A 52,759-nucleotide genomic window follows, 5' to 3' on the forward strand; every position below is an offset into this window, starting at 1 on the left:
GCGATGTGGCGCTGGGGGCATTCGTCGTTGGGCCTTTACGAAGTAAGAAGCGTGTTCTGGTGCGGGCCCGCCGGCGCCGTCACTCGCTCTCTCGGCCGATGGGCCAGCGGAACAGGAGCTCGGCTCGCTGCTTCGGAACGATCTGGGCCATGTCGATCGGGTCTCCCCCGGCGGGCTGCTGCCAGGCGACAACCGCGTCGGTATCGACCAGCAGGACACCCGCGACGGAGTAGGTGAGGTACTCGATCGCGTCGCGCCGGGCTCGCCCGGACTCGATCTGCGCCCATGCCTCCCACGTCGCCGCGGGGACCTCGATGACCATGTGGAAGCTCTCGACCCAGCGGCCCGGCTCGCTCGCCACGGGGCGCGAGTCGCGCCAGTGGATGCGGGCATTGGTGTCGGAGATACCGGGCAGCCATCCGATCGCGTCGCTCAGGTGGTAGCCGACATCCCACGGACACATGAGCAGGTCGACCCCGAATCGGTGGGCCCAGGAGTCCTCGGAGACCGACACCGTGAAGGACAGGTCGATCTTCACCGCCGGGCGCCGAAGAGCTTGCGGCCGTCCAGGACGCGTAGCGTGATGCCCCTCTCCTGGCAGACGGTGCGCAGCTCGGGCTCGTAGCCGTCGAACCAGTCGGCGTCGACGACGTCGGCGCCGGTGTTCCCGGCCGGGCCGGTGACGTGGAAGTAAACCGCGTCGCGAACGTCCAGGACGCGCTCGGTCTTGAGGCAGACGATCTGACGGGCGACCGCGGCCTGGAGCTCGATGCGGTCGATGGCCAGGTCGGCGCCCATGGCGCCCGTCATGACTGCGGCGATGTCGTTGGTGAACATGCTGGATCCTTCGCGGTTGGTTGCGGTGGCTTACGGTCGGTGGTGAGTCGACCGATCAATTCATGTAAAGCTTAATCGCAAGTACGACTTTCGCACAAGAGTTGGGGTGGTGCCATCTCCGGGGCCCGAGGGAGGGAGCCAGGGAGGGGAGCCCGCCCCCTGCTCGTGAAACGGCACAACTCTCCCGTCTGGGAGGGTCGTCTCACGAGCAGGAGGGGGTCAGCTCACTCATCTCCGTACGCCGTCGGTCGGTCGCATCGGTCGGATCGCTGCCAGGACGGTCATTACGCGTCCCCAGGGCGGGATGCTCTACAGGGTCCAGCGCCCAAGCCCACTTCCCCGCAGGGATGGTGTCGTCCAGGGCGCACCCCTCTGCGGGGTCCAGGCCGAGCCTGCCGTGTTCCGATCCCGTGCCTCGCGGCCTATCCCCCGGGCATCGGGACCTGGCCGGAACGGTGGCCGTCGCGCATGGGGACTTCGGGGACCAAAGCCTGGTCGCCTGTAGATTCAGTGACCCCTCCAGCCCTTTCGGGCCTCGCACTACACCCGGTGGGTTAGCCGGTGGGAGGTACTCATTCCGCCTCGTGCCTCCATGGCGGGACGCCTGCGGAACGCAGCGCGTGGCGGGCTTCTGGCGCCCGTCCATGCCTCAAGATTGTTTCGACGGGCAGACGCTACAGCACGCCCACGTCTTCACACAAGTTCTCGTAAAGCCGGATATCCACTCCGACTTTCGACTAGGATTCTTTCTGTTCGCGCTCAGCTCGCTGCTGGTCGAGCTCGTCCTGCTTCTGGCGGCGCTCAGAGTGAAGCTTGTCCTGCGGCACCATGCCGCGGTAGCGAGCCTTGGTCATGCACGGCTGGCCCTTGACCGCCATGCACTCCAGGCGAGGGCACGTGACGTCAGCCGTCTCGAAGCGCTTGTGCTGCGGCAGCACCCTCTTGGTAGCCATGCAGCGAAGTCTATCGAGGGGTGCGAGCGTGCCGCCGCTAGCCAGGACTCATGGTTACGGGCACTTATGGCTGAGGATCGGTCCAGTAGTCAGCGAGCATTTCTTCGGGCCAGTCAGGTTGCCGGATCGGGCCGCGGGGTCCCATCTCGCGGAAGTAGGGCGCCACGTCATAGACAGGCGTGCCGTCGATCGCGTCCAGGTCGGCGACGTGTAGGTCTAGGCCGTCGACCTTGAGCAGCCGAGGGAAGGACTGGGCGAGCTGATTGGGTCGACGGTGATTGCGGTGAACGAAGGTCCCAGTGGCCGGCCAGCGGGGGTCATTGCGGGGGCTGCGCGCGTGCAGGGCCACGTCGGCGGGATCGGCGCGGTGGAAGTGCCAGACGACCAACAAATGCGAGAACTCCTCCAGGCCCTGAACGACCTCGGGCGGAAAATCGGTGTTCAGCCGGATGATGGCGGTTCCGCCCCAATGATCGTCAGTGGGGTCGGTGCGTCCGCCGACGACCACACCGATTGGGGCGATCTCCAGGGACTCCTTCACCGGTGCTCCCTTCATATCCAGTCAAGAAGAAATGAGACTGCCGTCGTACCCAGCACGGACGAGAGCCTCGTACGCGTCACGCACGTCCTGTGGAATGTCCTGCTCAATGGCGAATCCGAGCTTCGGGTACTCCATCACGCGCTGAAGGTCACCGACGAGCATGTCGAGTACGAATCGCTCGTCCCCGAACAACTTGAGATAGTCGTCGAACTCCACCCGGGACGACGCGCACACGAACTCCGCCTCTGGCCATAGCCGCCGTGCAGTGGCGTAGCCCCTGCGCTCCATGCACGGCATGGAGATCAACAGCACTTTCGACGGAATGCAGCCCGCACCGGCGAGTACACGCCGGGAGTGTGCGATGTTCTCGCCGGTGTTGCTCGCGTCCGGTTCCAGCAAGATCGCGTCCGCGGGCATCCCGAGATCGATGGCGCGCTCCCGAAAATGGACCGCTTCACCGCGGGGGAACCGCTCCCGCGAGCTCCTGCTGGCGCCGCCGGAGAAGACCATTACCGGAAACAGGCCAGCACGGTAGAGATCCACGGCCGTGTCGACAACACCCAGGTCATGGCCGCCCAATCCAATCGCTGCGTCGCACGGCTCCGGACGGTGGCGCATCCGGTGGTAATCCCAGATGAGGGCAGCCAGTTCGCGCGCCTCGTCGCTGATGGCCCTGCCTGACGCCGTGCTGCTCACGTAGCCTCCTTGGCCACTTTCCTCCACGAGGATGGCGTATCGCAGTTGCCTTACACCTCCTGTCCCCGCGGACGGCCATCTTTCAGCGCAGTGGTGAGCCACTCCAGCGTGCCCGTACGCAGTGCTTGATCAGCGAGCTGCTTGGCCGTTGGCGTGGCGAGTGCCGCCAGAGAACTGTCGATCCAGGGCTGCACGTTCTGATGTCCTTGATCGCGGTACTCCAGCGCCTGAAGCAGGCACTCAAGCTTGTCTGCGTCATGAGCGCAAGCCGCTTCGATACTGTCGTTGGCCTCATATTCACGCACACCGCCGGACAGGGCTTGAGCCACCCGCTCCGGGAGTGCGCGGACCTGGTCAGCCGTCACCTCTTCGTTCGAGGCAGCCGTCAGGTACCGCTTGCCGATGTAGGGAATGTCGGTGATTCGGGTCTCCTGGGTGTCGTGGAGGAGACCGAGAAAGGCGGCGCGCTCGGGGCTCCCGCCCTCTATGGCAGCGAGAACCGCAGCGATGATCGCCATCCGGAACGAGTGCTCGGCGATGCTCTCTGGATCCCGGACGCCAGCTACCAGCCATCCTGTGCGCTTGTACCGCTTCAGCAGCCCGAGCTCGTACAACAGGGACGTAATCCCCGCCAGTTCCTCCGCCACGAAGTGCCCCTTCTCAGTCACGATCCAACATGCGCAGAGCGTAAACCACGGCATCGAGCTCGCGCCTGGCCTGAGGGGATACCTCAGCCTCGTCGAGGAGCTGGCCTGCGCTTGTGTACAGATGCACTGCTGTAGATCGGTTCAAGACGGTCGGACGCAACATGATCAAGGCCCAGAGCGTGTGCACCACAACGTCGATATAGGGGTTCGTCGAGCTGAGCCGACTCATCAGGTGCTTAAGGATTCGCGTCCCCGGCCAGATCTCCACAGGAAGATTGACCATGAAGAGGTCGTTCACTTGAGGCTCCGTCACCTCCCCCAGCCAATAGGCCCAGTAATTGAGGTTAGCGACTTCGCAAGTTTGATCGGTGAGGTAGTCGCTCACGAAGCGCTGAAGCCCTTCGCGGTCGCCGTTCCGCGCGAGGGAGTGCGCTCCCGACCGCACCACGGCCCACGCCGGCGACCACTCTCCAGGGCGCCGGATACCCCGCTCTTCAGCGCGATGTAGCCAAGACAGCCACTCCGCAGTCTCCGCCCCTTGATCGAAGCCGACCAGGTAATGGGCTTGTCGGCGAAGAAGGGCCTGCCCTGGACGCGCAGTATCCGCCTTCTCCGCAACACGCTTCAGATGGTCGATGAAGCGCGAACGTTCAGCCTTCGACAACGCCGGTGATCGCGTCGCTGGCCCCCGCCCGGACCGCTCCGCTGCATCTGCGAGCCCCGTAGGCGTTGTCCGGGTGAAGGGCCAGGCAACGAGGTCGGTAAAGCTCCGCGTCACCACGCGAGCAGCGAGGGGATGTTCGTCGACCACATCCGACCGCGCCGAAGCCCCCAGGACGAAGCCGAGAAATCGGTCGACCTCAAGTGCGTCGTCGAGCTGCGCGAGCCACCGCGGGTGAGCTCCCAAACCCATCAGGGAACTACGGAGCGCCAGATAGGTCGAGGTCGGGGTCGCTAGGAGCGAACGACGCCCAGACTCCCAACCCTGGATAGTCGTGACCTCCACTCCGAGTCGCTCAGCAAATTGCTCCTGAGTGAGGCCCACCGACTCCCGGAGAACCTTGAGCGTGTGACCGGCAATCCGCCCTTCCCGGACGCGATCAGTCACGCCCTGACTAGTAGTCAGGGTGAACCTGTCCTGAACCGCCATCGCTGCGCTCACCACCGCTGCAAGTCGTACCAACGGTCAGTACCAACGCACATGTGCTGTACCTACCGTGGCTCCATGAACCCAGCGTAGACGTCAGAGCAGTGAAGAGAAGCGAGACAAGGTAGACGGGAGCCGAGGCATGGACACGGGATCACGGCATCGCCGCGCCGTGTCCCTTCCGGTATCTACGCGTGACGAGGCTGAGTGCCCATCAGCGGTCCATCCTGAAGCCAGAGCCCGTTTCCCACTCTGGCTTGAGGATGGAGTGCACCACCGAATCGCGCCACTGTCCGCGCACCAGGATGTGCCCGCGGATAGTGCCCTCCTCGATCATCCCGAGTTTGGTCATCACTCGAGCGGACGCCTCGTTGAGCGGGCTGCGTGCGCCCCAGATCCGATACAGGCCGAGTTCCCCGAAGCCGAGGGACAGCAGCAGCCGGACCACTTCTCCGCCGAGTCCCCGGCCCCACTGATCGGCGCGGAGCGCGAAACCAATCTGGCCGCTGGACTGGGCCGGATGCTGTCGGTCGATGGCCAGCCGCGCGTACGCGACGACGGTGTCATCGGGAAGAACGCCTGCCAGCGAAAATTCATCGCGGGGGTCGGCGTGGGCAGCTTCGATCACGCTGGTGATTGTGGCTTCCACCTGCTCTCGGTTGCGGGGCTCGAAAGACATGTGCTCGGCGACCTTCGGGTCTCCGTAGATGGCCAGCACGCCGTCCACGTCATCGGGACGGAATTCGCGCAGGCTGAGGCAATCGGTAGAGATCGTTACCGGGTACATGCCCGAACCCTAACGGCCGGTGGAGAGCGCGCGGACGGGTACCGACCGGAACGCTTCGATCTGCATTCTGAGCCCTTCGGCCAGGGACGTTCCGCGGAACTGGGGGTCGCGCAGGGCGATGTGCACGCGTTGCAAGCTGGCTGCGATTCCTTCGATGCGCTGCCCGGCGGGCAGGTCCAGAACCGGGACGAGCGCCTCGGCCGCGCCGTCCAGCTCACCCAGGGCGACCCAGGCCAAGGCGAGATCGCAGTGGGCGCCCGCTTCGTCGCTGAAGGATCTGTCGGCCGGAGCCGCGTCGGCGTAAGCGGAGATGGCGTGGCTGGCCGCCTGGATGGCCTCCTGCTCGCCTCCGGGCATCCACACATAGGCGTCAGCGGCGTAGTAGCTCTGTCGCGGCGCCGGGAACGTCATGATGCCGCCAAGCTCGTCCAGATCGTCCCCGATGACACGCTCTCGGGCAGCAAGGGCACGTCGAACGGAGGCGTGGACGCCTTCGTGGTCGCCGAGGACGCCGAGGGTACGGGCGTGTTGCGCGGCCACCCACACGGCAACGGTCCCGTTGCCCTCGACAGCGAGACCAGCGGCGTCCTCGGCGTAGCGGGCCGCTTTGTGCGGGCTCCCCGACCAGTAGGTGATCATGGACTGGAGGGTAAGAACCCATGCGGCGAGCGCGTTGTGGCCGATGCGCTCAGCGCACATGAACGCGGCACGGGCCTGGGTCATCGCGGCGTGGGGGTCACCGGAGTCGTGGCTGGCCTTGGCCAGCATGCCGCCGACGACACCGGCCAGCATGTACAGGTCGGCGGTCTCGTCGGGACGCTGCCGCCCTTCGAGCAAGGTGTAGATCACCTCTTGAAGCTCCGACATCTCGGGCAGCAGCTCGTTGAGCGGCGTGCGGGGATAGTCGCGGGCAACTCGGGCGACGTCATCACGAAGCTGGGGCAAGGTTTCGGGACCGACGTTGCCACCTTGGACGAGCGTGGCGAAGCGTCGAGCTCTGCGTGCGGCCATTCGTACTGCCTCCTTGAGGGGATCGTCGGTTATTGCTGGCCGTACCAGAGGTCGTGCCGGTGCGGTGTCGTGCGTCGAGTCGATGACGTCGCCAGCCAAGCCCAGGGGTGCCAGGGCGTAACCGGCGTTGCATCGAATGAGGATCTCGCGCTCTTGCCGGTCGAGTCGGTCGAGACGATCGGCGTCCAGGAGGTCCAGCGGCCTGGTCCCATAGACGGCTGCGAGGGTCGTGATGTGGGTGGCCAACGGCGCCCGGCCGCCAGTGGGAAAAGTCTCAAAGCGGCTGAGCAGAGCCTGGTCCAGGTAGGTCCCAGTGGGCTGCAGGGCGTACCGGTCGACCACGTCGGCTTGGGACAGGCCCAGGGCCGTGCGGTAGGCGGCCAACGGCGAAAGCTGAAACTTGATCCGCAGCTCTACCGCGATCTCTGGCACCGTCCGGCCCTGGTCAATCATCTGGGCCCGCAGACGGTTCACGTGACGCCGGAGGACTTCCTGGGTCATGGCGCTCCCCTTCAAGGCTCTGCAAGAAGAGTCAGGGGTCGAGGTCGGGTTCAGCAACACCGCATTTCGGGCTCTGGCCGGTCCCCATACATACAAGTGGCCCAAGCCACAACATCAGCGCAGGTCACAGCGGTGCGCTCGTACATAGGAAATATGTCCGAGCGCCCGGTGACCGACCGGATGCGGACAGCGTTTACTGGGCGTCAATCCACACCGCAAGGGCATGCAGATAGCCCTGGACTCGATCGAGGCTCGATGACCTCCGACGCACCTTCCGCCCAGGAGTATGACCGGCCCGTGAACACGGAGGTCGACCAGCCGTCGCTCGGCACGCTGCCCACGGCGGTTGCGCCGACCATCCCGCGCATATACGGCAGCGTGCACTGGATCCGCCGCTCCAAGGAGGAGGCCGGCGAGCTCGTTGTCTTCGACGACCCGTCAGGCAGCGAGAAAGGCACCGAGGAGCTATGGCAGAAGATCATCTCCAGGGAGGCGGTCTGAATGCCCAGCCCGTATGCCTCATTTCCCTACGATCTAGTCCCGGCCGACAAGGCCGCGTATCTGCTCCAGTCCGAACTCCAGGCCGCGCACGCACTCGTCTCGAAGGTGTCCGTCCAGGCGGACGTCGCGGTTCTGCTCGTCGAAGGCATGTTGGTCGTCTATGGACACAGCTCGAAGTGGCATTGGTGGAGCGGCCAGAAAGACGAGGCCGGGCGGTGGGTGTGGAACACCGCCCCGATCACCAATGCGGGCGCCTCTGCCCGCTTAATCGCCGAACGCTTTACCCAGCTCCTCGCCGCCCAGCCTCACGAGGCGAGACGGCGATGAGACGCACGGCTGCCCGGTCTCCGCAGCCCACCCAGTTGCGGCACGAGTCGACCCGCCCCCGGGGTTTGAACTCCCGGGCAGCCGTCGCCCCTCTCCAGCGCCGCGGTCTTCAGCCCGATGCAGTGGTTCTCGCTTGCCTGCCTCATGGAGGATCCGATGACGCCTGAAACTGCGCAGTGCCATGAGTCGCGCCTTCGAGAAGTGATCGCGCACCTGCCGGAAGGCTCGCGGTATCTCCTCATCTCATGCATCAGGGTGGCGATGACCGGAGGTGGACTCAGGTCGGAGACCTACATGGAACCAGAGCTGGAGGTCCGCGATCACCGCGGCAATCGGCGGGTGGCCATTTCGATCGAGAGCGAGGAGTACCGGGTGGCGCTGCCCAGTGGCGCTGTCTTTGCACAGGAGCCGAGGCAGGCCGCCATATTGGTTGGGCCGCCGTCGTGACCGGTGAACGCGGGCTGGCGTCGCTCATCCGTGACTTTCCCCGCTGGAAGATCACCGAGAGCTGTGTGCCCGGTTCCTACATCGCGCTACGCGGTGACTTCGTCCCTGGCCGGGACAACGTCCACTGCGGCACCCTGCAACAGCTTCGGCAGGCACTCGAAGCAGAAGAAGGCGGCGGACAGCTCCTCTACCTGCCGCAACGCAAGGTCAGCTAGCCCCTCCCGGTGAAGGAGCCATGTCGTGACCATCCTCCGCACAGCCGCGCTCGGCCTGGCCCTGGCCGGTCTCGCCAGCGCCCTGTACCAACGGGCATCCGAGCGAGCCGATCTCCGCCGCTCCCCGGCGCCCGGCCGCTTCGTCACCGTCCGAGGCCGACGCCTGCACGTACACGCCGAGGGCGACGGCGGCCCGACCGTGGTCATCCTGCCCGGCATGACCGACAACGGCCTGGGCTGGGTCCACGTACGGCGGGGCCTGGTGCCCGGTCAGCGCGTATGGCAGTACGACCGGGCGGGACTCGGCTGGAGTCAGGGCCCCTCCTGGATTGAGTGGCGCGGCTGCTCGGCGCTGGCCGACGAGCTGCACGAGGTCTTGGAGGCGTCTGGCGAGCCCGGCCCGTTCCTGCTCGTCGGCCACTCGATGGGCGGGGAGATCGCCCGGCTGTATGCGGCCCGCCACCGCGAGCAGGTCGCAGGGATGGTGCTCGTCGACGCTCCCTCCGAGCGCGCGACCTGGATGATCGAAGAGTTCGGGTGGCGTGAGAGCGGGGCGGCCAAGCACTGGGGCAGCGCCCTGCGCTACGCCCTCACCCCTTGCGGCCTGGTCCGGGCACACCTGCGCCTGGCGATCCGCCGAGGTGAAGAGCCGGTCATGCTCCGCCGGATGCGCCAGCGACTCCCGGCCGAGATGGTCGAGCTGGGCATGGCCCTGGAGCTCACCAGCGGGCAGCGCCGCGCGGAGGTCCTGGAGGATCTCGGCCGGGCCGGAGCCATCAAGGCGCTGGAAGCCGCGCGCACGCACTTCGGCAGCCTGCCGCTAACAGTCATCTCCAGGGCCCCATACCCAGCACCGGACACGTACTACGGCGACTACTTCGCCAATCGGCCCGCCGACGTGGCCGAGCGCCGCAACCGCGTCTGGGCCCGCATCCAAGACGACCTGGCCAGCCTGTCCGACGACAGCACACTGATCGTCGCCGAGAGGGCGGCACACAACGTCCAGGCCGACGAGCCCGAGCTGATCGTCAAGGCCGTCACCGACATGTGCGTCAAGCTCCGAACCGCGAAGTCCAGCTAGACCCAACCGGCAGAGGGAGAATGCCATGAGACCCCAGGTAGGCAAGCACGACGACAACAAGAAGCCCGGCGACAAGCCGATCCCCCAGCAGCCGAAGCCGTCGCAAGACGGCCAGCAGCCGGGCGGCCAGGGTGACGGCCAGCACGCGGGTGGAGGCAAGAAGTGACGGACCTGACCGACCAGATAGCTGGGTCCTTCGAGCGCTTGGGCCCGCGTTGGCTGGAAGCCTTGAGGGCGAACCCGCGAGGGCTGTTCATCCCCAGCCAGGCGTGGGTGTCGCCCGACGATGGGCCCGGCTATGTGATCGACCGTGACGCGGACGCCTCGGCCTGGGAGAAGGCCGTCTACAGCGACATCTCGATCGTCACGCAGATTGATGACGGGGCGACACCTCTTGTCGACGGCTACGAGGAGGGGCGGCTCTACAGCTCCTCCAACTCCATGCCTACGATCGTGGCCACCGAGCTGGGACTGCTCGGTCTCCACGCTGACGATCACGTACTGGAGATCGGCACTGGGACCGGCTGGACGGCGGCGCTCATCTCCTCCTTCACGGGCGGCGGCCAGGTAACGACGGTGGAGATCGACATCGACGTCTACCGGCAGGCGCAGGCCAACCTTGCCCGCGCTGGACACGACGACGTCCGGCTGATCCACAGGGATGGCACCCTGGGCCACCCCAGCGGCCAGCCGTACGACGCTGTGCACGTCGCCGTCGGCGCGATCGAGGCGTCACCCGCGTGGGTCGAGCAGACCCGGGCGGGCGGCACCATCGTGTTCCCGTGGATGCCGACATGGCGGTACGGCGCGTTCGTCGCCCTGCGTGCCGTCGGCGACGGCACCGCAGTCGGCCGTATCGAATCGGGATGCTCGTTCATGATGATGCGCGGCCAGCGCTCTGGTGAGCTTCGGGGACTCGGCGACGACGTCCGCAAGCGCCCGGCCCGGATCGACCCGCAGCGGATCGCCGGGGAGTGGGCGGCCTCCATCTTCTTGAACGCGATGCTGCCCGGCGTCGTCTGCACCACCGAGCAGGACGGCGGGTTCGTGCTGTGGGCCCACTCCGACACCTCGGCCGCCTACGTCACCTGGGATGAGGAGGTGGGCGACTGGATCGTGCAGTACAGCGGCGACCGCGACCTGTACCTCGAAGCCGAGGAGGCGTTCCTGCGCTGGATCTCCTGGGGCTGCCCGGCCAGCGACCGGTACGGCTACACGGCCACGCCGGAAGGCGACGTCGTCTGGGTAGACCATCCCGGGCGAGTCGTCAACCTGTGATCGCGAAGGCTGAGCAGCTAACAACTCATGTCCGTGGCGCAGAGGCGCGAAGGTGACGAGGTGCTCAGCGAGGGTCGATTCACGCACTGTCCCGTCAACCAAAGGAGTGAAGCATGATCCAACCCGACTCCAGGCCGCTGGCATTCATCAACGTGTCAAAGGAGCTTGAAGCCGCTCTGATCGAGATCGGAGGTGCGCTCCCCGCTTGGGACGTGGCGGGCTCCCACCTGGCGGATGCCACGCTCGAGCGGTACCAGGCGCGGATGGAGTCCGTGCCGCTGATCAAGGAGACCTCTGCGACGCTGTGCAACGAGCTGACCCGAGAGGGCGGTGGATACGCTGTGCTGCGCCTCGGAAGCATCGCCAAGGCGCTGGGGACCGACGACGACCGGTTCCTACGGCTGGCTACGGCCTTCGCCGCCGAGGTGGCCGTCCCTTTCTCGCCGTTCCCCCGATGGCCACTCTGGAAGGACATCGGTGTCAAGACCGACAAGGACCCCGGCAAATCCAGCGGCATCGGATACAACGCGTTCCACATGGACCTGGTGAACGCGACCCGGCCCCCTGACTACACCACACTCCTGTGCATCCGCCGCGACCCACTCGGCGGCGGCCCCAGCATCCTCTCCGATGCCCACGCAGCAGTGGCGCGGCTGCCGGAAAGCAGCCGCGCCCTACTGGCCGAGTCGGCCTACCATTACGGGACCTTCTTCGACCTGCATGGCGTCGGCCACGAGTACAAGCCGTTTCCGATCCTGGACGATTCCCGTCCCGGCAAGGGGTTCGTTCGATTCACCGCCAAGATGCTGGAGAGGTCTGAGCTCGGCCAGGCGCACGCCAACGCCGCCAGGGAACTCGCCGAAGAACTCGTCCGAGGGCAGGTCTCCTTCATGCTCCAGCCTGGGGACTACCTCATCGTGAACCAGCGCCGCTTCCTCCACGGGCGGGAAGCGCTCCACAGCGGACAGGAGGCCGTCCCGGTCGCTGACCGGCGGCTGCTACTCCAGATGCTTCTGCGTGCTCCAACCGGAGCCAGCTCGGCCGCGTAGCCCACCGACGGCGCTGGCGACTCGCCCGGGTCCTGCCCTTCGGGGCCAGCCGCCGATCACGCGGCACGGTCACGGGGGGGCTAGATGTGTGACTTCCGCACCGAGTGCCATACAGCCCCAGCCAGAGCCCGCGTCGACCAGATCACCGAGAGCTGTTCGTGCTGACGGTACAGATTCCAGTTGTATCGGACCAGCGACAACTTGTTCGACGAGAGCGACCCGGCCCGCTGTGACCGGTACACGGCCAGGGGTTCCCGCAGGGCACGAGCCGGGGTCCCGTCCCGCATGATCGACAACCAGAGCGCGTAATCCTGCCGCTTCGGCATGTCCGGCATCCGCTTCGTCCCGAGCACCCTGCGGTCGTACATGGCGGTCAATGCGCCGATGTGGTCCTGGACCAACATCGCGCTGTAATCCACGTGCTCAGGCGCCCACACGACGCGCCCGTTCGGGACGAAGTCGGCGGCCTCGCCCTCGTACAGGGCGTCGACCTTGTAGTAGGAGGTGAACGTGAGGGGGGTCTCGGCTGACGCGGCGAAGGCGAGTTGCTTTTCCAGCTTCGTCGGGAGCCACATGTCGTCGCTGTCGAGAAAGGCGATGAAGTCACCCTGGGCCCGCTCGATGGCCAGATTCCGGGCCCGGGCCGCGCCTCCCTGCCGGTCCACTGCCTCCGGCCGGACCCGCTCGTCCTGCCGGGCCAGCTCTGTCAGCAGATCCATCGACTCGTCCGAGGATGCGTCGTCGGTGATCAGCAGTTCGAGGTCGGTGTGGGTCTGCGCCAATACCGACCGAATCGAGGGCCCGAGCGTGGCCGCCGAATTGTGGACCGGCATCACCACAGAAACCAGGGGCACAGCGGTGCTCCTTACCCAGGTTGGAGTCGTCATGGATATTGTCGTCGCAGGTCAGGGCTACGTGGGACTGCCTCTGGCCGTACGCGCCGCCGAGGTGGGCCATCGCGTCGTCGGCTACGACGTGGACCTGCACCGTATCAAGCGGCTCACCGTCGGTGAGTCGTACGTGGAGGACGTGACCTCCACGCGGCTCCGCGCGGTGCTGGACTCCGGGGCCTACGTCGCGACGGCCGACGTTGCCGAGCTGGCCGGCTTCGACATCGCGGTGATCACCGTGCCGACCCCGCTGAGGGACGGCGTGCCCGACCTGACCTACATCGAGTCCTGCGCCCGGACGCTGGGCGAGCACCTTCGCCCCGGCGCGACGGTGGTCCTGGAGTCCACGACCTATCCGGGCACCACCGAGGAACTACTGCTACCGATCCTGGAGCAGACCTCGGGCCTCAAAGGCGGGGTGGACTTCCTGGCGGGCTTCAGTCCCGAACGCATCGCTCCGGGGAACAAGCGGTGGTCGTTCGAGGGGACTCCCAAATTGGTGTCCGGAATCGACGCCAAGTCACTCCATGCGATCAAGGGTTTCTACGACGGCATCTTCCAGACCACGGTTCCGGTGTCCGGGACGAGGGTCGCCGAGATGGCCAAGCTGATCGAGAACGTCTTCCGGTTCGTCAACATCTCCCTGGTCAACGAGATGGCGATGCTGGCAGCCCCTCTCGGCGTGAACATCTGGGAGGCGATCGACGCCGCCGCAACCAAGCCCTTCGGCTTCACGCGGTTCACCCCGGGGCCAGGAGTCGGCGGGCACTGCCTGCCCGTCGACCCGTTGTTCCTCTCGTGGAAAGTCCAGCAGGAACTCGGCGTCCCTTTCCGGTTCGTGGAACTCGCCAACGACGTGAACCGCCACATGCCCGACTACGTCGTCTGCCGTCTCGCGGAAGCACTCGACAAGCGCAACATGCCCATCAACGGATCCCGGATCCTGCTGCTCGGCCTGACCTACAAGATCAACGCCACCGACCTCCGCGAGTCGCCCTCGGCACGTGTCGCCGAACTCCTGATCAACCTCGGCGCCGAGGTCCGCGGCGCCGACCCCAACGTCCAGGAAGGCGACGACACCAAGCTGAACGTGCCCTTGGTGGACGCGAGCGCGCAGGAGATCGCGGCCTGTGACGCCGTGGTGCTCCTCATGGACCACGCACGATTCGACCTCGCGATGATCGAGAAGAACGCGCCCTATGTTCTCGACTGCCGAAACCGCCTGTCCGGACCCAACGTCGAGGTTCTTTAGCTCTCGGAATTCCCCTCTGCCCAGCTTCCGACCTTCATCCCGGGAGTTCTCTTGCGAGACGAATGGGAACACGCGCACACGGACTACACCAGGCCCGTACAGCGTCGAACTCCTGCCTCGCTGGCCGACAGTGAGAGCGACTGGCGCTACTACCTTGAACGCTCCACTCCCAACGGCTGGCTGATGCGGAACAACGCCATGACCGAGGCGCTCATCAGCGGGCAGCCGATGTATCTGCTGCACACCACCAGGGACATCAACGCCATCCGCACCAGCCGGCAGTTGCATGTCTCCACCGGCTGCCTGGTCGGAGCCCTGTACTGCTCGCCCCTCGCCAGCCAGCGCGAGGGACTGCGCCCGCACAACCTCGGCGCCTACCTGATGCAGACCAAGCCCTCCACCAAGCCCTTGGTCTTCGAGGTCGTCCCGGACGGCCCGATCCGGCCCAAGGGCGTCGATTACCTGCACCTTGGCGCCATCCACCTGCGCACCTACCTGCGCTTCCAGAGCTTCCTCGCCCCGGCCGAGATCGACCAGCTCGACCGCACCGTGCTGGCCGGGCTGCGCACTGCCGCCCCCTTCCTGGACGTCGCCCTGCGCAACGCTGTGGGCCAGGCCACCGCGGCACCCGAGTTCATCGACCAACTGTCCGCCGCCGTGGCCCAAGTGCCGTTCCTCGGCTACCTGTACTTCGAGGTTCTGTCCGAGTACCTGATGCTCCACTCCGTTACTCCGGAGACCAAGAACTATGCCCAGGTGGGGGAGCTGAACAACTGGCTCTACAAGCGACTCGCCTTCGCCGCGGTGGACAGCATGGACCAGTTGTTCGACCTGGCCCGCTTCAGACCGCGTCACGACCGGCTCGTCCAGCTCATCGAAGGCATAGAGCCGGAGCTCAGCCCGGGAGTCGCGGAGTACATACGGCGAAGGTTGTCCCACCTGTTTGCTCGTACTGCATTGCACCCGTCACAGGACGCAGCGTCGGTCATCTTCCAGGGAGCCGATCTCCACATGATTCAGGAAGCCGCACCCGGACTCCTCGGCCAGATGCTCTTCCGCGAGATCCGGTACATGCCCCGATATAGACAGCTATACCACTGCTTCGAGAAGGCGAAAGCTCTTGAGGCATGGGACTACTGGAACAATGAGGGCATTCCTACCCCATTCAACGGCATTCTCCCCAAAGGGGAGATTGGCATCCATCCCGTCTCCCCCCGAACGTCAGTCAGAGCGTGGACAGCAGAACGGGACGAGAAGGGATATCTCCATCCGGCCGAGGAGATTCAGGCTTCTATCACGCCGCAGCTAGCTTCGTGGTGGGCGCCTTCCCGCCAGCGCGAGATATAGAACGTCACCGAATGATCCGCACGTCGAGTCAGCCGTATACGACCGATCCCTGATCTCCCCGACAATTATTCGTGGATGGAGTTTCTGCATGGTCGCCAAGCTCCTGAACATCCTGACCGGCATCAACCGCACCGCTGCGCCATCATCTGGGAGCACGATCTTGGTTCACGATCTCTACGGCGCAATGCCTGATGTCCGCACGATCTTTCTGGGTAGAGCACCGGTTGATCCGGCGTGGAAGGCCGCGTTTGATCAGGTGATCACCCTCTCCACGACGAAGCGTCTCCACGGCCCGGATTTCGACCTCTACCTTGACGAGTTGACACGCGAGGTCGGTGCGCTCATCGAGGAGACTCAGCCGAACGTTATTCACGCTCAGCACCTTGGGTTCGCTCTCAGTTTGGCCTTCACTCGAGCTGCCGGCGACGTCCCGATCATCGCCATTGCGCATGGCCCAGACGTGATGGCGGCCGAGCGCAGCGCATGGGAATGTGAGCTCCTGCGTGAAGTGGCCGCCTCAAGCGCCGCGATCGTCGCCCCTACCTTCGCCCTTGCCGAGCGAATCGACCGTCTCACCGAATGCCGATTCACCGATCGACTCACCGTTATTCCGTGGGGTATCCCGTTGTGCGACGCCCGGGAAAGCGATCAACTCCCTCTCGCACCCGGACCGCTATCGTTGGTGCACGCTGGTCGCCTGGATGCCAACAAGTCCACGATCACCGCCATCGAGGCAATCGCAGTGTCCGGTCAGCCGCACCGGCTGACCATCATCGGCACGGGCTCCGAGGAAAAAGCACTTCGCGAGCAGACCCACTCCCTCGGCATCCAGGACCGAGTGACGTTTACACCGTTCCTGCCCCGCCAAGAACTGTGGCAGCGCCTACCCGAGTTCGATGCCTTTGTTTTCACGACCTCCGGCTCGGAGGCGTTCGGCCTGGTGGCCATCGAAGCGCAGGCCCACGGCCTCCCGGTCGTCTACTCCAACATCGCCGGAATGGCGGAGACCCTGGGCCAAGCCGGTACGCCGTTCACGGCAGGTGACCCGGAGAGCCTGGCGTCCGCGCTCAATCAACTGGCCGACGACGTGCACTGGCGCAAGGCCCTGATCCGCGCCGGGCTGGACAACGCGCGCCAGCACGACATCACCCACACCGCCAGGCAGTTGGCCGACCTGACCACCAAGGTCGCCTCCACCGCACTCGCATGACCCACCCCACTGATGCTGGCCCGCGACGGAAGGCAGGTCCCCAGGAACGGCAGCCTGGCGCCGCCGGTAGATCACGTCAGAGCCATCAGACACCCGCCCCACGGTAGCCGCACATCGTGGTTACAGAACCCGAAACTGTCAGTGACGGAGAGTAGCTTGCCGCTTATGAATATCGCCACCGGCACACAGACCACCCTCATGGTCATCCGCGGCAACTCCGGCTCCGGGAAGACCACGCTAGCCAAGGCCATGCGCGAGGCGTATGGCCAGCGTGGGCTCGCCATCGTCAGTCAGGATGTCGTCCGCCGCGAGATGCTCCGCGAGCTGGACGTGCCCGGCGGCGTCAACATCGGGTTGATCAAGACAATCTGCCTCCACGCTCTCGCCCACGGCCACCATGTCGTACTCGAAGGAATCCTGACCGGCAGCCGCTACGGCGCGATGCTCGACAGCCTCCGCCGCGACCACCAGGGCCCCGCCGCCTTCTTCTACATGGACGTGCCGTGGGAGGAGACCCTCCGGCGGCACGAGACACGCCCCCAGCGATCACAATTCACCCCCGAGCAGATGGCCGAGTGGTTCAAAGAACGCGACCTTCTGCCCGGCGGCTACGAGCAGCTCCTGGACCATGCCCTGTCCGTCGAGGACGCCGCTCGGACCATCCTTCAGACGGCGGGCTTGGCATCGAGCCCGAGCGGGCCGCCCCGCCCAGTAGCCACGTGACCCCATCAGCAAGGAGCAGCCTGTTGATCGAGTAGAGCAGCACGATCTCCCGTATGCCGTCGACGGAACGGAGCTCGTCAGTGCGTGCCAAGAACGACAGCGCCAAGACCGACCCGCCCGAAGCAGGTGACGCCACACCGCAAGTCGCCTCCGATCCGCTGTTCGGGTCGGGCATCCGCTACACCATGGGGTGGGCCCGCCACGAGGCCGAGACGACCGCCGGATTTGGCCAGGTGATGCGCCGTCTGCCCGAGCTGATCGGGATCTGCCTCAAACTCTCCTGGCAAGCTGACCGCATCGCCTTGATGATCGTCATGGCCTGCCAGCTCCTGGTGGGAGCCGCCACCGCTGGCGGACTCCTGGCCACCAACAGCGTCTTACAGCAGGTCTTGGCTGCGGGCCCGACACCAGAGCGGATCAAGAGCGCGCTGCCCGCGCTCGTGCTGATCGGTGCCGCGGGCGTGACCATCGCGGTGCTGACCGCCTGGTCGGATGCCATGTCAGGGCGCCTTACGCCCAAGGTCGAACGCTTGGCTTACACCGAACTGCTGGACAAGGCCGCCCGGGTCGAGCTGCTGCATTTCCAACGCGCCGACTTCCACGACCTGCTGGACGCCGCCCAATACGGGGCTGGCTGGATCGATTTGGTGATCGGGCAGCTCGTCAGGACCGTGACCGCACTCATGGGCATCGTCGCCGCCGCGGGTGTCCTGGGCGTACTGCACCCCCTGCTCTTGCCCTTGCTGCCACTGATCGTCCTCCCTCGAGGCTGGGCGACCGTCCGATCGACCCGACGGCACAATGAGTCCCGGCTGAAATGGCTGTCGCACATGCGCCAGCAACGCACCCTGACCTCCCTTCTGACCGACAAAGACCCCGCCGAGGAGGTCCGCGCCCACGCTGCGGGGGACTTCCTGCTGGGCCACTACGACCGGATCGCGGATCGCTCCGCCAGCGAACAAGCCCGCCTGGCGCGCGTCGACGCCAAGGCTGATCTGGTCGCCGGTGGGCTCAGCGGGCTGACCACGGGAGCGACCTACATCCTGCTCGGCTGGCTGCTGGCCACGGGCCAGATGGAGCTGGCGGCGGCCGGTACCGCAGTCCTGGCTATCCGCACCGGCACCGGCCAACTCTCCACCGTGGTCAACTCCATCAACTACATGTTCGAGTACGGCCTCTACACCGCCGACTGGCGCGACGCCTGCCGACAATCCCAGCAGATGGCCATCCCCCAGGGCGGAGCTGACACCCCGCCAGGCGGCCCGGAACTGATCGAAGCTCGCGAGGTGTGCTTCCGCTACCACAACGCCGACAAACCCGCCCTGAACGGCGTGAACCTGACGATCGGCCGCGGCGAGATCGTCGCCCTGGTCGGCCACAACGGGTCAGGAAAGACCACCCTGGCCAAACTCCTGACCGGCCTCTACCTGCCCGACTCAGGATCGATCACCTGGGACGGAGTAGAGACCACACACCTGGACCGGAACCGCGCGTTCGCCCACGTGTCACTGCTATCCCAGGGGTTTGAACACTGGCCGTTCACCGTCCGCGCCAACGTCGCGATCGGCCGACACGAAACCGAGCCGACAACCGAGACACTCACCCGCGCGGCCACCTCGGCTGGTGCCGTCGACCTCATCAACGGGCTGAAGGACGGCTGGAACACTCTCCTGGCACCGGAGTATCAGGGCGGGGTCGACTTGTCCGGCGGGCAGTGGCAGCGCATCGCCGTCGCTCGCGCCTACTTCCGTGACGCGCCGCTGCTGGTCCTGGACGAACCCACCGCCGCTCTGGACCCCCGCGCCGAAGCCGAAACCTTCGCTGGGGTCCGGGCGCTGGCCGGCGGCCGGACCGTAGTCCTGATCACCCACCGCCTCCACTCGGTGCAGCATGCCGACCGGATCTTCGTCCTCCAAGACGGCGTGGTCACCGAGACCGGCACTCACCAAGAGCTCCTCGCCCTGGCAGGCGAGTACGCCGATCTCTGGAAACTTCAGGCGAGCCAGTACAACACCGACGTCTACCCCGTATAGGAGCCTCCTGCGCATGCCTCGCTATCAGACAGTCGTGGACGCCATGATCATCCTGGTGAGAGAAGGCAAGGTTCTGCTGGCCCAGCGACAGGGCACCGGGTACGCCGATGGCGCCTGGAACCTGCCCTCTGGACATCTCGAAGCAGGTGAGCCCGTCCACCAGGGCGTCATCCGCGAGGCCCGCGAAGAGATCGGCATCGGCCTGGAACCGGACGATGTGCGGTTCGTGCACCTGTGCCACTACCGCAACCCCGAGGGGCAGGCCCGCATCGGCGTCTTCTTCGAGGCCCGCGCCTGGCAAGGCGAGCCGTACAACGCCGAACCGCACAAGTGCGCCCAGATCGCCTGGTTCCCACTCAATGACCTCCCGTTGGAGACCTATCCGTACACCGCTGCCGGTGTTCAGGAATACGCCAGCGGATCCCTCTACGCAGCGGTCGGCTGGACACCGGCCTGATCGCCGAGGGTCTGATCGCCCCGTTCAAGACAAACACCGACCAGGACAGCAATCCCTAGCGATAGTGGAGGTCAACGCGTGGACCTTCGGACGAACACCCCGCCCGCCGTCCTACCGGCCGGGCTGACGACTCTGACGTGGGCCGTCATCGACTTCGAGGGTCTCACCCCGGCTGGGCGTCCGCCCGAGCCGATCGAAGTTGCGGCCGTATCCGGGCGCCTCACCGACGCGGGCACCTGGGTGGAGGCTGGCCGGTTCACCTCGTTGATGCGCCCGCCGCCCGAGGTATCGGTCACCGATCGCGGCGTTGCCATGACCGGCATCACCCGGGAGATGCTCTCGCAGGCACCCACCGCGGCCGAGGTGATGGCTGACCTGGACGGGCTGTTCGGCGACCCGCCCTACCGGCTGGTCGCCCACCACGCCGCTACCGAGGCGACGCTGATCGGCGGGCAGCGACGCCACTGCCCGACCCTGGCTGCTATCCCGCTGATCTGCACCGTGAAATTGGCGCGTCTCCTGCTGCCCGAACTGAGCAGTCACAAGCTCGATCTCGTCGCCCGCCGCCTAGGACTCCAGATCCCCGCGGACCGCCACCGAGCGCTGCCCGACGTCGAGCTGACTCTGCAAGTCTTCATCCGCTTGATGGTGCAGGGAGCGCAAGCTGGCCGCTGGCGTAACCTCTTGGACCTACAGGCGGTCGGCGGCGTCTATGTCAAATCAGAGGCACGCCCAGCGGCGGGCGTCCGGCAAAGCGAGCTGTTCTAGTGGCTAGCGAGGCAAATCCACGCCAGAAACCCCGAGGAGGCGGCAGGCGCCGAATGGCCTTAGTCCTGATAACCCGCCGGGGCTGGCCGATCGACCGGGAGTCCCCATTCCTTCGCGATCTGGTGTGCGGCCTCGGCTTGGGCCCGCGCTGGTTCGCCCCAGCCGAGCGCGTCAGCCGCGTCCGGCAAAGGCACCATCCACCGGCGGCACACGTGGCCCGAGCCGTCCGGGTCCGGCCGCGGTGGATCAAAGGCGACGATCTCGCCCACCATGCGGAGCTGGGCGTACGGCGCCTTGCCCGCATCGATCACCTCCTGGTAGCCGAGGTAGGCCACACGTCCGAGCCGAACCTGATTCTCCTCGTCGGCCTCGCGGATCATGGTCGCCACCTCATCCGCGTCACCTGGTTCAGGGCGGCCACCTGGCAAGCCCATCACGCCGTTGACATCCTGGATCAGCACCCGTCCGCTCACCCGGCAGATCAGATACCCGTGCACGCGCGCCACCGGCAGGTCCCCTCGTACGGGAGCGGCGTGCCACCGATAGATCACCTCAGAGCCATCAGACACCCGCCCCACGGTAGCCACCGCGCCCGTCCGATGCCGCTGATTCTGAGGGCTTCGACCTGCCACTCGAATAGCTGCCCGGCCTCACCATGAAGGGACGCTGACCATGTCCAACACCGCAGCACGGACGATCTTCCGGGACCTCATCGACCAGATGATCCCTCACGATGCCGTGGAGGCAAGTCATCGCCAGGCAGTTCTGGACTGGGTGGACTCCGGCGATCCGCTGTATCGGACCCACAAACCGGCTACTCCGCCTCAACATCTGGCCGTCTACGCCGTCCCGTTCGATGAGGAATCCCGGTCAGTGCTCCTGGTCGAACACACCCTCGCCGGCCTCTGGCTGAACCCCGGCGGCCATCCTGAGGTCGACGAAGACCCCCGTCAGTGCGCCCGGCGCGAACTCGACGAGGAACTCCAGATCACCCCCGACTTCCACCCCGATCTTGGTGACGCCCCGCTGTTCCTGACCGTGACGCCGACCCGCGGCCCCAACAGCCACATCGACGTGACAACCTGGCATGTGCTGGCTTGTAACCGGGACATTCTGCTGACGCCTGATCTGCGGGAGTTCACCCGGACTGTTTGGGTCTCCATCGATGAGCAGGACTCCTGGCCCGCTGGCGGCTACGACCCCGCGTTCCGCCGCTTCCTCGCCAAACTCAGCAGCCGCTTGGCCCACCCCACCGGACCGAACAGTGATGCCCTGGCAGGCTAATCAGCCGATCACCAGCTTGGCGCCTGGGTCCAGCGCGGCCAGCTCGCCGACAGAGATCACGAACTCGCCGAGCTCGTCCTTGCGCGCTTGCAGATCCTTCACCACCTCGGGCACCGCCAGGACCTCCATCCAGCCGGCGAGTCCCTCACGGTCTTTGCCGTCGACCGGCTGCGGGTCGTCCGCGGGGGCGCCGTATTCATCCAGTTCGGAAGAGACCGGATGCTGTACCCGGCTCTCGTCCTCCCAGATCGGGATCAGATCGCGGAGGTAGCCAGAGCTGATGGTGACGAACTCCTCCCGGGTGATCTCCACGTATGCATCCGGCACGCCGTACAGCGTGGCATCGAAGTCGCCGTCGGCCGCAGGGTCCGCCGGATATGAGGCCCACAGCATCCACTCCGGATAGATGTGGTCGCGGAAGCTCCGCGTGGCAACGAGCATCACCCTGATGTCGAGATCTTGCCGAACTCGTTGGATCGAGGTGAGTTCCCAACCACCCTCCAGGAGGGCGTCGAGGTCGCGGCCAAGCGTCACGGGGTGGGGCACGTCGAACTCCTTGGTGATCAGCGGATGGGGCGATCCTAACCACCCCAAATGGTCCGATGGCGCCGCAGAACGGCCGGACCTCTCCCCCACTCCCCACGCCCGCGACGGCGGGCCGCTCCCCGGACAAGGCACGACCCCTCTGTTTACGTCCCATTTTCTCGAGAATTTCTTTTTCGCTGACCAGGTTTCCTCAATAATCGAAGGCAATTTTTGCGATACCGGCCACTGTTCTCATAGCGTTCAAGCGAGGCGCCCAGAAAACCAGGCCGGTCACGCTGCGCGAAAGGCATTTAACGGTGGGTGGGGGGTCGCATTTGTCAAGAGGGCTAGAGAAGTTCGTGATTTCCTACAATTTCCATGCGCGTACACATGCCGCCATGGTCCGCCGGAGGGTTCGGCGTACCTGTGCGCGCTTGCTGGCTCAATGCTGACCGCTGACAGAATTGCTGCTTTGACCTGCACAGACGTGGACGTGTGGAGATGGTTACATCTCCTAGCCTTTCCCGACGCGGCGCTGACCTGCACGAATGCAAGGTGCACAGAAAGGGCGTCACAGGCCCCTTTCGGGGGTCGCCGAGGCAGCCAGGTTGGCTCTTTTCTGCGATTTGTAGGGTTCAGAGGTTGACTTTAGGCCACTGCGTCCCGCCATTTTCAAGGCCCGTGGTGGCATGTCCTGACAAACTGAGGTTCCGCCATGTGGTGGACTTGCTACGCACGGGCACATCAATTATCAGTGAGCACCATTTACGGATAGTTACACATATTAAAAATGGCTCGGAAGAATGGGCCAGATAATCGCGCTGAATAATCGTGACCTGCGCCGTACCGGCGACGTGGGCGGGCCGGTCGAGTCCGTGGGCATGCTGTGGGGCATCGTGTCGGCAACGGGGTGCGCTGAGCCTGGCGCGATTTCGGCCGCCAGCAGGGCCCGGACATGCGAAAGCCCCCGGCATCGCCGGGGGCCTGGGGTTGAGGTGCTAGGCGCTGAGGGTCTTGGTCACGAGGTCCTCCGCGCGCTTGACCGCGATCTCGGCGGACTCCTCGGGCCTCTTGCCGCGCATCCCGCGCACGCAGTTGGAGCCGTTCCAGACGGACCAGACCCAGCCGTCGCCGTCCTTGTCGGGGAAGACCTCGCCCCAGATGTAGCCGTCGCCGGGGGCGTAGTAGGCGACCAGGAAGGCGAGGCCGTGGTTGGGGTGGAGTCGCCAGACCTCACGGCCCTCGGTGGCGGCGGTCAGTTCGGCGTCCTGCATGGTGAAGTCGTACATGGGTGGTCCTTCGGTTGGTGGTGGTGGCTACTCGTAGGCCAGGTGCTCGAAGCACTCGCGGGCCGTGCGGCGGTTGGGGAAGTAGCGCGTCCTGTGGGGTTCAGGGCTTGCTCCGAAGTGGGAGCGCTGGACGAACCAGCGGCCCGCTCCCCCGGCGAGGGTGAAGGTCACCGTTCCCGCCCCTTGGATGTCGCGGTCGGCCCGGTCGTAGTGGCGGACCCTTGCGCCCTTGCGGTCCTTGGGGATGCCGGGCTTCCAGGCCAGGGCGTCGGGGAGGTAGCTCATAGCGACGGTAGACGGGGAGAGTACGGCTAGGCGTCCGTCGCGCTCTGCTGGATGATCCAGGCCCTACCGACCTTGGCCGCGATCTTCTTCTGGCGGCTGCTGAGAACGTCATGCCCGTCCTTCAGGCCGTCGTAGAAGTAGACGTAGGCACCGAGGGCATCAAGAGCTGCGGCGCGCTCTGCGGTGTCGAGCAGGCCGGTCAGGTCGGCGGGCTCGTCGCTCTCTTCCTGCTCAGTCCACAGCAGGCTGACCTTGGTGATGATCGCCTGCCGTTCGTGGTTCAGGATCAGCATCGGGTCGGGCCAGCCGTAGTTCTGGTCGTACTCGCCGAGAGTGCGCAGGGCAGTCTCGGCGTCTTCCAGGGTGATGTCGCTGTGCATGTCGACGGAGTCGCCTTCGGGAAGGCACTCGGGACACTCGTCGTGGCACTCGCAGCAGTCCTCGCTGTGGGCGTCCTGGATGATTTCCTCTGCGGCGTCGGGGTCTGCGGCCTGCACGGTGTCGGCCATGCGCTGGTAGTCGCCCCATTGGCCGGAGTTGGACTCGGAGTCGACGCAGTTGTGTTCGCCCGCGAGGACGGCGGCCACAAGGATCTCGTGGTCGCTCAGGCGCATGAGGTAGGTCACCGTGTAGGTACGGAGCGTCGGGGCATCGCTGACCACGGCGGGCGGGGTCGTGTTGATGAGCGCCAGGGTGGCGACGGTGATGGGTGCGTCGGCTGGGTAGGAGTGCGTGGCTGTGCTGGGGGTGCCGTGGTCGTCTTCGCTGGTGGCGGTGACGGTGGCCCAACCCTCGAAGCGCTCGACAGGACCGGTCAGGATCTGGGCGTACGTGTGAGGCTCGGCGTCTTCGAGGTGGATGAGATGGCCGGGGACGAGGTCTTGGGCCTTGATCGTGATGTGCGGCAGGGAACGGGGTTCTTCGGCTTCAGTGGGCTCAGCGTCATTGGCCGCGTTCTCCAGTCGCTGGAGCCTCTCGACCCAGGCGCTTCCTTCGTCGGTGATCTGGACGGCGTCGAGGGTCGGGACCCGGTGGCCTCGGCGGGTGGTGGTCTCGGCCGTGATCGGCGTGACCAGACCTCGACGGGCGAGCGCGGAGAGGGTGGCGGCGGTGGCGTGTTGGCCGGGTTCGCCGAGCTGGGGGCCGCCCCGGTAGATGATGCCGGGCTTGCCCTGCTGCTGGGTCTCGTGGGCGTAGGTCAGTGCGCGGAGCATGGCGGGGGTGATGTAGGCGGTCATGGTGGGGGCTCCTTCAGGTGGTTGGTTGGTGGCGGTGCGGGCCCGGTGGTGAGTCGGGCCTGGTGGATTAGTCGTCGACTGGCTCGGGCGGCGCGGTGGCGATGACGCGAGCGCAGAGGGCGCAGGTGAACTCGGGCTCGCCGGGCTCCATGTCGAGGGTCCAGGGGTAGACCTCGCCGATCTCGGCGTCGTCGTTGTTGTACGGCGGGAAGCAGGCGGGGCAGAGGTGGCCGATGGGCTCGACTCGGTAGGCCAGGGCTTCAGCGGCGGGCCTGCGGATGCTCAGTGGGTACATGGCGGAGTGGTCCTTCGGCGGTGGTTGGTGGTGGCGTTGGCCCGGTGGTGAGTCGGACCTGATGGGTTGGTCGTCGATGTCGGGTAGCTCACTGCTGGGGGGAGACACCGGCCCAGGCGGTGAAGCCGGGGTGTTCGACAGTGGGAAGGCTGTGGAGGGGGCAACCGTGGCGGTCAGCTATCGCCTGGGCGTCCTCGTAGGCGGCGAAGATCAGGGAGGCCCAGCGATCGGCGTTGGTACCGTCCACCAGGCAGCGGGAGTCGATGCCTTCAGCGGCCAGTGTCTGGTCGGCGTTGTCGAACGCGCTGGCGATAGCTTCGCGGGATGCCCAAGTGCCCCGGCTGTTGATGACCCAGAGGGTGAAGCGGGCCAGGTTGGCGGGGGTGATCTCGGCGGCCTCGCGGGCGGTCCAGGAGTCCATGCCCTTGGCAACGTAGGCGGCTGCGCGCTCGCGGCAGCGGGCCTCGGCAAGGTCGCTGCTGCCCTGGTTGTTGACCGAGACCAGGCGGTTGCCGGCGTTTGTGACCATGGTGGTGCGGACGTAGAAGCCGTAGCCCTCGGCCTCGGTGGCGGCCTCGATGTGCTCGGCGTTGTCCCAGATGACGCGAGCGGCGTGGGTGGAGTAGTAGCCCAGGCGGGTGCCGTGCCTCTCCTTGTAGCCCTTGCCGTTGATGGTGAAGCGGTTGTAGATGCCCTCGATGCGGAAGTCTTCGCCCTGCTTGAGGCCCAGGGAGCGCAGGACGCGAGCGAGCGCGACGGTGGGGGTCTTGGCGGGGGCGAGCTTGCGTGCCATCTGGGGGTCCTTCCGGGGTTGCTGTCGGGCGGAGCCTCAGCATATCTCGTAAAGCGCTACATGCACTATCGCTTTCGCATATGCTGATGGGCTGTGACCAAAACGCAACAAGCCCCGGCTGTCAGGCCGGGGCTTGTCGTGGCGTCAGAGCAGGTCAGGCCAGGTAGGGCGGGCGTCGAGCGCCGCCGTTGAGAAAGTCGTCCATGGTGCCGTGCACGCGCTCCAGGCCATCGAGGACCTCGGCGAGCTGCTCCGGTGTCAGGCGCGGCCAGCGCAGCCCGATCAGGGCGACCAGGGCCACACGCTCAGACTGCACAACCCTGCCCCACTCCTCCCGCAACCACTTCAGGTGCGCAGCCTCGGTGGAGAACTTACGAAGCTCGCTCGTCGCCTCGTAGAAGCTGGTGGCCTGATTGGTCAGCAGGGTGTCGAGGACGGCGGACGCGAACGGGACTGCGCACTCGTCCGGGTAGGGGATGCCGTCGTCGTCCCCGGTGATCAGCGCTGGGTCCCGGCGGCTGGAGATGCACGTCAGGAGGATCCTGGGGTCGTGCCCTGGGGCGGGCTGGTCGTCGTACTCGATCCCTTCCGCCAGGGTCTCACGGAGGAGCTCCAGGGCTTGGGCGGGCGGGGTTGAGTCGGGGACGTGGTAGGTCACGACGGCCAGGGCGTCGATGGTGTGGGTGCCCATGGTGATCTTCCTTCGGGGTGGTGTTTGGTGGCAGTCCTGGCGGACTCCCCGGCGGGCCGGGCCCGGCTGGGTCCGGCCTGCGGAGGGCTCGTCAGGGCTTGCTGGGGTCGTGCTGGTTGGTGTCGCAGGCCCAGACTGGGGGCCATGCCCCGTCGTTGAGTCGTACGGTTCCTTGGCCCCGGCACACGTGGCAGCGGCGCGGCGAGCAGTAGTCGGACTCGCCGTTGCGGTTGACGGTGTAGGACACCGGCTTGGGTCCGCCGGAGGTCGAAGCGGTGCCCTGGATCTTCCAGCGCGTCCCGCGTGCCGCGCTGGTGTCCATCACGCACGAGGTGACGACGACCGGGCCGAGTGTGGTCCCCCGGTCGAAGTACATGCCTGAGAGGGTGTCGCCCGGCTGGTAAGGCGGGCGGGGGTCGTGGCGCATGACGGCTTCCTTCGGTGGTGGGTGGTGGAGGTGGCGGGCCCGCTGGTGGGGCGGGCCGGTTGTGGTCTAGCGGGAGGTCAGCGGGTCGCCCTTGTAGTCGACGGCGTCGAGCCGATCTGCTGGCAATTCGTGGAAGGCGGCCAGGGCCTGGAGGGCGTGGTTGCGACCCTTGACCGGCATCGATTCGGCGACCTCGCCCTGGGGGCCGTAGTGAAGGCTGTAGCGGCGGCCTCCGTGGTGCTCCAGTACGGCGGTGAAGTCAGGCCCCAGGATGCGGAAACAGCCCTGACCGCGCAGTTCCAGGAACGTCAGCGGGATGCGGACGTCTTGCCCGTCGAGGTACCTCACGTAGTGGGTGAGGCCGACCACGGCCCGGTAGACGGCGGAGGTGAAGCGCTCGCGGTAGGTGCGCCACATCGCGTCTTTCGTGTGCCAGATGACGAAGCGGGGCGTGCGCTGCGTGTCGGTGGTCTCGATGGCGAAGACGGCGAACCTCGTCTTGTGGGGGCTGTCACGTCGTGCCCCCTTGGCGACACAGACCCTCCACGTGGAGTCCTTCGCATCCCCCCACATGACGATCTCGGCCTTGATGGTTGTGCGGGCGGTGTACGGGAGGGTGATGGTTTCGCCGACCGCTGGGAGGGGCGCGGGTGCCTGGGTGTCCATGAAGCGGGTTTCCTTCGGTGGGACTGGTTGGTTGGTGGTGGAGCCATCAAAGCATGTGCGAAAGCTCTAACACAAGTCCAGCTTTACGAGAATCTTGCAGCGAGTCCGAGAGCGTGGCACACAGGGGCGTCACACGGGGATGCTCGGCGCGATGGCTGCCAACATCGCCCCAGCCCTACGCGAGAGGGCTTGCATGCGGCACTCAGACGAGGGGCGACCAAACCAACCTCTCACACAGAATCTTGTAAAGCCTGACTTGCATTACAGCTTTCGCCCATGCTTAGCTTCTGCCACATCACCACCGACCACCGAAGGAGTTGGACATGGCGTTGCGCTGGTACCGCTACCTACCGAGCAGCGAGCTGTTCGCGCAGATCCGCGTCGAGTTCAAGCCCAACACCCACGACTTCCTGGGGATGCTCGCCCTGTACGCCCACAAGGAGGCCGACGGCTACGACCCAGAGTCGATCTCCGCCTGCCCCCGCCCCACGCAGGCCAGCTTCGAGTCCTGGATGCGTGAGGAGTACCGGCAGTACGGCGTCGACATCTCGTGGACCTGGCACGAGCACAGCGAAACGGATGGGGTCGAAGCGGCCAGGCAGTGGGCTCTGGAGACCGCGCTCAAGTTCTGGCCGAAGTTCGCCGAAGACTTCCGCAAGGCGTCCGCGTGAAATCCGGCAGGCCGATCTACCACGGCTGCGATCTCGCCTGCTTGGCAGCGTGGCTCGCCCGGTTACCGGGCAGCAGGTCCAGCCAGCTCCGACAGCTCCGACCAAGACAGGAACGCGCAATGAAGATCAGCCTCACCATCACCGTGGACGCCTCGCCTGAGGGCGTCCGGCAGTGGGCCACCGCCTACGGCGTGGAGCCGACAGGTGCAGTTGTCCGCGAGGACATCCGCCGCTACATCGGCAACCAGATCGCCTCGCACTTCGCGAACAACCCCGAATACCCCGCGATCAGCGCCGACTGGCGATAGGCACGCGCGGCCCCGACGACTCCCCCACCACCAAGCGGAGCGCCACGTGAACCCCTTCGCCAGCACCGACCAAGCGGTCCGCCTGGCAGCAGCCGAGCAGATCATCGCCGAGCGCCAGGTCGAACTGACCCAGGTAGAGCTCGCGCTGGCTGCCGAAGCAGACGGCTGGCTCCGCAAGGGCCTACGCAACCGGGTGAAGGGGCTCAAGAACAACATCACCTCGTGGCAGGACTACATCGCCGAGGACTGCCCGCGCGAGGTCCGGGCGACCACCAGGCCCGGCGACCGCTGCTGACCAGCAGCGACCACCAAACACCACCACCAACCAGCACCTGAAGGAGTCCCCCGCCATGAAGAAGGCCGACATCCAGCCGGGCCTCGTCTACCTCTACGACCACCGGGGCTTTGACAACCCCGTGGTGTTCCTCAATGACCTCTCCCAGCTTGTCCAGCACGCCGATTCCTGGGACCGCCGCAACGGCTCCACCGTGTTCCAGACGTCCAGGGAGGCCAGGCCCGCACGGTTGAGTGCCTACGGCAATCGTGTGGCCGGATACCCGGCGCTGACCGTCACCTCCAAGAAGGATGAGACGCTGTCGCAAACGGTGGAGCGGCTCCAGGCCAAGGCCGCCACGGTCAAGCTGGACGACATGCTGGCCGCGACGAAGGCGAGCACTGACGACGGCTTTGAGTACATCCTCGTGTCGTCGCTGCCCAAGATCCTCGGTGAGTATGAGCCGACCGTCACGGCGCGGCGCGAGGAGGAGGCGCAGGCCGAGGCTCTGCGTCAGGCCCGCCGCGAGCGCATCATGGCCTCGTGCGATCGGAACAACGCCATCGCCGACCGGCTGGCCGTCCACGGGGTGACCATCGAGCACCAGGAGCGGCACGGCTACCACAGCGGCGAAGTCCGGACCGCTCAGGTGAGTCTTGATGACCTGGAGAAGGTGCTGGGACTGCTGGAGAGCATGGCGGTGGTGGCTGACCACGGTTCGCAGGTGATGGCGCTGCGGGCCGCCTTCCCTGCCTCGGATGCCACGGTGGCGGCGACTGCCGGTCTGCTCCACCGGATCCGATCGGTGGGTCAGCAGCTCGGCGTGGTGGAATCCGGCCCGCTCCAGGTCGACCTGTCCGACCGGTGCCGTGACTGCGGCGCGCAGCGGGACCTGGGCGATGACGGCTGGGCTCGGCACGAGAGCCACCTGTTGTGCCCCTTCCACCACCGCGCCCGGATGGTCACGGATGAGAACGGCTACGCCTACGTGGACTGCTGCTTTGACTTCGACGCCTTGGTTCCGCTGGATGAGGCCGATCGGGTCCAGTCGAGCAAGACGGGCCGCCTGGGGACCGTGACCGGGCGCGTGGCCAAGGCATCGGCCATCGTGACGTGGGACGCCGAGCCTGAGCGTCGCAGGGAGGAGATCACCACGCGCGGGGGCCGGACCGGCTTGATCAAGGTCTGATCTCCGGAATGCACGAAGACCCCGCCGCTCCGGCGGGGTCTTCGCGTATTTCCACCAAACACCAGGGGGTACCATCCGCCCTGGTGCCCAACCAATCGGCGGGCACCACCCCGCCGACCGAAGGAACCACCGCTGAGCGGCGGCCTCGAGGCCCAAGGTAGCAGCCGGGCACTCGCGCTCAGCCTCGCTGAAGAGAGGGTTTCCTGCTCTCAGCAGGCCGGGATATCAACTACCTGTCGATGACCTCTGCCTCGACGACGTCCAGGCTGGCCAGGACGTCATCGCTGCGGCGGGGTGCCTCCAGTTCGCGGGCGCGGTGGCTGGCATCGGAGCCGAACAGGCGGGCGATGGTGCCGCCCTCGGCCATGGCGCGGCCGGACGCCTTGACCGTCAGGCTGAAGCCCTCGGCGTCGGCCTCGGCGCGCTTGGCGAGCATCCGGTGGAGCCGGTCGATCTCGGCGGACAGGTTGGGGTCGGCGTAGCCGCCTTCCGATTCCTCGACCAGGCGCAGGAAGGCGACCCGCTGGAACTGCATGGACACCACGGCGTCCTCGACGGCGCGGAGCTGGTCGCGGGTCTTGATGGTGACCGGGATGGTGTAGGCGCAGGCGCTGCCGGGGCTGTTGGCCGGGCAGTGGGAGGCGAGGTAGCAGGTGTCGCACTGGCGCAGGCTGTCGGCCTGGAGCTCGACGAGGGAACGGGTGGTAGTAGTCGGCTGGCCGTCGTCTCCGATCCCGGTTTCGCTCACCTGGGCCAGGGTCAGGCCGGGCAGCAGGGCTCGCTCTCCGGTGCGTGGAGTTGGTACCGGCTTCCGCGTTTGCGGGGTGGGGGTATCAACTGGGTCCGGCTCGACTTCCGCGTTTGGTCCGGAAGGCGTTTCGGGGGACATATCAACTACTTTCCGTTTGCGCGTGTTGATGTGGTCGACGAACTGACGCCAGCTCCAGATCGCGACCTTGAGGACCTCGCTCGCGTTGTCCGATTCGATGAGCTCGATGTCGAAGCCGGCGCGCTCCAGGTGCTGCCGGTGGCGTTTGCGGCCCTGGTCCTTGTACTTGCGCGGGTAGCGCTTGAGGGCGTGTCCGGTCCAGATCTGGGTGTCGCCGTACTGGGCCGGAGACAGCCAGCTCGTGGAGGCGACAGAGTCGAATCCGATCTGCTCCATGAGGTCGGTCTTGGTCATGGCCACGCCGTGGATCCGGACGCCGCGGCGGGCGAGCCGGTTGAGGAGTCCGGCGATGTCGCGCCCGGCGACGGAGATCTGGGGAACGCCGACCCGGCCGTAGCGGTCTGCCAGTCGTTCCAGTTCGGCAACGCCGTGCTCGGCGTGCCAGATCGGCAGGAACTTCTCCCCCAGGTGGTCGTAGAAGTCCGATCGGTGGCGGGCGAGCCAGTCCGGCCCCATGCTGGTCGCATCCAGTTCGGACACCATGGCGATCCGGTCGAGGTTGGCTTCGATGAAGGTCCGGTAGGCGCCAGCCAGGTCCTCGACGCGCTCAGCGGGCCACTCCTGCGGCTTGGCGTTGAGGGTGTATCCGCCGGAGTCGACGAAGACGCTCTGGTGGTCGGGGTACTTGGCGGAGATGAGCCAGGGCCGGGTGAGTTTGGTCCGGCGCAGCAGCCCGACAAAGGACAGGGCAACGTGGTCGACGCCCTGGGCGGCCAGGAGCGTGCGCCAGCCGGGCACCTCCGAGCCGCCGAAGTACAGCGACAACATCAAAACAGGCCGGGCTGGTGGTGCTGGGCCCGCTTGCGGGCGGTTGACCAGTCGACCGGGGCGCGGCCCGCGGGCGCCGCCTTGCCTGCGGTGTGGCTGGTCTGGCCGACGGTGAACAGCGTCTGCTGGCCGCCGGTCGGCGGGGGGATGCGGCCCGAGCGCTGGGCGGCCAGGAGGGTGGACTGGGCGATGCGCTTGGCCTGGATGTCCTCGATGCCCTCGCGGATCACCTGGCGCATCCGCTGGCCGTAGGTGGGCGGCTGGGGCGGGCTGGCCGGGCCGGGGCTGGGCTGGGCGATGGCTGGGCCGGGCTTGGGCAGTCGCCCGGGCGTGGGAACCTGGCGGGCGCCGACGCGGGCCTGGACGGCGGGCAGGTCCCGCGGGTCGGTGACGCGGTTGAGCTGGCGCACGTACGGAGCGACGCGCCGCTGGATGAACGCGGCCTTCTCCTGCGGGCTGGGCGGGATGACCTGGCCGACGTGGTTGCGGGCGCCCGGCGCCGGGGCTGCCTTTCGCTTGTCGCTCGCGCTGGAGCGGTTGAGCGGGTCGAAGGTGACGGCGGGCGGCTTGTCGTAGGGCGACAGGTCCACTCCCGGGCCGGGTGCGGTTGTCGGGCCCGGCGCGGGCGCGGGGTTCTTGACGCTGGCGTTGCGGGCGGCCTGCTCCCACTCGGCGCGGGCTCGGGCGGTGGCCTGCTTCTTGCCGCGCTCGGCGCGGGCGCGGATGCGCTGCTGGCCGGGGTTGTTGACGAACCCGTTGAACAGTTTGCCCGCGGCGTGCAGGCGAGCGGCGCGCTGGGCGAGGATCTCGGGTACGGCGTCGGGGTTGATCACGGGGCGTCCTTGTCGGGTCGGGGGTCGGCAGCGCGCAGGCTGCGCACGCGGTCGACCTCGTCGACCATGAGCTGCCAGGGGGTCAGGGCCGCCTCGTGGTCCGGCAGGTACTCGGGGCGTGCGTAGGCGGGGTGGATGTAGTGCAGGAGGGGGATGCCGCTGCTGGCCAGGATCGCGATGACGCCCGGGTTGGGGTCGGCTAGCAGGGCGATGTGGGCGCCTTGGCCGCGTAGCCGCTCGACCTGGCGTAGCCGGCGAATGGCTGGGTCGTCGGGGTCGGTGGGGTGGGCTTCGAGGACGAACTGGTGGTCGGTGAACCCGTTGAGTTCCAGCCACGGGCTGGCGGGCTGGTCGCTGATGAGGGCCAGGCGGTGGACGCTGGCGATGGCGGCGTACAGGGCGCGGCCGGTGGGGATCGGGGCGCCGGAGGCTTCGTCGCGCAGCAGCCCGTCCACGGTCAGCAGGGCGAGTCCGGTCATCGGCTGCTCCACAGCAGGGCTTGGAGGCGGGCGGTGCTGGCCTCGGCGAGCGGCTGGCCGTACAGATGGCGCTGGGTGTCCAGGGCGGCTTGGCGGCCGACGGCGGCGATCTCGGCCAGCGCCGGTCCGATCCCGGAGGCTTTGGCGGCCTGCCAGCGGAAGTTGGCGAAGTCGCCGTAGCCGTGGCCGCCGGGCCCGAAGGCTTGGTGGCGGCCGGTGTGGATGTCGTCGAACAGGTGGCTGGCCTGGTCGACGGCCAGGTGCAGGGCGGTCATCGCGTTGGTGTGGCCGGGGCTGGCGATGGGCGTGGATTGGGCGGTGCCGCGGGCGGCGTTGTAGCGGGCGATGATGTCGCGGGCGGTGGCCGCTTCGCGGTCGACCTGGGCCCACCAGTCGGCCGGGTAGAGGGTGCGCGGGTCGGCGGGCAGGCGCGGCGGGCGCACGGTCCAGGTGTCGGCGGTCAAGTCGTAGGCGGCGTAGGGGTGGATCGCGGTGACGCCGCCCGGGGCGTTGGTGGTGGCCGGGTTCCAGTAGTAGGTGAGCTCGAAGACCTTGCCGCCCAGGTGGGTGCGGGCCGTCTGCGGCCACAGTTCGGCGCGCAGCAGGGAGTTGATGAAATCCGCCAGCTCCGGTTCGGACAGTGCTGCTTGCTCGGGTTGGAGCTGGCGGAAGCGCAGGGGGTTGATCCCGACCATGACGTCCAGGTCGCCGTTGCCTCGGTCTCCGGACCACTGGTGGGAGATGCCGGATCCGGCCAGCCACAGCCGGGTCCAGGAGTCCTGGTCGCGGAAGCGGGAGCGCATGAATTGCGTGAATGACCCGGTGATCGTGTCACGGACGTGCGGCCGGAGTTTCTGGCCGTCGAACAGGGCCGGGTCGAGGCCGGGATCGGGCGTCGAGAAATAGCCGCTGTGGCCCGAGGCGACGGTAATACGCCCGGACGATTGTGCGGCATTGTCGAGAAAATGTGACGCCGATTGGTAGCCCATGTATTCCAGTTTAGGCTGATTGGTGTTTTTCGAGTTATTCGCCGAATAGGCGGAAAGGGCCCTCCGGAAGCGCCGCGCGCGGAGGGCCCTTTGTCGGTGGGTTTCCGCCTATGGCCTGGGGGCGTTGCGGACCTGGTTGAGGATGGCGGCGTTGGCTTGGGCTTCGGCGGCCTGGCGGGCGGCGGCCATCATGACGTTGTGGACCTGCATGGCGGTCTTCTGGGCGACGATCTCGTCGGCGACGACCGAGCATCCGGCGGTGATCTCGTCGGGGTGGGCGGTCTTGTCGAGGGTGAGCTTGTCGCTGATAAGGGCGGGGTCGTTGGTGCCGACCCAGGCGCCGTCGTAGTCCTGGTAGATGACGAACGCGGTGCGGACGGGCAGGCCGGGGGCGGGCGTGTCATCCGGGCCTGCGGGGCTCGGGCCGGCGGCGGGCTGCGGGTCGGGGGTGTGGCCGATGATGGTGGCGGCGCCTGCGCTGTTGATGTGGTTCTCCGGGTGGTTGGTCGGCTGGTGGGCCTGGTGGTGTTCGGTGGCGTGGGCGGGTGTCAGCCGGTGTAGTGGTAGTCGCCTCGGGCGGCCCGCATGCGCTGCATGACGACGCTGAAGTGGGGGCAGAACTCGCACAGGAAGCGGTTGGAGCGGGCCTTGCCGAGCCCGGCGGCCTTGCGCTCGGCTGCGGTGTCGGGGGTCAGGCGTTTGGCCTCGGACTTGAAGTCGCCGCAGTTGGTGGTGCGGTTGTGCTTCTTCCAGCAGGTGAAGGCGTCCTCTTTGAAGGTGTCCTTCAGCTCGTAGAAGCTTCGGCCCAGGCCCTCTCCGCTACGGGCGTTGATCTGGTCGACGATCTGCTTGCGAGTCTCGGTGTTGCGCCAGTGCTTCTCTTCGACGTCGAAGAGCTGGCCGCCCGCGTGGGGGGTGCCGGAGGGGAAGCGGTGGCGGGAGGCCAGGTAGGCGAGCAGGTCGTCGGATTCGACCGGGCCGTGGTGGTCGGGCAGTTCCTCGATGGTGGTGCAGGTGCCGCAGAGCAGAAGCCGGATCTTGGGTTCGGTGGTCATGCGCCGTTTCTTGGTTCGTGTCGTGGGGGTCAGGCGGTGACGGGGGCGTCCCAGATCGCGGCCCAGGTGCGGGGGCCGACGAGGCCGTCGACGGCCAGGCCCTTCTCGTCCTGGAAGGCGCGTACGACCTGGCGGGTGATGGGGCCGAAGACGCCGTCAGCGGTGATGGCCCAGCCGCGGTCGGCGAGCTTGGCCTGCAAACGGCGGATGGCGTCCTTGTCGGCCTTGGCGGTGCCGGTGCGGTGGCCGATGCCGTAGACCTGGCCTGCGGTCAGGGGGAAGCGCGGTGCCTGGTTGCCGGTCGAGGGCTTGGTGGGCCGGGTCGGCTTGGTGGGCTTGCCGGGCTGGTCGTCCGGGCGGGGCTTGACGCTGACCTTGGCGTACTTGGGATAGCCGTAGCCGACGATGTAGCGGCGGTCGCGGTAGCGGATCTTGACCGCGTCCTCGGTGTTGCCCTCGATGGTGACCACGCGGCCCCGGTTGTCAGTGCCCAGGACCACGCCGACGTGGTCGATGGCGCTGATCGAGCGGGTGCCTGCCCAGTCGAAGAACACCACGGCGCCCTTGGTGGGCCGGTTGCCGAACGCTCCATGGCGGGCGAACCAGCCTGCGTGGTAGGGCGTGTACGCATATTCGCCGATGATGTCCAGGCCCTGCTCGCCGCCGGCCTTGAAGGCGCAGTAGGCCAGGAACATGTCGCACCAGGCGGCGTCGCGGAAGCCGTGCGTGCGGTGCCGGGAGTCCCACCACAGGCCGAAGGTGGTGTCCTTGTCGGGCTGCTCGCGGTAACCCTTGAAACTCTTGAGGGTGTCGAGGAACTCCTCGACGGTGAGGCTCACCAGCCGCTCCCACCGTCGTAGACGGGCAGATCCAGGATCTCGCCGTCCTGCTCACCGTCCTCGGGGGTGACGGCCGCCTTGTTCTGCGGGGCCAGGGGCCGCGGGGAGTGGTCGAGCTCGCTCACGCCAGGCCGCCCTTCGGGCCGATCACGCCGGTCATGACGTGGCCGGGGTAGGCGTTGGCGGGGCTGTGGCCAAGACCGCCCCGATCGGGGGCGGGCTTGCGGACGGCGCCGTCGGTGATGCCCTCGGCCAGTTCGGCGCTCATGCTGCGGGAGGTGGGGTAGGCCATTTAGGCGATTCGCTTTCCGGTTCCGTTGGGCTTGCGCCGGTCGTTGAATATCTCCGCGAGCGGAGGCCCGGCGCCGTCGGTGTCCTTCGGGACGGTGAAACGCACGTTGTCGCCAATTCCGCCACGGCGCCGGTCGGTCGCTGCCATCGGCTTTCGAGTGCCCATGTGCGCCCTTCCTGGATAATTCCGACGTGGACATTTCCCAGCGTATTTAAAATGGCGTCACAAATGGTAATGTTCGGTCCCCGAGTAACCAGGCCGGGCCGACAGCGGGTCTGCTTTGGGGCCGGGGTAGAGCTCGTCCAGGCGGACGACGTCGGCCACCTCGATGACGTGCTTGCCCAGGCCATAGCGGGGGGCGACCCGGCCGATGTTGGGGATCGGTGGCCTGATGGCGTTCATCGCCTGCGCCGAGGCGTTCATCAGCTCGTCCAGGCGGTCACTCACGAGGTTTTCGGGCAGCGACGCCCAGGGTCCAGCGGGCACTAATCGAACACCTTTCCGGTAGCATTCGGGCATGAGCGAGAGCAGCAGCGAGGAGTTCGACTCCGAGCTCGATGGGCCGGAACTGGACAGCCCTGGGACGTCGCTGGAACCCGGGGACATGACCCGGGAGGAGTTCTTGGAACGGGGCGGTTCCGAGGAGGACGCCGAGTTCTACTACGGCGAGCGCGACTACATCTAGTCGCCCGGCATGACCGGGTAGGGCTTGTCCTTGCTCGGATTGGTGTTGATCTTCGTGTTCGGGTTCGGCCGGAACTGTGCGCCCAGGTGCATTCCGGAGTGCTCCCCGAAGTGGGACGACCATTCCGGGCTCAGTGACTGCGCGCCTTCCGAGGCCCAGTCACGCACGACCGGGTACTGGTCGGCGTGGCTGACCATCACGTCTGCGCGGCGCATCTGCTGGCTGCCCCAGGCGGCGGCCTGGATGGTGTGGGCGTTGTCGGCGTAGTTGACGCCGCGGCTGAGGCCGCGCTCGGCGGCCACCCGGCGGGTGGCGTAGTCGTTGAGGGCGTGGACGTAGCTCTTGCCGTCCGACAGCATCTGCTCGGGGCGGCTGTTGCCGGTGTCGTGCTTCTCGGTGACCTTCCCGGTCTTCTCGCTCACGGTGGTCTTGATGACCGGGGTCGCGCCCCTGACCGCCGAGACGGGCTGGTCAGCGTAGTACGGGAACTTCTTGCCGTCGGCGCCGGTGTACATCTTCGACTTGCTGGTGGGCAGGCCCGGCGCGACGACGGACGCCTCATGGATGTCGCTGACCTTGTAGGCGTCGGCGTGGTCCTTGTCGGCCAGCGCGCCGCGGAAGGCGATCGTCTTGGCCGCGGAGTACGGGTCGCCGTAGTGATGGGTCGACGGGTCTCCGGTGGACAGGCTGTGCAGAGTGCGCTCGACCACCTTGTAGTTGTTCTGCTTGCGGCCGGAGATGAACCTCGGGTCGCGGCCTTCGACCGCTGCGCTCACTGCCTCTTCGGCCTGCTCGATGTTGGGCCAGGAGTCCTTCGAGCGCCACTTGGAGTTCGGAGATGTGTCGGCCACGGCCTGGTTGGTCACCGCGCGGGCCATGACCGGGTTGTCCGCGAACTGCTGGTGGCTCATCACGTTGTGATGGGCCTGCTCGAGGCGGCCGTAGGCCGACATCATGCTCTCATCGTGACGCTTTTGCAGGTCAGCGTCGGGAAGGCGGGTGGTGGGCCTGCCGCCGTAAAACATCTGGGAGCCGGACTCGTTCACGCCCGCCTGGATGTGCTCGGCCATGACCCGGTCGAGTGCCTGGTGATGGGTCTTCTCCAGAGAGCCGATCGGGTTCCTCGGGTCGTGGCCGTAGTGCGCCAGCACCGCCTCGCCCTTGCGGTACTCCGGGCCCGTCAGGTCCTCGGCTCGCCGCTGCACGGTGATCTCGGGGTGATGCTCGTGCGGCTGGTTGATCGCGGGGCTGCCGCGCTCGGCCGCGGTGTTGGGGAACATGCGGTGGCCACCGGCCAGCCAGGTGAAATCGGCGTGGGACATGCCCTCTGGCCGCCGGTAGCCGAGCTGGGCGTCAGCGCTGCCACCGGGGGCGGTGACCTCGCGGTGCAGACGGCGCATCCGGGTGGCGTCGGCTGCGGGGCCCTCGAACTGCTTGGCGTTGACCGCGCGGGGCAGTGCGCGCCCGGTGGTGGCGGTGAATGTGTTGGCGGGCTGGCCGGTGATCGGGTTGAGGTTGGGGTCGGCCGGACCCTTCTTCTTGGGGGGCATGCTCTACTTCCAGGTGGGCAGATGGCGGCGCATCTGCTCGGCGAACTGGGGGTTTGATTCGCGGCGGGCGGCCGGGTCGGTGACCTGCACGCCGTACTGGGCGGCCAGGCGGCCGAGTTCCTCGGGGCTGACCAGGGCGTTCTTGCCGCCGTGGGCGAGCCGCTCGACGGCGTCTCCTTTGGCGGTCCACTTGGTGCCGCGGGCCTGAGCCTGGAGGCCGGCTTGGGGGTTGACCTCGGCGGTCCAGAAGTAGTCCGCGGGCGCGACGCGCTCGCCCTTGTGGACCCCGCGCTGGTAGGAGCGCTGGTTGAGCTTGGCCTTGACGGAGTTGAGCAGCCGGTCCTCGCGGCGTGAGGCGATCGTGCCGAGGTAGCCGTCGGGGTACTGGGCTGAGGGGATGGCGGGGACGCGGCCCGAGCGCTTGGCGTCGAGCAGGTCGCGGTAGCCGGTCCCGGCTCCGCCGCCTCCGCCCGTGGTGGTGCCGCCGGGCTGGGCGACGAAGGTGTTGTAGGACCAGGGCACTACGGCCCCTGAACGTCGGGGACGTTGGGCTGGGTGTGCTGGGCAGCCGCGCTGTGGTTCATCGCTGACTCGGCGAACTGGGCGCTCTTGCTGACGGCGCCGCGGGCTGCCGCGCCAGCCGCCGCGCGCAGGAGCTGGGGCCCGGCGACCCGGGCGACTGTGCCCAGGACGGCCGGGATGGCAGCCAGCAGGGGGCCGGGCATGTCAGGCTCCCCGGTTCTGGTGCAGGTAGAAGTCGCCGAGTCCGGCCTTGGACGGGACGGTGTAGACGTTGCGGCCGGTGGCGGCCGACTCCTCGGCGTTGGGGTAGACATAGGTGGCCTGGACGGCGCCCTTGTGGCCGAGCCGCTCGGGGATCTGCTGGCGGTAGCCGTGCAGGACGGCCTCGATCATGCCGCCCTTGGCGTTGCCGCTCTTGAGGACGCTGGTCTGGGTGGGGCCGCGTTCGGCCGAGCGGTTGACGAACGTCGACGCCTGCGTGCCCATGGTTGGGAAGGTGGTGGTCGTCTTGTCCTTCACGGACTCTCCTCGGGTCAGGACGCGCCCAGCCAGGTGCGCCGGTCGTAGGTCTCTGCGGACACGCCGTTGACGGAGGGCAGGACATCGCCGCTGGGCAGCATGCGCTGGGCGTCGGAGGGCGAGTGGCCGTTGGGGCTGGCGGCGTACGGCTCCAGCACCGAGCGCCGACGATGGCCTGCGCGCCCGGCGCCGACCTGCCGGGAGTAGAAGCGGGTCATGGTGGCCGCGCGGGCGGAGTCTGCGAATCCGCCGTTTCTGGAACCCTCCACGAATCCGCCTTTCCTTTTTGTTCGTCCGCTTTTCCAGTGTAGATTTTCTGGCCGCCCGGAAATTAATTCAGCGTTCGGCGATGACGCGGATGTTGATGGCCGTGGGTGACCCGTCGGCGAGTTTCACCGTCTCGAATGACGGGCGAAACGACAGGGAGTAGCCGCGCGAGCCGACGAATCCGCAGGCGATGGCCAGGGCCTTGACGCTCTGATTCACCGCGCCCGCTCCGATGGCTCGCAGCCAGACGCGTTTGCCGTCGTAGACGGCGTGGCTGATGGTGGCGGCCAGGGAGGAAGAGCTGGTGGTCGAGGCGACGCGCAGCAGCACCTCGTTGTCGTCGGGCAGGCTCATATAGGGCTCCTGAAAGGGAAATGCTCCGTGTTGGAAATCTTCCTTCCAGGGTAGATTCGGCCGTTTTTCTTTTGTTAATACGAAGTCGCCCCACACGGATTGTTCCGGGCGGGGCGACTGGTATCTCATCGGTCAGGCGGCTTGCCGTTCGGTGAGGAGTGTGAGCTTTCTCAGCACTCTTTCCTGGGCGGGATTGGTGGTGCCCACGACGGCCAGGTGGGCGAGCCGGGCACACAGGTAGGCATCGGCGAGATTGTGGTTCTTGGTCACGAACCCGTGCTGCGCTGCGGCCGTGATCATGTCGTCTTTGCTGGCGTTGCCCCTGCCTGTGGCGAACTGCTTGAGCTGGGGCGGCGGGACGATCGTCGGGTAGCGGATCGGGTCGGGCAGGGCCTCGGCCAAGGCCAGCTTGACGGTGGCGCCGAGTTCGCCGGCCTGCTCGCGGCCGAAGCGGGACTCATACGCGTAGCCCTCCATGACCACGTGCTCGATGCGGTCGCGGTAGGGCGACAGTTCCTTCCACAGCCAGTGGTAGATCTCCAGCAGCCGCATCACGCCGCTGCCGTGCTTCTTGGCGGGCCAGGCGCCGGTGATGGCTTTGACGATGCCGGTGTCCGGGCCGAGGACGATCAGCCCGAAGCCGGTGTAGGACTGGTCCAGCCCGACGAACAGCGGCTCGGGTTCGGGCATGCCGGGCAGGGCGAGCTGCATCACGCCCCCTCCCCTGCCGGGCGGGCGAACTGCTCCGTGACCTCGCCCCACTCGATCTCGCCGTTGACGTTGCCGAATGCCTGGTAGATGGTCGGCCGGACGGTGTGGCTGTACGGGGGCCGGCCGTAGTCGGCGGTGATGGCGCAGTTCAGGGCGCGGCGGGAGGCGTACAGTCGGCCGCCTATGGCGAAGATGTCGGTGATGGTGGGCGCGCTCATCAGCGGGTTCTCCGGATGGTCAGGCGGTGGATGAGCATGTCGGCCTGGGCGATCAGGTCCGCGATGGTGCTGGAGTTGGTGATGCGCCAGTCGAACAGCGGCTCGGGCAGTCCGGCGTCGCTGATGTGGTCGTTGACCGGGCCGATGCCGGGCCGTTCGACCTTGACCAGGGTGGCGCCGTACAGGTCGCGCAGCAGGGCGGCCTCGTTGGTCATGCGCACGTCGGAGAAGACCACGCGGTCGGCGCTCTCGGCCCGGCGGAACGCCTCGTCGATCCAGGTGCGCGCTCCCAGGACCTGGCGCACGCTCATGCCGGTCGACTGGAGCAGCTCGCGCACCGGGGGGTAGATCTGCTTGGCCTCGTCCCAGCCGAACCGGTCGACCAGCTCGCGCAACCGTACGGGGTGGCCGTCCTCGAACAGGGCGACGGGATTCTGCTCAGCCAGCAGCTCACGCACGGGGTCGGCGAAGGCCACCTTGCGGAAGTCGTAGTTTCGGACGAGGGCGTCGGCAAAGGTGTCCTTGCCTGACTGGGCGAAGCCGTGCAGGCCGATGATCAGCTTCACTGGCGCTCCTCCAGCTCGCGCAGGGAGGCCAGGGCGAGGTCGATGGTGGCGTCGGCGTGGCCCATGGCGTGCCCGAACCGGTAGGTGGCAAACAGCGCGGCGGCTGCGATGACCGCGATGAGGATCTCGGTCATCGGCGGGCCTTCCATCGCAGGTAGGCGTTCATGACGATGACGGAGATGGGGGCGAGCAGGCCAGCGATCACGGCGACGATGACGCCGAAGATCAGGCCGTGCAGGAGGGTGTCGAGGTAGCTGTTCACGCCTGCTCCTTCAGCGTGATGTCTTGGACGGAGTTCGGGGCGAGGGTACGGAGCTCGGCCAGCAGGCGCTCGGCGAGCCGACGGATCTCGCGGTTGGCCGTGAGGTCGAGTCGCTTGCTCAGCAGGTCGCGCCAGCCGCGGAGGTTCGCCGAGGCGACCAGGTCGGTGCTGGTGTTCAGGGGCAGCACCTGGGCGGCTGCCTCGCGGGCTTCCTTGATCTTGTAGCCGGAGGCGATCAGGTACTTGTAGAGCCAGTCGTAGTGGTCGCTCGCGTTTCGCCAGGATTCCTGGAGGACCCGGCGGATCATGGGGTTCTCCTGCTCGGCCAGGGTGGGGTGGAGGGTGTAGTCCCGGGGCGGGCAGTAGCGCAGCGACTCGACGGAGAATCCGGCGTGCCGGTGGCGGGTGAGTTCGCCGAGCAGGTGCCGGGACACGCCCTCGATGAGGAAGGCCGCGTGGGTGTGCTCCAGGACGCTGTGGTGGCCCTGCTCGAGGATGTTGGCCAGGTAGTCGGTGTTGCGGCGGGTGGCCGGGTTGGGTTTGTGCCAGCTCTGGTAGCAGATGCGTCCGGCGTACTCGGCGATCAGGTCCGCGTCGGTGTCACGCTCGTCGGGGTGGGCGACCCGGACGAGCACTTCGTTGCTGGCCCTACTTGAGCTCAGCAGGGTGACTCGCATGGTGGTTTCTCCTGGTGGTTGGTGGTGGATGTCTCGGCCGGTGGCTCAGCCGCTGGTGACGGATCGGCCGCAAACGGGTTGGGCGCGGCGCTGTTAGGTCGTCCACCGGGCTGCTCGGCTGTCGCGGTCAGATCGGGCGGTGCGGCGGGTGAGCTCGCGCGAGAGGAACGAGCTCAGCCGGTCGGCGTTCTCGTAGCCGATCTGGTGTTGCTTGCGGGTGGCGTAGGCGTCCAGGCAGTGGTTTTGAGCGTCGACCACGTCCTGGTCAGAGGCGGCCTCGGCCTTGGCTGCCGTCACGGTCTTGGACAGCTTGCCGATCACGGCCTGGGCGCGGCGGATCTCCAGGATGCTGTCGGAGTACTTCTCGGCGATCTGGGCCTTGGCCAGTAGCCCGGCGTAGTACCCGACCCACTGGGTCATCTCGCCGAACAGGCGCATCAGGTCCCGGTCGTCGAGCTCGGTCACGTCGTTCGGGACGGCCGGTGGCATCTCGGCCGGGCGGTCGGGTGCGTGCAACTCGGCGTACGCCCGTTCCTGCCGGGCCTGGATCCTCGCCTCGGCCTTGGCCGTGGCCAGGCTCCGGCTGCGGGATACCGTCCTCAACCTTCCAGCACTCCTTCACCCAGGCACAGCTTGCGCAGGGCTTCTTGTCGGGTTCGTGGTGCGCGCGGTCGGGCAGCGGCCCGCCGGCTATGGCGTCGCGGATGGCGTCTGCTTTGGCCAGCAGGGGCTCGATGATGCGCGGCGATGGCTTGATCTCGAAGCTGCGGGTCTGCTGGTTGGCTTTGAACTCGTAGATGAAGATCATCGACTTGACCGGGATTCCCGTCAGGGCGGCCAGGTGCAGGTAGATGTTGGCCTGCCGGACGTGGGGCGCCAGGGGGCGTTTGATGGCCGCCCAGATGCCGTCCAGGTCGAGCAGCTTCTTGCCCGCGGCGGTCGGGTGGGTGTGCTCGCGCACCAGCTCGGGCACGTCCAGGCGCAGGGTGCCCTTGCCGATGGACTTGATCTCGATGAAGGACTCCCCCACCCAGCCGTCGGCGTGCCCGGCGATCAGGTGCTCCTTCTCCCCGTCCAGGGGGACCTCGCCGTAGACCAGGCCGACGACGCTGTCGCACTTGGGGCAGGAGATGGGGTCCTCGCCGAAGTCGACGCCCTTGCGTTGGCAGGTCAGGCAGTCCCAGCGGCCTTTCAGGCGGCCCATCTGCCGGATCCAGCTCTGCCACTTGGCGTGCAGGCTGTGCCCCTCCTCGAAGATGGACAGCAAGCCGAGGCCGTGCTTGTCCGCGGTGACGGGGGTGCCCTGGCGTACGTCGCGGATGCGGTAGAAGGTCTGGCGGGGGCACCATTCGGCCGAGGCCATCTCGCTGGGGTGGATGATGTCCTGGCGCCGGTCGGAGGGGGCGTCGGCCTTGGCGATGAGGTGGGCTTGGATGTCGCCGAGCAGGCCGCCTTCCTTCTTGGTGGCGCCCAGATCGGCCAGGCGGCCGGTCAGTTTCAGGCCAGCAGGGGGCTTTCCTCCGCTTCGAGGTCGGCGCTTTCCTGCTGGGTTGGCGGGTGCCACGTCCACTCCCACGGGGTTGTTCGGGTCTTGGGGTTCTTCAGGTGGGCCTTGCGCTCCCAGCGCAGTGCGCGCCGGTCGTGTGGGGGCAGGCCGCCCCAGATGCCGATGGACTCGTTGTTGATGCAGGCGAACTCCAGGCATTGCTGGCGCATGGGGCAGACGAGGCCGTCGGCTTCGCCGTTGCAGACGGCCAGGGCGTCGCTGTACTGGGCGGGGTCGAACCAGGGGTCGCGCCGGGGGTTGGGCCGAAATGGCAGGCACTTGGCGGCCCGGGTGGGGTTACCGCTGGCGCTCCAGTCGGGGGCGCGGGTGCGGGGCTTGAGGACCACTACGCGACCGCCTCCAGGTCGGCCAGGTAGTCCTCGCGTGCCATCACCACCCAGGTCCGGCCGCCCATTTCGATCTCGAAGAGCATTGCCCGGCCGTCGAGCAGGGCGTGTGTTTCGGCGGCCAGGAGTTCGTCGAGCTTGAGCGTGTAGGACCGTTTGCTGGTGGTCTTGCACTCGATGGACTTGGTGGCGGTGCGCACGTCGTTCTTGCGGAAGGGCTGGTTGCCGGATCCGGCGTTGACGCTCCCGCCGTACACGGCCGCGGTGCGCTGTTCCTGCTGACGGGATGCCTTGTGCCGGTTCACCACCACACCGCCAGGGCGACCAGGCCGCAGGCCAGCAGGATCAGCAGCGCCGCCCCTGCCGCGGCCATCCAAAAGCAGCCGTCCTCGATGCGGCGGTCGCGCTTATGCACCACGGTCGGCCTTCTTCCTGACGCGCTCGCCGAGCTCGATGATCAGGTCGCCGAACAGCAGGCAGAGCAGGATGCCGCCGAGGATGAGGCCGATGTCCTGGCCGGTCATGATGCCTCCGTGGTGATCAGGTCCCGGTCGGGTTTGGCGGAGGCGGCGAGGATGCCGGCGCGCAGACTCTCTTGGAGGTCGCTTTCGGCGCGCAGGTCCTGGAGGAGGGCGTCCTTGCCTTGCCAGCGGCGCTCGCCGATGGAGTAGTAGGCACCCGCCCGCTTGATCAGGTCGTACAGGACGCCGTAGGTGAGCAGTTCCTTGGCGCTGTCGTAGTCGCCGCGCAGGAAGCCGAGGTTGGGGGCGTCGCGGAAGTACACGTCCAGGGAGGCGACCTGGCCGGGGCTGGCGGCCTTGTTCTTCAGGGTGCGCAGCTTGACGGTCTGGCCGACTCGGGTCTTGCCTTTGCCGTGGCGGGCCTCGTCGATGACCTCATCGCGCTTGACCTCCAGGCGGACGTAGTAGAAGTAGTTCTTCGCCTTGCCGCCGGGGGTCGTCTGGGGGGTGCCGTGCGGGGAGAACTGGCCGATCGCGTCCCGGTACTGGTTGATGATCAGCCCGAACATGGGCCGCTCGGTGCCGTCCAGGGCGCGCTTGGAGGCGGCGCCCATCTTGCGGAAGAACTTGCCCACCAAGCGGGCTCCGACGGCGACGACGGCGTCCTCCATCGTCTTGTCGGCCTCTTCGCCGGGGATCAGGGCGGGGTAGGAGTCGAGCACGATCAGGTCGATGCTCTTGGAGGCGGCGAACGACAGCATCGTCTCGAAGGCCAGCTCCATGTCCTGGGTGGGCATCACGATCACGCGGTCGGTGTCGACGCCGAGGGCGTGGGCCTGGTCGACGTCGAAGTGCTCGGCGGCGATCCACAGGGTGGTGAACTTGGGGTCGCGCTGCTGGTTGGCGGCGACCGTCTTGAGGGCGATGAAGGTCTTGCCCTGGCTCTCCTTGCCGATCACTTCCGCCCACTGGTTGGCGGGCCATCCCCCGCCGAGGATCACATCCAGGCCGATCGAGCCGGAGGTGTAGCGGGCCGGGACCGACATCTCCGAGCCGGTGACGAGGGCGCCCTCGCCGTGCTTCTTGTTGATCTGGGCGATGAGGCTGCGGGCCTCGATGGGCAGGGAGGCGTGACTGGTCACTGGGCTCCCCTGCTGACCAGCCCGGCTGTCGGTTGTGAATGTGACCCCGGCAATTCATTCTCCGAATTCTCGCAAATAAGTAAAGGCCGTACGCGGGAACGCTATGCGAATCCCGGATACGGCCTCAACCAATGTATTAACTAAGGTGCCACGATTGTTTTCGGAGTTGCTAGGCCAATTTCCCGCCTGCGATTAGAGCGTGTCACAGGCTCCGGAAACACAGGCGAATTCGCGAGCGCCTTCGGTGTGGTCTTCGGTTTCGTAGAAGACGAGATCGGCCCAGCGGATGGACGGCATAGCGGCCTTGGCGGCGGCCAGCCCTTCGGCGGTGATGGGCTGGTAGGGCGCCTGCTGGTAGACGTGGTCGGAGTGCGGCAGGAAGGAGACGCCGGTGATGTCGTCCAGGTAGTCCCACACCCATGCGCCGACGTCCGGCCACTCGTGGTCGCGGACGCTGACGGTGACGCTGGGGGTGTGCTCGCACCAGTGGCGCTTGTAGGTCAGCCAGAGCTCCAGGTGCTCCAAGGCGGTGAGGTCCTCGCGGGTGACCGCGTCGGCCGGGACGTCGATGGGGAAGGAGAAGACCAGGCCGGTGTCCGGCTGGGCCAAGTCGCTCTCGCAGGGCACCCCGGCGTCGAGCATGAGCTGGGCGAGCGGGTCCTTGGTGTCGGCGCGGACGGTGCGGATGTAGCCGGTCGGCGCGTACCAGGGGTGCAGGGCGGAGGAGACGCCGGCGAGCTGGGAGCTGTTGCCCTCGGGCTTGACGCAGGTGATGGCGGCGGCCGGGTTGATGCCGAGCTCGGCCGCCAGGTGCTCGTTGGTCTGGCGGGCGGCTGCCCGCAAGCTGTCCAGCAGGTCGGCCAGGTCCGGGCCCTGCTCGCGCAGCAGCTCGTTGCCGAAGATTCCGTTGAGGGAGACGCCCAGGAGCCGCTCGGCCTCGCAGTTGGCCCGCCAGTCGGCGCGCAGGTAGGGGAAGTTGACCAGGGTGCTCTGCCAGGTGCCGAGGATGGCGGCGAGCTCGACCTTGCGCCGCAGGCGGGAGGCGTCGTCGCCAGGCCGGGCCACCACCGAGGACAGGTTGCAGAACTCATGCGGCCTGAGGAGGATCTCCATGCAGGGGTTTCCGCCGTAGGCGGTGTGGGCGTCCCGGCGGCCCCAGCGCGATGCCTGGCGTCGGGCGGCGCTGCGGTTGAAGATGCCGCGCTCGCCCGAGCCGCTGGCTACCAGGTCGGCCCACTCGCGGTCGAAGTCGGCCTTGGAGATCGGCTCGGCGTACACCGCGGAGTTGTTCGCGAACGCTCGTTGGCCCGCGGCGTTCCACCACTCCCCCGACTTGGCCAGGGCCATCGGCCGGTCGGCGAGGTCGGACAGGGAGATCAGGGCGCTGCGCCGAACGCCGCCCGCCTGGACGACGGATGCGATCTTGCAGACCAGGTCGTGGACTTCCAGCGCGGTGAGCTTGCGTCCCTGGGCCGTGCTGAGCAAGTTGACGGTGTAGGAGAACAGCTCATTCAACGGTTCGGGGCCGCTGGCCCTGCCGCCGAAGGTGCGCAGCCGTGCGCCCTTGGGCCGGACGGCCGACAGGTTCCAGGTGGGGATCACGCCGTCGCGCCACATGAGGGTCAGCAAGGTCTCGAAGCTGGTCGCCCAGCCGAGCTTGTTGTCCGGGACGACGATCTCTACCCCGTCCATCGTGCGGTGCAGCGGGGGGACGGCGGGGAGCTGGTTGATCTCGGCATGCTCGCAGGAGAACCCCACTCCGGTGCCGTGCATGAGGATGAACAGCACTTCGGCGAACGCCTTGATGTCGTTGATCGGCAGGTAGGCGCAGTTGTAGGCGCCGATCGACGACTCGTGCAGGGCGGGTCCGGCGGTCATGAGGGCCCGCATGCTGGGGAAGACCTGGTGCTCGCGGATCGCTTCGCGGATCTCCAGGAGCAGGTCGCTGTCGGGGACGTAGCCGTGGCTGCGCTTGAGGTGGCCGGTCATGAAGGTCAGGTAGCGGTCGACGGTCTCGCCCCAGGTCTCTCGCCTGCGCTCCTCCTCCAGCCAGCGGGAGTAGCGCGACAGGGCGATGTAGTTGCGGAAGGGATCCTTGAGGGAGCCGTCGGGGTTGAGGATGGTCAAGAGGGATGTCCTTAGCAGGGGTTTCGCAATCGGCGGCAGGTCGGCCTAGACGCGGCCGATGATCTGCCGGGGGTTGAAGTTGCTGGTGCCGTCGTGGACCTGACGGGCGGGGGTGGCCGGCTGCCCCGGGGTGGTCGCCCCGCCTGCGCCGCTGCCGGTCTGGACGACGGGATAGCCGCAGTCGAAGCAGCGCATCGCGGCCTGGGAGCCGGGTGGGCGCATGTAGTTGCCGCTGGCGCAGTCCGGGCAGGTGTCGGTGAGCCTGGCGGACTTGGCTGCGGCCGGGGCCTGATAGTCCTGCGCGAGCGCGGGCTGCTCGAGCGGCGGGGGTGGCGGGGCTGCGGGGGTGGGGTCCCACCACGGCCGGGCTGCGCTGGCGGCCGGGGGCGAGGCGGGGGTGTTCGCCTGCGGCGGCTGCTGGCCTTGTGCGGCGGCCAGCTTGCGGGCCCAGAAGTTATTCACGGCCGTTCCTTTCCGGGAAGGTAATTACTCCTGTGTCGAGGAGATTGGCGATGATGACCAACGCGCCGACCCGGATGACTTCGCCATATTGTGTCGCCAGCGCCTCGCGGATTTCTGCTGGGACTTCTTCGGCCGTGTCACCCAGGATAGTGGCAATCAGGATTTCGGCAGAGAGCGTAGATAGTGCGGTGACGTCTTTCAGGAGGGGCGCGACGCGAAATAGCCGCCGCTTGGATTCGAGGTACATTTCCGGCGCGGCGTCGGGGCTGGGGGGCACCATGCCGAGCTGGCGCATGACCTTCTCGGTCTTGCGGGAGGGCACCAGGTCCCACACCAGGCGGTGCTTGAGCAGGGGCGTCCAGTCCAGGCCGTCCAGGGGGTTGTCGTGGCTCACTTGGCCTCCGACCAGCGCTGGACGATCGAGGTGTCGACGGTGAGCGGGACCGACAGCAGGCGCTGGATGCCCTCGCCGAGCATGGCCTGGCGCATCGCGGCCTCGACCAGCGGCGCCTGGTGGGTGGGGGTGTGGATGACGAGCTCGTCGTGGACGGTGAGGATCAGGTGCGCGGGCTCAGGCAGGGCCCGCAGCCGGGGGCCGAGGCGGTTGATCGACAGTTTGATCAGGTCCGCGCTCGATCCCTGGATCTTGGAGTTGAAGGTCTGGCGCTCGGCCTTGGCGCGGCGGCCGTCGTCGGCACTGCGCAGGTCGGGCAGGCGGCGGTAGCGGCCGAGGATGGTCCGCACGTGCGGGGTGGGTTCGGCTCGCCGGGCCTGGCTGATGCACTCGGCACGGTACTGGTAGATCTCGGGGAACTGGGCCGCGTGCGTCTTCATGTGGGCGCGGGCCTGCTTCTCGGTGATCCCGGCCATGTCGGCGACGGTGGCGGGTCCGGCCATGTAGATGATGGCGAAGTTGAGGCCCTTGGCGACCTGGCGCATGTCCTTGGCGACGTCGTCGGGGGCGACGCCGAACACCATGGCGGCGGTCATGGTGTGGGGGTCGATCCCGGCGTGGAAGCCCTCGAACAGGGCTCCCTGGCCGATGAAGTGGGCGGTCAGGACGAGTTCGATCTGGCCTTGGTCGCCGACGACCAGGGACCAGCCGTCATCGGCGCGGAAGGCGCCGCGGATGCGCTTGCCGTCGGCGGTGCGCACGGGGATGTTCTGGAGGTTCGGGCCGGAGCTGGAGAAGCGGCCGGTGGCGGTGCCGGACTGGTTGAAGCTGCCGTACACGCGGCCGTCGAAGACGATGCCGGGCTTGGTGTCGGTGCCGACCAGGCCGTCCACGTAGGTGGTCTTGAGTTTGACGTCCTTTTGGTAGTCCAGGAGGCGGGCCACGAGCGGGACGCGGGCGTGCGGCTTGAGGGCGTCGGCGTCGGTGGAGTAGTCGTAGATGGTGACTGGCTGTCGGGCGCGTTCCTTCTTCTTGCCTCCCGGGGTGAGCGCGCTGGGCTTGAGGCCGAGGCCGCCCTCGCTCTTGGGCAGGTAGAGGATCTCGGCCTTCTGCTTGGGGCTGTTGAGGTTGAACCGGCGACCGGCGGTGGCGTAGATGTCGCCCTCGATGGCGACGATGCGGCCGGCGAGCTCGGCGCCGAAGGTGGTCAGGACGTCGGCTTCGAGGGGTGCGCCGTGGTGGGCGGCATCCAGCAGCTCGGTGATGAGGGTGTGCTCGAGGTCGCGCAGGTCGCCGATGCCGAGCTGGTCGATGAGTTCGGCGAAGCGGTGGTAGAGGAGCCAGGTGTACTTGGCGTCCATGTAGGCGTAGCGGGCGACCTTGTGGAAGGGGTGCTGCTCGACGCACTTGCCGACGTTCTCTTTGTCGTAGTCGACCTGGTAGAGCTCCTTGGCCAGGGCCTTGAGGCCGTTCTGGCGGTTTTCGTCCAGCAGGTGGCCCATGACGCGGGTGTCGGCGTAGGGCGGGGGGACGATGCGCTCGCCGTTGTACTTGGCGATGGAGATGCCGTCGAACACGAAGTTGTGGGCGATCTTGGTTCGGTCGGAGTCGAACAGTGGCCAGCATTTCTCCCAGACCTGGGAGGGGCGAAGCTGGGCGGGTGGGGCTTCCCAGACGGGGACCTTGTCGCGGCGGATCCTGCCGTTGGCCAGCAGCCGCGGCTGGGTGTCGTAGCGCTCGATGCGGTTGCCGATGGGGTGGCCCATGGGGATCGACACGGCCATGCCGTGGGTGGCCATGGACAGCCAGATGACCTTGTTCTGTGCGGGGATGAGCCGGTTGTCGCCGGTCGTCTCGGTGTCGAAGGCGAAGGCGTCGTGGCGGGAGAAGTGGCCGATGACGTGGTCGAGGTGCTCGGGGGTGAGCACCACGGTGGAGCTGGTGCGCATGGGCGTGGTGGGCCCTTCGGTGGTTGGCCGGTGAGGTGGCGCAGGCCGCCGCCCCGGTGTGAGCCCTGGGACGGCGGCCTGCCGCTTGCTGGGGTTGGTAGCCCCTGGTGTTTGGTGGGTTAGGTGAGCTCGTCCACGAGCTCTTCGAGGTCTTCGCGGCTGTCGGTCTTGGTGTAGTTCTCGAAGCCGTGGACGGCCTCGCGCAGCTCGGCCAGGTCCTCCTCGGCGAGGGGGGTGACGGCCCATTCGGCGACGAGGTCGCGTTCCTTGATGGGGACCAGGTTGTATTCGGTCTTGGTGCCCTTGCCTGAGCGGGAGACCGACCAGTAGAGGTCGTCGCGGTCGATGGGGCTGGTCTTGGTGTTCTGGGACAGGGTGCGGATCTTCTCGGCCAGCCGTACGCCGCAGGCCCAGATCTTCATCTCCGGTTCGCCCACGTCGTTGCCGTTGCTGTCGCGGTAGGGCATCTCGATGACGTTGAACAGGACCTGGGTGCGGGGGCTGTCACCGAGCTGCTCGCACAGGGGGCAGTCTTCTGCGTGGCAGACGAAGCCCTTCTTGCCCTGGGCTTGTTCCAGCCAGTGCCAGGCGAAGACGGCGAACGGCTCGGTCTGGGCGAACTTGAAGACGATCTCGTCGGAGCCGACCTTGAAGGTGTCGGCGAAGCCGGCTGATGCCTTGGCCTGGTTGCGCAGGGCGTCCCAGCCGCCGGAGGCTCCGGCGCTCGTGCGGCCTGCCGGACGGCGGGAGTCGGTGCGGCCCGCGGGCCGGGAGGCGGGGTGTCGGCGCTGGCTGGCTTCCTTCTCCTCGGGCTCGGTGGTCTGCTCGGTGGTGGTGCGGCGCTTGAGAGCGCGGGCCATGTGGGGGTGCCCTTTCGTTAGTGGATGTTCTGGGTGTTCTGCTCGGCCAGGACGTGGACGTAGGACTCGTTCTCGGCGGTCAGGCTGGTGGCTCGCGCGATGTCGGCGGCCAAGGTCTGCTGCACCTGCTCGCGTGCGGTGATCAGGAGGTCGCCGAGCTCGACGTTGTCGGCGTCGGGGAAGTCGGTGTCGAAGACGGTGGCCGAGGCGGTGTATTCGATCCACTCGTAGGCGCCCATGTTGACGTGGTGGCGCTGGGTGTAGGTGACCTGCATGTCAGGCGGAGACCTTCCGGGAGCGGGC

General features: G+C 67.2%; 76 protein-coding genes (1 of these 76 cut by a window edge). 21 read left to right on the plus strand and 55 right to left on the minus strand.

Features of this window, described 5'->3' with window-relative positions:
* Positions 1-79: 79 nt before the first annotated feature.
* The 9 genes from ACFWYW_RS23690 to ACFWYW_RS23730 all read right to left on the minus strand — a co-directional run bounded on the left by ACFWYW_RS23690 (position 80) and on the right by ACFWYW_RS23730 (position 7,120).
* On the minus strand, positions 80-538 hold the full coding sequence (locus tag ACFWYW_RS23690) for a hypothetical protein (RefSeq protein ID WP_379620701.1): 459 nt from the start codon (positions 536-538) through the stop codon (positions 80-82).
* A complete protein-coding gene (locus ACFWYW_RS23695) occupies positions 535-837 on the minus strand; it encodes a hypothetical protein (RefSeq protein WP_379620703.1) in 303 nt (100 codons plus the stop codon). The genes ACFWYW_RS23690 and ACFWYW_RS23695 overlap by 4 nt, the downstream gene beginning before the upstream one ends.
* 737 nt (positions 838-1,574) lie before the next feature.
* Positions 1,575-1,790, minus strand: a complete 216-nt coding sequence (locus ACFWYW_RS23700; RefSeq protein ID WP_379620705.1) for a hypothetical protein — start codon at positions 1,788-1,790, stop codon at positions 1,575-1,577.
* Between the two features lie 64 nt (positions 1,791-1,854).
* Positions 1,855-2,331, minus strand: a complete 477-nt coding sequence (locus tag ACFWYW_RS23705) for an SAM-dependent methyltransferase (protein ID WP_379620707.1) — start codon at positions 2,329-2,331, stop codon at positions 1,855-1,857.
* Positions 2,332-2,352: 21 nt separating this feature from the next.
* Positions 2,353-3,027 (minus strand): YdcF family protein, encoded by a 675-nt coding sequence (locus tag ACFWYW_RS23710; RefSeq protein ID WP_379620708.1) that lies wholly within the window; start codon positions 3,025-3,027, stop codon positions 2,353-2,355.
* 50 nt (positions 3,028-3,077) lie between these two features.
* A complete protein-coding gene (locus tag ACFWYW_RS23715) occupies positions 3,078-3,674 on the minus strand; it encodes an HD family hydrolase (protein WP_379620710.1) in 597 nt (198 codons plus the stop codon).
* Positions 3,675-3,687: 13 nt separating this feature from the next.
* Positions 3,688-4,782, minus strand: coding sequence for a helix-turn-helix domain-containing protein (locus ACFWYW_RS23720; protein ID WP_379620712.1), 1,095 nt, complete (start codon positions 4,780-4,782; stop codon positions 3,688-3,690).
* A gap of 253 nt (positions 4,783-5,035) precedes the next feature.
* Positions 5,036-5,608: a GNAT family N-acetyltransferase gene (locus ACFWYW_RS23725; RefSeq protein ID WP_379620714.1), complete on the minus strand. Its 573-nt coding sequence runs from the start codon at positions 5,606-5,608 to the stop codon at positions 5,036-5,038.
* Between the two features lie 9 nt (positions 5,609-5,617).
* Positions 5,618-7,120 (minus strand): hypothetical protein, encoded by a 1,503-nt coding sequence (locus ACFWYW_RS23730; protein WP_379620716.1) that lies wholly within the window; start codon positions 7,118-7,120, stop codon positions 5,618-5,620.
* A gap of 297 nt (positions 7,121-7,417) precedes the next feature.
* Here ACFWYW_RS23730 and ACFWYW_RS23735 point away from each other — a divergent pair, with 297 nt between their 5' ends.
* From ACFWYW_RS23735 to ACFWYW_RS23770, 8 genes are all read left to right on the plus strand, one after another.
* On the plus strand, positions 7,418-7,621 hold the full coding sequence (locus tag ACFWYW_RS23735; RefSeq protein ID WP_379641064.1) for a hypothetical protein: 204 nt from the start codon (positions 7,418-7,420) through the stop codon (positions 7,619-7,621).
* A complete protein-coding gene (locus ACFWYW_RS23740) occupies positions 7,622-7,948 on the plus strand; it encodes a hypothetical protein (RefSeq protein ID WP_379620720.1) in 327 nt (108 codons plus the stop codon). It begins immediately after the preceding gene.
* A 156-nt stretch (positions 7,949-8,104) separates the two neighbouring features.
* Positions 8,105-8,395, plus strand: a complete 291-nt coding sequence (locus ACFWYW_RS23745) for a hypothetical protein (protein WP_379620722.1) — start codon at positions 8,105-8,107, stop codon at positions 8,393-8,395.
* The gene (locus ACFWYW_RS23750; RefSeq protein WP_379620724.1) at positions 8,392-8,610 is read left to right on the plus strand and encodes a hypothetical protein; all 219 of its coding nucleotides are present in this window, start codon (positions 8,392-8,394) and stop codon (positions 8,608-8,610) included. Before ACFWYW_RS23745 ends, ACFWYW_RS23750 begins: the two co-directional genes overlap by 4 nt.
* Positions 8,611-8,635: 25 nt before the next feature.
* A complete protein-coding gene (locus tag ACFWYW_RS23755; RefSeq protein WP_379620726.1) occupies positions 8,636-9,691 on the plus strand; it encodes an alpha/beta fold hydrolase in 1,056 nt (351 codons plus the stop codon).
* A 25-nt stretch (positions 9,692-9,716) separates the two neighbouring features.
* Positions 9,717-9,857, plus strand: a complete 141-nt coding sequence (locus ACFWYW_RS23760; RefSeq protein ID WP_379620728.1) for a hypothetical protein — start codon at positions 9,717-9,719, stop codon at positions 9,855-9,857.
* A gap of 62 nt (positions 9,858-9,919) precedes the next feature.
* Positions 9,920-10,969, plus strand: a complete 1,050-nt coding sequence (locus ACFWYW_RS23765) for a methyltransferase domain-containing protein (RefSeq protein ID WP_379641065.1) — start codon at positions 9,920-9,922, stop codon at positions 10,967-10,969.
* Positions 10,970-11,082: 113 nt separating this feature from the next.
* Positions 11,083-12,018 carry a TauD/TfdA family dioxygenase gene (locus ACFWYW_RS23770; protein WP_379641066.1) on the plus strand — a complete coding sequence of 312 codons (936 nt, stop codon included), beginning with the start codon at positions 11,083-11,085 and terminating at the stop codon, positions 12,016-12,018.
* Positions 12,019-12,098: 80 nt separating this feature from the next.
* Here ACFWYW_RS23770 and ACFWYW_RS23775 read toward each other — a convergent pair whose 3' ends face one another.
* On the minus strand, positions 12,099-12,851 hold the full coding sequence (locus ACFWYW_RS23775; protein WP_379620879.1) for a glycosyltransferase family 2 protein: 753 nt from the start codon (positions 12,849-12,851) through the stop codon (positions 12,099-12,101).
* 52 nt (positions 12,852-12,903) lie between these two features.
* On the opposite strand from ACFWYW_RS23775, the gene ACFWYW_RS23780 reads away from it, so the two are divergent.
* The 7 genes from ACFWYW_RS23780 (at position 12,904) to ACFWYW_RS23810 (ending at position 20,698) form a co-directional block, all read left to right on the plus strand.
* Positions 12,904-14,160, plus strand: coding sequence for a nucleotide sugar dehydrogenase (locus ACFWYW_RS23780; RefSeq protein ID WP_379620734.1), 1,257 nt, complete (start codon positions 12,904-12,906; stop codon positions 14,158-14,160).
* A 51-nt stretch (positions 14,161-14,211) separates the two neighbouring features.
* Positions 14,212-15,507, plus strand: coding sequence for a hypothetical protein (locus ACFWYW_RS23785; protein ID WP_379620736.1), 1,296 nt, complete (start codon positions 14,212-14,214; stop codon positions 15,505-15,507).
* 88 nt (positions 15,508-15,595) lie between these two features.
* A complete protein-coding gene (locus tag ACFWYW_RS23790; RefSeq protein WP_379620738.1) occupies positions 15,596-16,717 on the plus strand; it encodes a glycosyltransferase family 4 protein in 1,122 nt (373 codons plus the stop codon).
* A gap of 165 nt (positions 16,718-16,882) precedes the next feature.
* A complete protein-coding gene (locus ACFWYW_RS23795) occupies positions 16,883-17,440 on the plus strand; it encodes an AAA family ATPase (protein ID WP_379620740.1) in 558 nt (185 codons plus the stop codon).
* Positions 17,441-17,520: 80 nt separating this feature from the next.
* Positions 17,521-19,473 (plus strand): ABC transporter ATP-binding protein, encoded by a 1,953-nt coding sequence (locus ACFWYW_RS23800; protein ID WP_379620742.1) that lies wholly within the window; start codon positions 17,521-17,523, stop codon positions 19,471-19,473.
* Positions 19,474-19,486: 13 nt separating this feature from the next.
* The gene (locus tag ACFWYW_RS23805; RefSeq protein ID WP_379620744.1) at positions 19,487-19,930 is read left to right on the plus strand and encodes an NUDIX domain-containing protein; all 444 of its coding nucleotides are present in this window, start codon (positions 19,487-19,489) and stop codon (positions 19,928-19,930) included.
* Between the two features lie 78 nt (positions 19,931-20,008).
* Positions 20,009-20,698: a PolC-type DNA polymerase III gene (locus ACFWYW_RS23810; protein ID WP_379620746.1), complete on the plus strand. Its 690-nt coding sequence runs from the start codon at positions 20,009-20,011 to the stop codon at positions 20,696-20,698.
* A 59-nt stretch (positions 20,699-20,757) separates the two neighbouring features.
* On the opposite strand, the gene ACFWYW_RS23815 is transcribed toward ACFWYW_RS23810, so the two are convergent.
* Positions 20,758-21,204, minus strand: coding sequence for an NUDIX domain-containing protein (locus tag ACFWYW_RS23815; RefSeq protein WP_379620748.1), 447 nt, complete (start codon positions 21,202-21,204; stop codon positions 20,758-20,760).
* A gap of 166 nt (positions 21,205-21,370) precedes the next feature.
* Between ACFWYW_RS23815 and ACFWYW_RS23820 the strand changes: the two genes are divergently transcribed.
* Complete coding sequence (locus ACFWYW_RS23820; protein WP_379620750.1) at positions 21,371-21,982, plus strand: NUDIX domain-containing protein; 612 nt, start codon at positions 21,371-21,373, stop codon at positions 21,980-21,982.
* Here the strand turns inward: ACFWYW_RS23820 and ACFWYW_RS23825 are convergent, their stop codons facing one another.
* The 9 genes from ACFWYW_RS23825 to ACFWYW_RS23865 all read right to left on the minus strand — a co-directional run bounded on the left by ACFWYW_RS23825 (position 21,983) and on the right by ACFWYW_RS23865 (position 28,191).
* Positions 21,983-22,528, minus strand: a complete 546-nt coding sequence (locus ACFWYW_RS23825) for a hypothetical protein (RefSeq protein WP_379620752.1) — start codon at positions 22,526-22,528, stop codon at positions 21,983-21,985.
* Between the two features lie 977 nt (positions 22,529-23,505).
* On the minus strand, positions 23,506-23,796 hold the full coding sequence (locus ACFWYW_RS23830; RefSeq protein WP_379620754.1) for a hypothetical protein: 291 nt from the start codon (positions 23,794-23,796) through the stop codon (positions 23,506-23,508).
* Positions 23,797-23,823: 27 nt separating this feature from the next.
* Positions 23,824-24,081 (minus strand): hypothetical protein, encoded by a 258-nt coding sequence (locus ACFWYW_RS23835; RefSeq protein WP_379620756.1) that lies wholly within the window; start codon positions 24,079-24,081, stop codon positions 23,824-23,826.
* Positions 24,082-24,107: 26 nt separating this feature from the next.
* Positions 24,108-25,319, minus strand: coding sequence for a hypothetical protein (locus ACFWYW_RS23840; RefSeq protein WP_379620758.1), 1,212 nt, complete (start codon positions 25,317-25,319; stop codon positions 24,108-24,110).
* Between the two features lie 67 nt (positions 25,320-25,386).
* Positions 25,387-25,614: a hypothetical protein gene (locus ACFWYW_RS23845; protein WP_379620760.1), complete on the minus strand. Its 228-nt coding sequence runs from the start codon at positions 25,612-25,614 to the stop codon at positions 25,387-25,389.
* Positions 25,615-25,702: 88 nt separating this feature from the next.
* Positions 25,703-26,407 carry a hypothetical protein gene (locus tag ACFWYW_RS23850; RefSeq protein ID WP_379620762.1) on the minus strand — a complete coding sequence of 235 codons (705 nt, stop codon included), beginning with the start codon at positions 26,405-26,407 and terminating at the stop codon, positions 25,703-25,705.
* A gap of 154 nt (positions 26,408-26,561) precedes the next feature.
* Positions 26,562-27,098 carry a hypothetical protein gene (locus tag ACFWYW_RS23855; protein WP_379620763.1) on the minus strand — a complete coding sequence of 179 codons (537 nt, stop codon included), beginning with the start codon at positions 27,096-27,098 and terminating at the stop codon, positions 26,562-26,564.
* A 91-nt stretch (positions 27,099-27,189) separates the two neighbouring features.
* Positions 27,190-27,525 carry a hypothetical protein gene (locus ACFWYW_RS23860; RefSeq protein WP_379620764.1) on the minus strand — a complete coding sequence of 112 codons (336 nt, stop codon included), beginning with the start codon at positions 27,523-27,525 and terminating at the stop codon, positions 27,190-27,192.
* Positions 27,526-27,591: 66 nt separating this feature from the next.
* Positions 27,592-28,191, minus strand: coding sequence for a hypothetical protein (locus tag ACFWYW_RS23865; protein ID WP_379620765.1), 600 nt, complete (start codon positions 28,189-28,191; stop codon positions 27,592-27,594).
* A 323-nt stretch (positions 28,192-28,514) separates the two neighbouring features.
* Between ACFWYW_RS23865 and ACFWYW_RS23870 the strand changes: the two genes are divergently transcribed.
* From ACFWYW_RS23870 to ACFWYW_RS23885, 4 genes are all read left to right on the plus strand, one after another.
* Positions 28,515-28,862, plus strand: a complete 348-nt coding sequence (locus ACFWYW_RS23870; protein ID WP_379620766.1) for a hypothetical protein — start codon at positions 28,515-28,517, stop codon at positions 28,860-28,862.
* 119 nt (positions 28,863-28,981) lie between these two features.
* The gene (locus ACFWYW_RS23875; RefSeq protein WP_379620767.1) at positions 28,982-29,170 is read left to right on the plus strand and encodes a hypothetical protein; all 189 of its coding nucleotides are present in this window, start codon (positions 28,982-28,984) and stop codon (positions 29,168-29,170) included.
* Between the two features lie 46 nt (positions 29,171-29,216).
* Entirely contained in the window at positions 29,217-29,465 is a 249-nt protein-coding gene (locus ACFWYW_RS23880; RefSeq protein ID WP_379620769.1) for a hypothetical protein, read from the plus strand.
* A gap of 55 nt (positions 29,466-29,520) precedes the next feature.
* Positions 29,521-30,633, plus strand: a complete 1,113-nt coding sequence (locus ACFWYW_RS23885) for a hypothetical protein (RefSeq protein ID WP_379620771.1) — start codon at positions 29,521-29,523, stop codon at positions 30,631-30,633.
* Positions 30,634-30,862: 229 nt separating this feature from the next.
* On the opposite strand, the gene ACFWYW_RS23890 is transcribed toward ACFWYW_RS23885, so the two are convergent.
* From ACFWYW_RS23890 to ACFWYW_RS23940, 11 genes are all read right to left on the minus strand, one after another.
* Positions 30,863-32,350 carry a hypothetical protein gene (locus ACFWYW_RS23890; protein WP_379620773.1) on the minus strand — a complete coding sequence of 496 codons (1,488 nt, stop codon included), beginning with the start codon at positions 32,348-32,350 and terminating at the stop codon, positions 30,863-30,865.
* Complete coding sequence (locus tag ACFWYW_RS23895; protein ID WP_379620775.1) at positions 32,350-33,183, minus strand: hypothetical protein; 834 nt, start codon at positions 33,181-33,183, stop codon at positions 32,350-32,352. The genes ACFWYW_RS23890 and ACFWYW_RS23895 overlap by 1 nt, the downstream gene beginning before the upstream one ends.
* Complete coding sequence (locus tag ACFWYW_RS23900; RefSeq protein WP_379620777.1) at positions 33,180-33,662, minus strand: hypothetical protein; 483 nt, start codon at positions 33,660-33,662, stop codon at positions 33,180-33,182. Before ACFWYW_RS23900 ends, ACFWYW_RS23895 begins: the two co-directional genes overlap by 4 nt.
* Positions 33,659-34,651 carry a hypothetical protein gene (locus tag ACFWYW_RS23905; protein WP_379620779.1) on the minus strand — a complete coding sequence of 331 codons (993 nt, stop codon included), beginning with the start codon at positions 34,649-34,651 and terminating at the stop codon, positions 33,659-33,661. The genes ACFWYW_RS23900 and ACFWYW_RS23905 overlap by 4 nt, the downstream gene beginning before the upstream one ends.
* A gap of 108 nt (positions 34,652-34,759) precedes the next feature.
* The gene (locus ACFWYW_RS23910) at positions 34,760-35,278 is read right to left on the minus strand and encodes a hypothetical protein (protein ID WP_379620781.1); all 519 of its coding nucleotides are present in this window, start codon (positions 35,276-35,278) and stop codon (positions 34,760-34,762) included.
* Complete coding sequence (locus ACFWYW_RS23915) at positions 35,200-35,706, minus strand: hypothetical protein (RefSeq protein ID WP_379620783.1); 507 nt, start codon at positions 35,704-35,706, stop codon at positions 35,200-35,202. The genes ACFWYW_RS23910 and ACFWYW_RS23915 overlap by 79 nt, the downstream gene beginning before the upstream one ends.
* Before the next feature lie 29 nt (positions 35,707-35,735).
* Positions 35,736-36,545: a peptidoglycan-binding protein gene (locus ACFWYW_RS23920; protein WP_379620785.1), complete on the minus strand. Its 810-nt coding sequence runs from the start codon at positions 36,543-36,545 to the stop codon at positions 35,736-35,738.
* Positions 36,542-36,670, minus strand: coding sequence for a hypothetical protein (locus ACFWYW_RS23925; protein WP_281367855.1), 129 nt, complete (start codon positions 36,668-36,670; stop codon positions 36,542-36,544). Before ACFWYW_RS23925 ends, ACFWYW_RS23920 begins: the two co-directional genes overlap by 4 nt.
* A complete protein-coding gene (locus tag ACFWYW_RS23930) occupies positions 36,667-36,837 on the minus strand; it encodes a hypothetical protein (protein WP_157247854.1) in 171 nt (56 codons plus the stop codon). The genes ACFWYW_RS23925 and ACFWYW_RS23930 overlap by 4 nt, the downstream gene beginning before the upstream one ends.
* Complete coding sequence (locus ACFWYW_RS23935; RefSeq protein ID WP_157247853.1) at positions 36,838-37,002, minus strand: hypothetical protein; 165 nt, start codon at positions 37,000-37,002, stop codon at positions 36,838-36,840.
* Between the two features lie 57 nt (positions 37,003-37,059).
* Positions 37,060-37,323, minus strand: a complete 264-nt coding sequence (locus tag ACFWYW_RS23940; protein WP_157247852.1) for a hypothetical protein — start codon at positions 37,321-37,323, stop codon at positions 37,060-37,062.
* Between the two features lie 31 nt (positions 37,324-37,354).
* Between ACFWYW_RS23940 and ACFWYW_RS23945 the strand changes: the two genes are divergently transcribed.
* Positions 37,355-37,522, plus strand: a complete 168-nt coding sequence (locus ACFWYW_RS23945) for a hypothetical protein (protein ID WP_157247851.1) — start codon at positions 37,355-37,357, stop codon at positions 37,520-37,522.
* Here ACFWYW_RS23945 and ACFWYW_RS23950 read toward each other — a convergent pair.
* From ACFWYW_RS23950 to ACFWYW_RS24065, 24 genes are all read right to left on the minus strand, one after another.
* Positions 37,519-39,072 (minus strand): hypothetical protein, encoded by a 1,554-nt coding sequence (locus ACFWYW_RS23950; protein ID WP_379620790.1) that lies wholly within the window; start codon positions 39,070-39,072, stop codon positions 37,519-37,521. The genes ACFWYW_RS23945 and ACFWYW_RS23950 overlap by 4 nt on opposite strands.
* A 3-nt stretch (positions 39,073-39,075) precedes the next feature.
* Complete coding sequence (locus tag ACFWYW_RS23955; RefSeq protein ID WP_157247849.1) at positions 39,076-39,594, minus strand: hypothetical protein; 519 nt, start codon at positions 39,592-39,594, stop codon at positions 39,076-39,078.
* Positions 39,594-39,797: a hypothetical protein gene (locus ACFWYW_RS23960; RefSeq protein ID WP_379620792.1), complete on the minus strand. Its 204-nt coding sequence runs from the start codon at positions 39,795-39,797 to the stop codon at positions 39,594-39,596. The genes ACFWYW_RS23955 and ACFWYW_RS23960 overlap by 1 nt, the downstream gene beginning before the upstream one ends.
* Before the next feature lies 1 nt (position 39,798).
* Positions 39,799-40,113, minus strand: coding sequence for a hypothetical protein (locus ACFWYW_RS23965; protein WP_157247847.1), 315 nt, complete (start codon positions 40,111-40,113; stop codon positions 39,799-39,801).
* Positions 40,114-40,127: 14 nt separating this feature from the next.
* The gene (locus ACFWYW_RS23970) at positions 40,128-40,382 is read right to left on the minus strand and encodes a hypothetical protein (protein WP_379620794.1); all 255 of its coding nucleotides are present in this window, start codon (positions 40,380-40,382) and stop codon (positions 40,128-40,130) included.
* Between the two features lie 67 nt (positions 40,383-40,449).
* Positions 40,450-40,734, minus strand: a complete 285-nt coding sequence (locus ACFWYW_RS23975) for a stage V sporulation protein S (protein ID WP_157247845.1) — start codon at positions 40,732-40,734, stop codon at positions 40,450-40,452.
* Positions 40,735-40,866: 132 nt separating this feature from the next.
* The gene (locus tag ACFWYW_RS23980; RefSeq protein WP_379620797.1) at positions 40,867-41,448 is read right to left on the minus strand and encodes a hypothetical protein; all 582 of its coding nucleotides are present in this window, start codon (positions 41,446-41,448) and stop codon (positions 40,867-40,869) included.
* Positions 41,445-41,663, minus strand: coding sequence for a hypothetical protein (locus ACFWYW_RS23985; protein WP_379620799.1), 219 nt, complete (start codon positions 41,661-41,663; stop codon positions 41,445-41,447). Before ACFWYW_RS23985 ends, ACFWYW_RS23980 begins: the two co-directional genes overlap by 4 nt.
* Complete coding sequence (locus ACFWYW_RS23990; RefSeq protein WP_379620801.1) at positions 41,663-42,229, minus strand: hypothetical protein; 567 nt, start codon at positions 42,227-42,229, stop codon at positions 41,663-41,665. Before ACFWYW_RS23990 ends, ACFWYW_RS23985 begins: the two co-directional genes overlap by 1 nt.
* On the minus strand, positions 42,226-42,363 hold the full coding sequence (locus ACFWYW_RS23995; RefSeq protein ID WP_157247841.1) for a hypothetical protein: 138 nt from the start codon (positions 42,361-42,363) through the stop codon (positions 42,226-42,228). Before ACFWYW_RS23995 ends, ACFWYW_RS23990 begins: the two co-directional genes overlap by 4 nt.
* Complete coding sequence (locus tag ACFWYW_RS24000) at positions 42,360-42,491, minus strand: hypothetical protein (RefSeq protein WP_379620803.1); 132 nt, start codon at positions 42,489-42,491, stop codon at positions 42,360-42,362. Before ACFWYW_RS24000 ends, ACFWYW_RS23995 begins: the two co-directional genes overlap by 4 nt.
* Positions 42,488-43,168, minus strand: coding sequence for an FAD-dependent thymidylate synthase (thyX, locus tag ACFWYW_RS24005; RefSeq protein WP_379620805.1), 681 nt, complete (start codon positions 43,166-43,168; stop codon positions 42,488-42,490). The genes ACFWYW_RS24000 and thyX overlap by 4 nt, the downstream gene beginning before the upstream one ends.
* Before the next feature lie 93 nt (positions 43,169-43,261).
* Complete coding sequence (locus tag ACFWYW_RS24010) at positions 43,262-43,465, minus strand: hypothetical protein (RefSeq protein WP_157247839.1); 204 nt, start codon at positions 43,463-43,465, stop codon at positions 43,262-43,264.
* Positions 43,434-44,732, minus strand: coding sequence for a hypothetical protein (locus ACFWYW_RS24015; protein ID WP_379620807.1), 1,299 nt, complete (start codon positions 44,730-44,732; stop codon positions 43,434-43,436). The genes ACFWYW_RS24010 and ACFWYW_RS24015 overlap by 32 nt, the downstream gene beginning before the upstream one ends.
* On the minus strand, positions 44,666-45,061 hold the full coding sequence (locus tag ACFWYW_RS24020; protein ID WP_157247837.1) for a WhiB family transcriptional regulator: 396 nt from the start codon (positions 45,059-45,061) through the stop codon (positions 44,666-44,668). Before ACFWYW_RS24020 ends, ACFWYW_RS24015 begins: the two co-directional genes overlap by 67 nt.
* The gene (locus ACFWYW_RS24025; protein ID WP_157247836.1) at positions 45,061-45,366 is read right to left on the minus strand and encodes a hypothetical protein; all 306 of its coding nucleotides are present in this window, start codon (positions 45,364-45,366) and stop codon (positions 45,061-45,063) included. Before ACFWYW_RS24025 ends, ACFWYW_RS24020 begins: the two co-directional genes overlap by 1 nt.
* 215 nt (positions 45,367-45,581) lie before the next feature.
* Positions 45,582-46,664, minus strand: coding sequence for a hypothetical protein (locus ACFWYW_RS24030; RefSeq protein WP_379620810.1), 1,083 nt, complete (start codon positions 46,662-46,664; stop codon positions 45,582-45,584).
* A 192-nt stretch (positions 46,665-46,856) separates the two neighbouring features.
* The gene (locus ACFWYW_RS24035) at positions 46,857-48,791 is read right to left on the minus strand and encodes a hypothetical protein (protein ID WP_379620812.1); all 1,935 of its coding nucleotides are present in this window, start codon (positions 48,789-48,791) and stop codon (positions 46,857-46,859) included.
* 45 nt (positions 48,792-48,836) lie between these two features.
* Positions 48,837-49,253, minus strand: a complete 417-nt coding sequence (locus ACFWYW_RS24040; RefSeq protein ID WP_379620814.1) for a hypothetical protein — start codon at positions 49,251-49,253, stop codon at positions 48,837-48,839.
* Positions 49,246-49,647, minus strand: coding sequence for a hypothetical protein (locus tag ACFWYW_RS24045; protein ID WP_379620816.1), 402 nt, complete (start codon positions 49,645-49,647; stop codon positions 49,246-49,248). Before ACFWYW_RS24045 ends, ACFWYW_RS24040 begins: the two co-directional genes overlap by 8 nt.
* The gene (locus tag ACFWYW_RS24050) at positions 49,644-51,596 is read right to left on the minus strand and encodes a DNA polymerase (RefSeq protein WP_379620818.1); all 1,953 of its coding nucleotides are present in this window, start codon (positions 51,594-51,596) and stop codon (positions 49,644-49,646) included. The genes ACFWYW_RS24045 and ACFWYW_RS24050 overlap by 4 nt, the downstream gene beginning before the upstream one ends.
* 119 nt (positions 51,597-51,715) lie before the next feature.
* Positions 51,716-52,456 carry a hypothetical protein gene (locus ACFWYW_RS24055; RefSeq protein ID WP_379620820.1) on the minus strand — a complete coding sequence of 247 codons (741 nt, stop codon included), beginning with the start codon at positions 52,454-52,456 and terminating at the stop codon, positions 51,716-51,718.
* A gap of 17 nt (positions 52,457-52,473) precedes the next feature.
* Positions 52,474-52,731 carry a hypothetical protein gene (locus ACFWYW_RS24060; protein WP_379620822.1) on the minus strand — a complete coding sequence of 86 codons (258 nt, stop codon included), beginning with the start codon at positions 52,729-52,731 and terminating at the stop codon, positions 52,474-52,476.
* Position 52,732: 1 nt separating this feature from the next.
* Positions 52,733-52,759, minus strand: partial view of a MerR family transcriptional regulator gene (locus ACFWYW_RS24065; RefSeq protein WP_379620824.1) — the 3' end only. 492 nt of this gene lie beyond the right edge of the window; the window shows 27 of its 519 coding nt (coding positions 493-519); its start codon lies off the right edge, out of view; the stop codon is at positions 52,733-52,735.

The sequence above is a fragment of the Nonomuraea sp. NPDC059023 genome (genome assembly GCF_042740095.1).
Classification (GTDB): domain Bacteria; phylum Actinomycetota; class Actinomycetes; order Streptosporangiales; family Streptosporangiaceae; genus Nonomuraea.

Excerpts from the sequence above, each read along its gene's own strand:
- ACFWYW_RS23695 (WP_379620703.1), bottom strand. The coding sequence starts at position 837 with ATGTTCACCAACGACATCGCCGCAGTCATGACGGGCGCCATGGGCGCC.
- ACFWYW_RS23700 (WP_379620705.1), bottom strand. The coding sequence starts at position 1,790 with ATGGCTACCAAGAGGGTGCTGCCGCAGCACAAGCGCTTCGAGACGGCT.
- ACFWYW_RS23725 (WP_379620714.1), bottom strand. The coding sequence starts at position 5,608 with ATGTACCCGGTAACGATCTCTACCGATTGCCTCAGCCTGCGCGAATTC.
- ACFWYW_RS23730 (WP_379620716.1), bottom strand. The coding sequence starts at position 7,120 with ATGACCCAGGAAGTCCTCCGGCGTCACGTGAACCGTCTGCGGGCCCAG.
- ACFWYW_RS23740 (WP_379620720.1), top strand. The coding sequence starts at position 7,622 with ATGCCCAGCCCGTATGCCTCATTTCCCTACGATCTAGTCCCGGCCGAC.
- ACFWYW_RS23745 (WP_379620722.1), top strand. The coding sequence starts at position 8,105 with ATGACGCCTGAAACTGCGCAGTGCCATGAGTCGCGCCTTCGAGAAGTG.
- ACFWYW_RS23760 (WP_379620728.1), top strand. The coding sequence starts at position 9,717 with ATGAGACCCCAGGTAGGCAAGCACGACGACAACAAGAAGCCCGGCGAC.
- ACFWYW_RS23770 (WP_379641066.1), top strand. The coding sequence starts at position 11,083 with ATGATCCAACCCGACTCCAGGCCGCTGGCATTCATCAACGTGTCAAAG.
- ACFWYW_RS23775 (WP_379620879.1), bottom strand. The coding sequence starts at position 12,851 with ATGCCGGTCCACAATTCGGCGGCCACGCTCGGGCCCTCGATTCGGTCG.
- ACFWYW_RS23780 (WP_379620734.1), top strand. The coding sequence starts at position 12,904 with ATGGATATTGTCGTCGCAGGTCAGGGCTACGTGGGACTGCCTCTGGCC.
- ACFWYW_RS23790 (WP_379620738.1), top strand. The coding sequence starts at position 15,596 with ATGGTCGCCAAGCTCCTGAACATCCTGACCGGCATCAACCGCACCGCT.
- ACFWYW_RS23795 (WP_379620740.1), top strand. The coding sequence starts at position 16,883 with ATGAATATCGCCACCGGCACACAGACCACCCTCATGGTCATCCGCGGC.
- ACFWYW_RS23805 (WP_379620744.1), top strand. The coding sequence starts at position 19,487 with ATGCCTCGCTATCAGACAGTCGTGGACGCCATGATCATCCTGGTGAGA.
- ACFWYW_RS23820 (WP_379620750.1), top strand. The coding sequence starts at position 21,371 with ATGTCCAACACCGCAGCACGGACGATCTTCCGGGACCTCATCGACCAG.
- ACFWYW_RS23830 (WP_379620754.1), bottom strand. The coding sequence starts at position 23,796 with ATGTACGACTTCACCATGCAGGACGCCGAACTGACCGCCGCCACCGAG.
- ACFWYW_RS23835 (WP_379620756.1), bottom strand. The coding sequence starts at position 24,081 with ATGAGCTACCTCCCCGACGCCCTGGCCTGGAAGCCCGGCATCCCCAAG.
- ACFWYW_RS23840 (WP_379620758.1), bottom strand. The coding sequence starts at position 25,319 with ATGACCGCCTACATCACCCCCGCCATGCTCCGCGCACTGACCTACGCC.
- ACFWYW_RS23845 (WP_379620760.1), bottom strand. The coding sequence starts at position 25,614 with ATGTACCCACTGAGCATCCGCAGGCCCGCCGCTGAAGCCCTGGCCTAC.
- ACFWYW_RS23850 (WP_379620762.1), bottom strand. The coding sequence starts at position 26,407 with ATGGCACGCAAGCTCGCCCCCGCCAAGACCCCCACCGTCGCGCTCGCT.
- ACFWYW_RS23855 (WP_379620763.1), bottom strand. The coding sequence starts at position 27,098 with ATGGGCACCCACACCATCGACGCCCTGGCCGTCGTGACCTACCACGTC.
- ACFWYW_RS23860 (WP_379620764.1), bottom strand. The coding sequence starts at position 27,525 with ATGCGCCACGACCCCCGCCCGCCTTACCAGCCGGGCGACACCCTCTCA.
- ACFWYW_RS23865 (WP_379620765.1), bottom strand. The coding sequence starts at position 28,191 with ATGGACACCCAGGCACCCGCGCCCCTCCCAGCGGTCGGCGAAACCATC.
- ACFWYW_RS23870 (WP_379620766.1), top strand. The coding sequence starts at position 28,515 with ATGGCGTTGCGCTGGTACCGCTACCTACCGAGCAGCGAGCTGTTCGCG.
- ACFWYW_RS23875 (WP_379620767.1), top strand. The coding sequence starts at position 28,982 with ATGAAGATCAGCCTCACCATCACCGTGGACGCCTCGCCTGAGGGCGTC.
- ACFWYW_RS23885 (WP_379620771.1), top strand. The coding sequence starts at position 29,521 with ATGAAGAAGGCCGACATCCAGCCGGGCCTCGTCTACCTCTACGACCAC.
- ACFWYW_RS23890 (WP_379620773.1), bottom strand. The coding sequence starts at position 32,350 with ATGTTGTCGCTGTACTTCGGCGGCTCGGAGGTGCCCGGCTGGCGCACG.
- ACFWYW_RS23900 (WP_379620777.1), bottom strand. The coding sequence starts at position 33,662 with ATGACCGGACTCGCCCTGCTGACCGTGGACGGGCTGCTGCGCGACGAA.
- ACFWYW_RS23905 (WP_379620779.1), bottom strand. The coding sequence starts at position 34,651 with ATGGGCTACCAATCGGCGTCACATTTTCTCGACAATGCCGCACAATCG.
- ACFWYW_RS23915 (WP_379620783.1), bottom strand. The coding sequence starts at position 35,706 with ATGACCACCGAACCCAAGATCCGGCTTCTGCTCTGCGGCACCTGCACC.
- ACFWYW_RS23930 (WP_157247854.1), bottom strand. The coding sequence starts at position 36,837 with ATGGCCTACCCCACCTCCCGCAGCATGAGCGCCGAACTGGCCGAGGGC.
- ACFWYW_RS23935 (WP_157247853.1), bottom strand. The coding sequence starts at position 37,002 with ATGGGCACTCGAAAGCCGATGGCAGCGACCGACCGGCGCCGTGGCGGA.
- ACFWYW_RS23945 (WP_157247851.1), top strand. The coding sequence starts at position 37,355 with ATGAGCGAGAGCAGCAGCGAGGAGTTCGACTCCGAGCTCGATGGGCCG.
- ACFWYW_RS23950 (WP_379620790.1), bottom strand. The coding sequence starts at position 39,072 with ATGCCCCCCAAGAAGAAGGGTCCGGCCGACCCCAACCTCAACCCGATC.
- ACFWYW_RS23960 (WP_379620792.1), bottom strand. The coding sequence starts at position 39,797 with ATGCCCGGCCCCCTGCTGGCTGCCATCCCGGCCGTCCTGGGCACAGTC.
- ACFWYW_RS23975 (WP_157247845.1), bottom strand. The coding sequence starts at position 40,734 with ATGAGCCTGCCCGACGACAACGAGGTGCTGCTGCGCGTCGCCTCGACC.
- ACFWYW_RS23985 (WP_379620799.1), bottom strand. The coding sequence starts at position 41,663 with ATGAGCGCGCCCACCATCACCGACATCTTCGCCATAGGCGGCCGACTG.
- ACFWYW_RS23995 (WP_157247841.1), bottom strand. The coding sequence starts at position 42,363 with ATGACCGAGATCCTCATCGCGGTCATCGCAGCCGCCGCGCTGTTTGCC.
- thyX (WP_379620805.1), bottom strand. The coding sequence starts at position 43,168 with ATGCGAGTCACCCTGCTGAGCTCAAGTAGGGCCAGCAACGAAGTGCTC.
- ACFWYW_RS24050 (WP_379620818.1), bottom strand. The coding sequence starts at position 51,596 with ATGCGCACCAGCTCCACCGTGGTGCTCACCCCCGAGCACCTCGACCAC.
- ACFWYW_RS24055 (WP_379620820.1), bottom strand. The coding sequence starts at position 52,456 with ATGGCCCGCGCTCTCAAGCGCCGCACCACCACCGAGCAGACCACCGAG.
- ACFWYW_RS24060 (WP_379620822.1), bottom strand. The coding sequence starts at position 52,731 with ATGCAGGTCACCTACACCCAGCGCCACCACGTCAACATGGGCGCCTAC.